Source organism: Staphylococcus sp. GDY8P126P (assembly GCF_017891965.1).
GTDB lineage: Bacteria > Bacillota > Bacilli > Staphylococcales > Staphylococcaceae > Staphylococcus > Staphylococcus saprophyticus.
In genome coordinates this window covers 67,013-124,683 of sequence record NZ_JAESKG010000002.1, presented here as the reverse complement: position 1 = coordinate 124,683, position 57,671 = coordinate 67,013, and the positions used below count along the sequence as shown (strand labels likewise).

At 33.1% G+C, this 57,671-nt stretch carries 52 protein-coding genes and 2 tRNA genes (2 of these 54 running past the window's edge); 32 read left to right on the top strand and 22 right to left on the bottom strand.

From position 1 onward, the window contains the following. A protein-coding gene (cozEa, locus tag KA893_RS03080; RefSeq protein WP_037538884.1) for a lipoteichoic acid biosynthesis protein CozEa crosses the window boundary here: on the bottom strand, positions 1 to 164 show its 5' end (the start). 922 nt of this gene lie to the left of the window's left edge; 164 of the gene's 1,086 nt are visible here — the first part of the coding sequence; its start codon is at positions 162 to 164; the stop codon falls past the left edge of the window. Between the two features lie 337 nt (positions 165 to 501). Between cozEa and KA893_RS03075 the strand changes: the two genes are divergently transcribed. From KA893_RS03075 to KA893_RS03065, 3 genes are all read left to right on the top strand, one after another. Then, positions 502 to 2,076 carry an alanine/glycine:cation symporter family protein gene (locus KA893_RS03075; protein ID WP_037538882.1) on the top strand — a complete coding sequence of 525 codons (1,575 nt, stop codon included), beginning with the start codon at positions 502 to 504 and terminating at the stop codon, positions 2,074 to 2,076. A gap of 94 nt (positions 2,077 to 2,170) precedes the next feature. Further along, positions 2,171 to 2,917, top strand: coding sequence for an esterase family protein (locus KA893_RS03070; RefSeq protein ID WP_037538881.1), 747 nt, complete (start codon positions 2,171 to 2,173; stop codon positions 2,915 to 2,917). Between the two features lie 85 nt (positions 2,918 to 3,002). Next, complete coding sequence (locus KA893_RS03065; RefSeq protein WP_002483746.1) at positions 3,003 to 3,512, top strand: YjcG family protein; 510 nt, start codon at positions 3,003 to 3,005, stop codon at positions 3,510 to 3,512. Positions 3,513 to 3,633: 121 nt separating this feature from the next. Here the strand turns inward: KA893_RS03065 and ltaA are convergent, their stop codons facing one another. Beyond that, complete coding sequence (gene ltaA / locus KA893_RS03060; RefSeq protein WP_037538878.1) at positions 3,634 to 4,830, bottom strand: lipoteichoic acid biosynthesis MFS flippase LtaA; 1,197 nt, start codon at positions 4,828 to 4,830, stop codon at positions 3,634 to 3,636. Next, the gene (locus KA893_RS03055; RefSeq protein ID WP_037538876.1) at positions 4,808 to 5,983 is read right to left on the bottom strand and encodes a diglucosyl diacylglycerol synthase; all 1,176 of its coding nucleotides are present in this window, start codon (positions 5,981 to 5,983) and stop codon (positions 4,808 to 4,810) included. The genes ltaA and KA893_RS03055 overlap by 23 nt, the downstream gene beginning before the upstream one ends. A gap of 402 nt (positions 5,984 to 6,385) precedes the next feature. Here KA893_RS03055 and KA893_RS03050 point away from each other — a divergent pair, with 402 nt between their 5' ends. The 7 genes from KA893_RS03050 to KA893_RS03020 all read left to right on the top strand — a co-directional run bounded on the left by KA893_RS03050 (position 6,386) and on the right by KA893_RS03020 (position 16,050). Next, positions 6,386 to 7,870, top strand: coding sequence for a UDP-N-acetylmuramoyl-L-alanyl-D-glutamate--L-lysine ligase (locus tag KA893_RS03050; protein ID WP_075339805.1), 1,485 nt, complete (start codon positions 6,386 to 6,388; stop codon positions 7,868 to 7,870). Further along, positions 7,860 to 8,099: a YueH family protein gene (locus KA893_RS03045; protein WP_037538874.1), complete on the top strand. Its 240-nt coding sequence runs from the start codon at positions 7,860 to 7,862 to the stop codon at positions 8,097 to 8,099. Before KA893_RS03050 ends, KA893_RS03045 begins: the two co-directional genes overlap by 11 nt. Positions 8,100 to 8,111: 12 nt before the next feature. Further along, the gene (locus KA893_RS03040; protein ID WP_002483741.1) at positions 8,112 to 9,674 is read left to right on the top strand and encodes a peptide chain release factor 3; all 1,563 of its coding nucleotides are present in this window, start codon (positions 8,112 to 8,114) and stop codon (positions 9,672 to 9,674) included. A 359-nt stretch (positions 9,675 to 10,033) separates the two neighbouring features. Beyond that, entirely contained in the window at positions 10,034 to 10,834 is an 801-nt protein-coding gene (locus KA893_RS03035; RefSeq protein WP_037538871.1) for a TerC family protein, read from the top strand. 371 nt (positions 10,835 to 11,205) lie between these two features. Further along, positions 11,206 to 12,999, top strand: a complete 1,794-nt coding sequence (locus KA893_RS03030) for a trypsin-like peptidase domain-containing protein (RefSeq protein ID WP_210125579.1) — start codon at positions 11,206 to 11,208, stop codon at positions 12,997 to 12,999. Positions 13,000 to 13,017: 18 nt separating this feature from the next. Beyond that, a complete protein-coding gene (locus KA893_RS03025; RefSeq protein ID WP_002483738.1) occupies positions 13,018 to 14,376 on the top strand; it encodes a TrkH family potassium uptake protein in 1,359 nt (452 codons plus the stop codon). A 165-nt stretch (positions 14,377 to 14,541) separates the two neighbouring features. After that, positions 14,542 to 16,050 (top strand): bifunctional metallophosphatase/5'-nucleotidase, encoded by a 1,509-nt coding sequence (locus KA893_RS03020; protein WP_002483737.1) that lies wholly within the window; start codon positions 14,542 to 14,544, stop codon positions 16,048 to 16,050. Between the two features lie 590 nt (positions 16,051 to 16,640). On the opposite strand, the gene KA893_RS03015 is transcribed toward KA893_RS03020, so the two are convergent. Beyond that, on the bottom strand, positions 16,641 to 17,243 hold the full coding sequence (locus KA893_RS03015; RefSeq protein WP_002483736.1) for a CPBP family glutamic-type intramembrane protease: 603 nt from the start codon (positions 17,241 to 17,243) through the stop codon (positions 16,641 to 16,643). A 5-nt stretch (positions 17,244 to 17,248) separates the two neighbouring features. After that, complete coding sequence (locus KA893_RS03010; protein ID WP_002483735.1) at positions 17,249 to 17,434, bottom strand: YkvS family protein; 186 nt, start codon at positions 17,432 to 17,434, stop codon at positions 17,249 to 17,251. Between the two features lie 200 nt (positions 17,435 to 17,634). On the opposite strand from KA893_RS03010, the gene lplA reads away from it, so the two are divergent. After that, positions 17,635 to 18,624 carry a lipoate--protein ligase gene (gene lplA, locus KA893_RS03005; RefSeq protein WP_002483734.1) on the top strand — a complete coding sequence of 330 codons (990 nt, stop codon included), beginning with the start codon at positions 17,635 to 17,637 and terminating at the stop codon, positions 18,622 to 18,624. 81 nt (positions 18,625 to 18,705) lie between these two features. Here the strand turns inward: lplA and KA893_RS03000 are convergent, their stop codons facing one another. Then, entirely contained in the window at positions 18,706 to 18,924 is a 219-nt protein-coding gene (locus KA893_RS03000) for an IDEAL domain-containing protein (RefSeq protein WP_011303465.1), read from the bottom strand. A gap of 252 nt (positions 18,925 to 19,176) precedes the next feature. Here KA893_RS03000 and KA893_RS02995 point away from each other — a divergent pair, with 252 nt between their 5' ends. The 4 genes from KA893_RS02995 (at position 19,177) to KA893_RS02980 (ending at position 20,702) form a co-directional block, all read left to right on the top strand. After that, positions 19,177 to 19,743, top strand: coding sequence for a competence protein ComK (locus tag KA893_RS02995; RefSeq protein ID WP_041079011.1), 567 nt, complete (start codon positions 19,177 to 19,179; stop codon positions 19,741 to 19,743). A 153-nt stretch (positions 19,744 to 19,896) separates the two neighbouring features. After that, positions 19,897 to 19,971: transfer RNA gene (locus tag KA893_RS02990), tRNA-Asn, on the top strand. A 2-nt stretch (positions 19,972 to 19,973) separates the two neighbouring features. Further along, a tRNA-Ser gene (locus tag KA893_RS02985) sits at positions 19,974 to 20,062 on the top strand. Between the two features lie 211 nt (positions 20,063 to 20,273). Further along, positions 20,274 to 20,702 (top strand): organic hydroperoxide resistance protein, encoded by a 429-nt coding sequence (locus KA893_RS02980; RefSeq protein ID WP_002483731.1) that lies wholly within the window; start codon positions 20,274 to 20,276, stop codon positions 20,700 to 20,702. An 86-nt stretch (positions 20,703 to 20,788) separates the two neighbouring features. Here the strand turns inward: KA893_RS02980 and KA893_RS14130 are convergent, their stop codons facing one another. Both KA893_RS14130 and KA893_RS02975 read right to left on the bottom strand, forming a co-directional pair. After that, positions 20,789 to 20,878 (bottom strand): SAR1012 family small protein, encoded by a 90-nt coding sequence (locus KA893_RS14130; RefSeq protein ID WP_011303463.1) that lies wholly within the window; start codon positions 20,876 to 20,878, stop codon positions 20,789 to 20,791. Positions 20,879 to 20,998: 120 nt separating this feature from the next. Next, complete coding sequence (locus KA893_RS02975; protein WP_011303462.1) at positions 20,999 to 21,211, bottom strand: TM2 domain-containing protein; 213 nt, start codon at positions 21,209 to 21,211, stop codon at positions 20,999 to 21,001. A gap of 177 nt (positions 21,212 to 21,388) precedes the next feature. Here KA893_RS02975 and KA893_RS02970 point away from each other — a divergent pair, with 177 nt between their 5' ends. Beyond that, positions 21,389 to 21,946 (top strand): GNAT family N-acetyltransferase, encoded by a 558-nt coding sequence (locus KA893_RS02970; protein ID WP_115340645.1) that lies wholly within the window; start codon positions 21,389 to 21,391, stop codon positions 21,944 to 21,946. Positions 21,947 to 22,056: 110 nt separating this feature from the next. Here the strand turns inward: KA893_RS02970 and KA893_RS02965 are convergent, their stop codons facing one another. Next, positions 22,057 to 22,995 (bottom strand): 1,4-dihydroxy-2-naphthoate polyprenyltransferase, encoded by a 939-nt coding sequence (locus KA893_RS02965; protein ID WP_041079016.1) that lies wholly within the window; start codon positions 22,993 to 22,995, stop codon positions 22,057 to 22,059. Positions 22,996 to 23,183: 188 nt separating this feature from the next. Between KA893_RS02965 and KA893_RS02960 the strand changes: the two genes are divergently transcribed. The 5 genes from KA893_RS02960 to KA893_RS02940 all read left to right on the top strand — a co-directional run bounded on the left by KA893_RS02960 (position 23,184) and on the right by KA893_RS02940 (position 28,705). Continuing rightward, the gene (locus tag KA893_RS02960; protein WP_011303459.1) at positions 23,184 to 24,536 is read left to right on the top strand and encodes an isochorismate synthase; all 1,353 of its coding nucleotides are present in this window, start codon (positions 23,184 to 23,186) and stop codon (positions 24,534 to 24,536) included. Further along, entirely contained in the window at positions 24,529 to 26,211 is a 1,683-nt protein-coding gene (gene menD / locus KA893_RS02955) for a 2-succinyl-5-enolpyruvyl-6-hydroxy-3-cyclohexene-1-carboxylic-acid synthase (protein ID WP_041079020.1), read from the top strand. Before KA893_RS02960 ends, menD begins: the two co-directional genes overlap by 8 nt. Beyond that, positions 26,198 to 27,004, top strand: a complete 807-nt coding sequence (menH, locus tag KA893_RS02950; protein ID WP_041079022.1) for a 2-succinyl-6-hydroxy-2,4-cyclohexadiene-1-carboxylate synthase — start codon at positions 26,198 to 26,200, stop codon at positions 27,002 to 27,004. The genes menD and menH overlap by 14 nt, the downstream gene beginning before the upstream one ends. After that, the gene (gene menB, locus KA893_RS02945) at positions 26,997 to 27,815 is read left to right on the top strand and encodes a 1,4-dihydroxy-2-naphthoyl-CoA synthase (RefSeq protein ID WP_002483725.1); all 819 of its coding nucleotides are present in this window, start codon (positions 26,997 to 26,999) and stop codon (positions 27,813 to 27,815) included. Before menH ends, menB begins: the two co-directional genes overlap by 8 nt. Positions 27,816 to 28,252: 437 nt before the next feature. Beyond that, positions 28,253 to 28,705, top strand: a complete 453-nt coding sequence (locus KA893_RS02940; protein ID WP_041079024.1) for a MarR family winged helix-turn-helix transcriptional regulator — start codon at positions 28,253 to 28,255, stop codon at positions 28,703 to 28,705. A 94-nt stretch (positions 28,706 to 28,799) separates the two neighbouring features. On the opposite strand, the gene KA893_RS02935 is transcribed toward KA893_RS02940, so the two are convergent. Both KA893_RS02935 and KA893_RS02930 read right to left on the bottom strand, forming a co-directional pair. Beyond that, positions 28,800 to 29,960, bottom strand: coding sequence for an aminotransferase class I/II-fold pyridoxal phosphate-dependent enzyme (locus KA893_RS02935; RefSeq protein WP_041079026.1), 1,161 nt, complete (start codon positions 29,958 to 29,960; stop codon positions 28,800 to 28,802). Between the two features lie 243 nt (positions 29,961 to 30,203). Continuing rightward, on the bottom strand, positions 30,204 to 31,208 hold the full coding sequence (locus KA893_RS02930; protein WP_041079028.1) for an acyltransferase family protein: 1,005 nt from the start codon (positions 31,206 to 31,208) through the stop codon (positions 30,204 to 30,206). Between the two features lie 200 nt (positions 31,209 to 31,408). Here KA893_RS02930 and KA893_RS02925 point away from each other — a divergent pair, with 200 nt between their 5' ends. Further along, the gene (locus tag KA893_RS02925) at positions 31,409 to 31,834 is read left to right on the top strand and encodes a MarR family transcriptional regulator (protein ID WP_002483721.1); all 426 of its coding nucleotides are present in this window, start codon (positions 31,409 to 31,411) and stop codon (positions 31,832 to 31,834) included. A gap of 193 nt (positions 31,835 to 32,027) precedes the next feature. Here the strand turns inward: KA893_RS02925 and KA893_RS02920 are convergent, their stop codons facing one another. The 4 genes from KA893_RS02920 to KA893_RS02905 form a co-directional block, all read right to left on the bottom strand. Continuing rightward, positions 32,028 to 36,656, bottom strand: a complete 4,629-nt coding sequence (locus KA893_RS02920; RefSeq protein WP_194440770.1) for a GW dipeptide domain-containing protein — start codon at positions 36,654 to 36,656, stop codon at positions 32,028 to 32,030. A gap of 233 nt (positions 36,657 to 36,889) precedes the next feature. Further along, positions 36,890 to 37,312 carry a GNAT family N-acetyltransferase gene (locus KA893_RS02915; protein WP_041079030.1) on the bottom strand — a complete coding sequence of 141 codons (423 nt, stop codon included), beginning with the start codon at positions 37,310 to 37,312 and terminating at the stop codon, positions 36,890 to 36,892. A 77-nt stretch (positions 37,313 to 37,389) separates the two neighbouring features. Beyond that, entirely contained in the window at positions 37,390 to 37,860 is a 471-nt protein-coding gene (locus KA893_RS02910) for a DUF2538 family protein (RefSeq protein WP_002483718.1), read from the bottom strand. A 20-nt stretch (positions 37,861 to 37,880) separates the two neighbouring features. Further along, positions 37,881 to 39,173, bottom strand: coding sequence for an LCP family protein (locus KA893_RS02905; protein WP_011303450.1), 1,293 nt, complete (start codon positions 39,171 to 39,173; stop codon positions 37,881 to 37,883). A gap of 573 nt (positions 39,174 to 39,746) precedes the next feature. On the opposite strand from KA893_RS02905, the gene KA893_RS02900 reads away from it, so the two are divergent. Further along, positions 39,747 to 41,405 carry a phospho-sugar mutase gene (locus KA893_RS02900; RefSeq protein ID WP_002483716.1) on the top strand — a complete coding sequence of 553 codons (1,659 nt, stop codon included), beginning with the start codon at positions 39,747 to 39,749 and terminating at the stop codon, positions 41,403 to 41,405. A 20-nt stretch (positions 41,406 to 41,425) separates the two neighbouring features. Beyond that, positions 41,426 to 42,601, top strand: coding sequence for a serine hydrolase domain-containing protein (locus tag KA893_RS02895; RefSeq protein ID WP_210125577.1), 1,176 nt, complete (start codon positions 41,426 to 41,428; stop codon positions 42,599 to 42,601). Between the two features lie 52 nt (positions 42,602 to 42,653). Here the strand turns inward: KA893_RS02895 and rihC are convergent, their stop codons facing one another. The 6 genes from rihC to KA893_RS02865 all read right to left on the bottom strand — a co-directional run bounded on the left by rihC (position 42,654) and on the right by KA893_RS02865 (position 48,622). Further along, positions 42,654 to 43,562 (bottom strand): ribonucleoside hydrolase RihC, encoded by a 909-nt coding sequence (rihC, locus tag KA893_RS02890; RefSeq protein WP_041079033.1) that lies wholly within the window; start codon positions 43,560 to 43,562, stop codon positions 42,654 to 42,656. A gap of 481 nt (positions 43,563 to 44,043) precedes the next feature. Next, positions 44,044 to 44,334, bottom strand: a complete 291-nt coding sequence (gene qoxD / locus KA893_RS02885) for a cytochrome aa3 quinol oxidase subunit IV (RefSeq protein WP_037538855.1) — start codon at positions 44,332 to 44,334, stop codon at positions 44,044 to 44,046. Then, on the bottom strand, positions 44,331 to 44,936 hold the full coding sequence (gene qoxC, locus KA893_RS02880) for a cytochrome aa3 quinol oxidase subunit III (protein WP_002483712.1): 606 nt from the start codon (positions 44,934 to 44,936) through the stop codon (positions 44,331 to 44,333). The genes qoxD and qoxC overlap by 4 nt, the downstream gene beginning before the upstream one ends. Continuing rightward, positions 44,926 to 46,914, bottom strand: a complete 1,989-nt coding sequence (gene qoxB, locus KA893_RS02875; protein ID WP_037538853.1) for a cytochrome aa3 quinol oxidase subunit I — start codon at positions 46,912 to 46,914, stop codon at positions 44,926 to 44,928. The genes qoxC and qoxB overlap by 11 nt, the downstream gene beginning before the upstream one ends. Then, positions 46,914 to 48,035, bottom strand: coding sequence for a cytochrome aa3 quinol oxidase subunit II (gene qoxA, locus KA893_RS02870; protein ID WP_037538850.1), 1,122 nt, complete (start codon positions 48,033 to 48,035; stop codon positions 46,914 to 46,916). Before qoxA ends, qoxB begins: the two co-directional genes overlap by 1 nt. Positions 48,036 to 48,304: 269 nt before the next feature. Beyond that, complete coding sequence (locus tag KA893_RS02865; RefSeq protein ID WP_002483709.1) at positions 48,305 to 48,622, bottom strand: DUF5011 domain-containing protein; 318 nt, start codon at positions 48,620 to 48,622, stop codon at positions 48,305 to 48,307. A 245-nt stretch (positions 48,623 to 48,867) separates the two neighbouring features. Here KA893_RS02865 and KA893_RS02860 point away from each other — a divergent pair, with 245 nt between their 5' ends. Continuing rightward, positions 48,868 to 50,013 (top strand): globin domain-containing protein, encoded by a 1,146-nt coding sequence (locus KA893_RS02860; protein ID WP_041079039.1) that lies wholly within the window; start codon positions 48,868 to 48,870, stop codon positions 50,011 to 50,013. Between the two features lie 135 nt (positions 50,014 to 50,148). Here the strand turns inward: KA893_RS02860 and folD are convergent, their stop codons facing one another. Beyond that, positions 50,149 to 51,006 (bottom strand): bifunctional methylenetetrahydrofolate dehydrogenase/methenyltetrahydrofolate cyclohydrolase FolD, encoded by an 858-nt coding sequence (gene folD / locus KA893_RS02855; RefSeq protein ID WP_011303442.1) that lies wholly within the window; start codon positions 51,004 to 51,006, stop codon positions 50,149 to 50,151. 204 nt (positions 51,007 to 51,210) lie between these two features. On the opposite strand from folD, the gene purE reads away from it, so the two are divergent. The 7 genes in view from purE to purF are tightly spaced (at most 4 nt apart) and all read left to right on the top strand, a layout consistent with a single transcriptional unit that may run on beyond the window. After that, a complete protein-coding gene (gene purE, locus KA893_RS02850; RefSeq protein ID WP_037538847.1) occupies positions 51,211 to 51,693 on the top strand; it encodes a 5-(carboxyamino)imidazole ribonucleotide mutase in 483 nt (160 codons plus the stop codon). Further along, on the top strand, positions 51,680 to 52,807 hold the full coding sequence (gene purK, locus KA893_RS02845; RefSeq protein WP_115338601.1) for a 5-(carboxyamino)imidazole ribonucleotide synthase: 1,128 nt from the start codon (positions 51,680 to 51,682) through the stop codon (positions 52,805 to 52,807). The genes purE and purK overlap by 14 nt, the downstream gene beginning before the upstream one ends. Positions 52,808 to 52,811: 4 nt before the next feature. Further along, complete coding sequence (gene purC / locus KA893_RS02840) at positions 52,812 to 53,513, top strand: phosphoribosylaminoimidazolesuccinocarboxamide synthase (RefSeq protein ID WP_041079043.1); 702 nt, start codon at positions 52,812 to 52,814, stop codon at positions 53,511 to 53,513. Between the two features lie 2 nt (positions 53,514 to 53,515). Continuing rightward, complete coding sequence (gene purS / locus KA893_RS02835; protein WP_194375917.1) at positions 53,516 to 53,776, top strand: phosphoribosylformylglycinamidine synthase subunit PurS; 261 nt, start codon at positions 53,516 to 53,518, stop codon at positions 53,774 to 53,776. Then, entirely contained in the window at positions 53,776 to 54,447 is a 672-nt protein-coding gene (purQ, locus tag KA893_RS02830; RefSeq protein WP_011303437.1) for a phosphoribosylformylglycinamidine synthase subunit PurQ, read from the top strand. Before purS ends, purQ begins: the two co-directional genes overlap by 1 nt. Then, a complete protein-coding gene (purL, locus tag KA893_RS02825) occupies positions 54,440 to 56,629 on the top strand; it encodes a phosphoribosylformylglycinamidine synthase subunit PurL (protein WP_194375918.1) in 2,190 nt (729 codons plus the stop codon). Before purQ ends, purL begins: the two co-directional genes overlap by 8 nt. Then, positions 56,608 to 57,671, top strand: partial view of an amidophosphoribosyltransferase gene (purF, locus tag KA893_RS02820; protein ID WP_115347458.1) — the 5' portion only. It continues 424 nt past the right edge of the window; the window shows 1,064 of its 1,488 coding nt (coding positions 1-1,064); the start codon lies at positions 56,608 to 56,610; its stop codon lies beyond the right edge, outside the window. Before purL ends, purF begins: the two co-directional genes overlap by 22 nt.

Genomic DNA, 57,671 nt, shown 5'->3' with positions numbered 1-57,671 from the left:
AAGCAAATATAGAATAAGAAGCTACTTAATAAGAGTGGTAACAACACCGATTGTAAAATAATAATAAATGGCGTGAACACACTATGGACTTCCATTACTAATTTGATTAGTAAAAACAGGATTAATAGTGCAATACCTGTTCTAAACCAAACCTTATTTAGCATAGAACGGTTCCTCCTAAAATTCATTATTTAAGTACAATTCAGTATATCTTAAATGAAGACATAACAAAAGATGAAATTAAAATTATTGAAGCCAATAGAGTATATTGTGATAAATAAAGAAATCTAAAAACGATATACGCGTGACGTCATATTAAATAGTGTGAAATTATTTTCCTTTGATATAAAGTCATTGTAAATATTTTATATTAATTATAACTTGAAATATATAAATTGTGAAAATGATTACTTATGAAATACGTTGCACGGAATATTTTATAAGTGTATAATGATGAAAAATATATCATTTTACATAATGGTACTACAAGGGGGATACATTATGTTAGAGGGGTTACTTACTTGGTTTTATGATATTGTTTGGAGCAAACCGTTAGTTTATGGGTTACTGATTACAGGTGTACTTTTTTCATTAATGATGCGCTTTTTCCAAGTTAGGCATTTTAAAGAAATGATCAGATTAATGTTTCAAGGGGAAAAATCACCTACGGGGATATCGAGTTTCCAAGCCATTGCACTGTCACTCGCTGGCCGTGTCGGTACTGGTAACATAGTGGGTGTATCAACTGCAATCTTTATTGGTGGACCAGGTGCTGTATTTTGGATGTGGGCAACGGCTTTCTTAGGGGCAAGTAGTGCATTTATAGAATCAACACTAGGTCAAATATATAAGCGAGAAGAAAAGGGACAATACCGTGGTGGACCAGCATTCTATATTGAATATGGGATTAAGGGCAAATTAGGAAAAGTCTATGGCTTAATTTTTGCTATTGTCACAGTCATTTCTGTAGGACTCCTATTACCAGGTGTTCAGTCTAATGCGATTGCCAGCTCTATGAAAAATGCATTTAGATTGGAACCATGGATTATTGCAATATTTTTAGCGGTGCTTTTAGCCTTAATTATTTTTGGAGGTATTAAATGGATAGCGAATGCAGCAACCGCTATTGTTCCATTTATGGCAATTGCATATATTATAATGGCTGTTATCATTATATTCTTGAATATTGAACAAGTTCCAGGATTGATTGCACTTATTTTCAAATCTGCTTTTGGTATGCAAGCGGCTTTTGGTGGTATCTTAGGTGCCATGATTGAAATCGGTGTTAAACGTGGATTGTATTCTAATGAGGCTGGACAAGGAACTGGACCACATGCAGCTTCAGCAGCAGAGGTGTCACACCCAGCTAAGCAAGGGTTAGTTCAAGCGTTTTCTGTCTATGTAGATACATTGTTTGTATGTTCGGCAACGGCTTTAATTATATTACTTTCAGGTACATATAATGTGACAGATGGAGGGACAACCTCAAGTGGTAAACCGAGTATGATTAAAGATAATGGCATTTTTGTAGAAATGTCAAATGGTGATAAAGATTATTCGGGTACAGCGATGTATGCACAAGCTGGTATTGATAAGGCCTTTCAAGGTGGTAGTTATCATTTTGATCCTGCATTTTCAGGCATTGGCTCATACTTTATTGCATTTGCGTTATTCTTCTTTGCATTTACAACGATATTAGCGTATTACTATATTGCAGAAACCAATATTACTTATTTGACTCGGAAGGGAACAGGAAGGACAACATTCTTCTGGATTAATGTCACGAGAGTCGTATTAATTGTTGCCACAGTATATGGTGCAGTGAAGACGGCGGATATCGCTTGGATGATGGGTGATTTGGGAGTTGGTATGATGGCTTGGTTGAATATCATAGCTATTTGGATATTGCACAAACCAGCTATTCAAGCATTGAAAGATTATGAATTACAGAAAAAACAACTAGGTTCTGGTAAAAAAGCAATTTACAAACCAGACCCCAAAAAAGTACCAAATGCCGTCTTTTGGCTAAAAGACTATCCACAACGTTTGGCCAAACAAAAAACAGATGAGTCATAGAGGTATTTACACCATAAATAATAAGATTTCAACATTTTAAAATAATGCGTCTCTTGGTACAATGTCATTAAGACTACGAGGGGGCGCATTATTTATGTATGATTTTAAACCAGGATGTATCACTAAAATTAATTTTCCTAGTAAAATATTAGATAGAGATGTCACACTATCTATTTATTTACCAAAAGATTTTACCGAATTATTTAAATATAAAATCGTATTTTGTTTTGATGGTGCTGATTTTTTCAGTTTTGGTAGAATTCATCGAACTTATGAGCAGTTACGAGAGGCCAATGAGGTAGAAAGAGCTATATTTGTTGGATTTCACTATGAAGATGTTGATAAACGGCGCGCAGAATTTCATCCACAGGGTGCACGTACACATTTAACTGTAAAAGCAATGGCCAATGAAATATTGCCATATATTGATCAAACATTTCCTACATTTAAAGTAGGTAACGCACGCATTTTATTAGGTGATAGTTTAGGGGGTAGTGCTGCGTTAATTACGGCGTTATCTTATCCGCGTATCTTCAGTCAAGTTGGTTTATTAAGTCCACAACATGATGAAGCGATTGAAATGTTAATTGAACGTTGTCAGTTTAAAGAACAATTATCCATTTGGCATGCTGTAGGATTAGAGGAAGAAGACTTTAAATTGCCAACAACAGGCAAATCTGCAGACTTTTTAACACCTAATCGAAAACTAAATCAAGTCATTGAAAAAAATGATTTCACATACCATTATTTAGAATTTAAAGGTGGCCATATGTGGAAGTCATGGAAACCATTATTAGGAGATCTGTTAAAATATTTTTTATCAGATAATATTTCTTTTTAATAATCTGAACTAAGATGACTTTAGAGTAACGAATTTTTCAGAAATTTGCTATAATGAAAATATGTTAAACAAAGGAGGAATTTAAATGATTTTAGGATTAGCATTAATTCCGTCAAAAGCATTTCAAGATGAAGTGAACGCATATCGTAAGCGTTATGATGCACATTATGCGACAATTATGCCGCACATTACGATTAAGGGGCAATTTAAAATAAACGATGGTGATTTAGAATCTGTTAAAGAGACAATTAAATCTAAAATCGAAGGCATTCCAACGATTGATATACATGCGACAAAAGCATCAAATTTTGCGCCAATCACTAATGTTATTTATTTTAAAGTTGAAAAAACTGAAACTTTAGAAAGACTATTTAATCAATTTAACAATGGTGATTTTTATGGTGTAGCAGATCATACATTCGTGCCTCACTTTACTATTGCTCAAGGCTTGACTAGTCAAGAATTTGAAGATATTTATGGTCAATTAAAGTTAGCGGGAATTGATTACAAAGAAACAATTGAGCAGCTTTCACTTGTTTATTATGATGAAAAAGAAGAAAAATGGAAAGTACTTGAGAACTATAACTTAGCTTAAGATTAAACTATAAAATATGAGTCATAACATACGATAAAAACTTGGAATGAATAAAAGCGCCACTCGCAATACTAGAAATAAATTTTCTAATATGCGAGTGGCGCTTTTTTATATTATTTAGTTAAGAAGTTTTAGTTTTATTGTTCACTTTTACAAAATAAATACCATAAAAGATGGCTAAGAATAAGAATACAAGTGCTGAGAAATAAAAAGTATTGTTAACTGATTTGGTGAATTCAGTAATGAGTCCACCTACAAGGGGACCGATCATTGAACCGAAACCTTGTACACTATTGAATACCCCCCAAGTTTCTTCTTGTTCATCTGAATGGATATGACTTGCCATAAACGTATTCCACGCTGGCAGTAAAATACCGTACATAAGACCTATAAATACTGCTAGCACCCAAACGATTGTAATATTTGTAATAAGTGAAAGTGCAAATATCATCAGCGTGTATAAGACAAAGCCACCAAAAATAACCCAGTACATAAATAAGGTGCCATGTTTATCTATTATTTTAGATAAGAAGAGCATTGAAATAGCACAACCGATACCGCCGAACACAATTGCCATAGTATATTCTAATGTGGAGACACCAACAACTTTAGTAGCGTATGTAGGTAATATGGGTACCAATGCAGTGATTGAAGCACCTTGTAATAATATACCAGGGAATAATATCATGTGACGTTTAGTCACATCGACAATTTGCCCTAATTGTTGTTTGACTGGGCGTGTATTGTAATTCGTCAATCTTATTTTCACGAAGTAGTATAATATCCAAGCGATTAATACAACGAGTGACATTAAAAATGCAAATTGAGTTGGATGGAATTTAAAAATGATATTCATACCAACCATACCGACTAGCAGGCCTAACAGCCAAGAGAAATATACATATCCCATTTGCTTACCACGATTATTCTCATCTACACTTGCTAACATAATCACCCAAATTGGACTCACAGCGATACCAAGTAAAATGGCACTGGCTATTAAAACAAAGGGCGATGTAGGGAACCAAATGACTAAAAATAAACTTGCAAAGGCAAGTAAGAAACCTAGTGTTAGCACTAATTTAGTACCTAAACGCTTAAGTAAAAAGCCAATCACAAAATTGGTAGTTGCATCAGCAATAAAATGTATAGAAATAGCGATAGATGTAATACCTACCGCGATAGATGTTGCTGTTGGAAGTAGCGCTAAATAACTGAGTATGTACATTCCGCGAGCGAATTCCATTAAGAATAAGATGATGAGCATGATTATGAAATTTTTATTTGAGTTGTAATTATTTAACGAAGAGCTTTGCATATAAAGGAACCTTTCCATATACTTCTTCATAATGAGATGAATGATTAAGTAAGTTTAATAAATCTTTACATAATTTATAAGTTGAATATGGAATTCTTGACGCGTCCATAGATTCTGACATCGAAGCTAATTTGGTCGGTGCATTCGTTAGAGCAGCGACTTGCTCAATAGCAGCTTCAGGTGTATTGGCAATACGACCATAGCCTTTTTCTTCAAAGTAAACTGCGTTCTCAAGTTCTTGACCTGGCGCAGGATCTAAGAAAATCATAGGGATTTGACGCGTTAATGCTTCTGAGATCGTGATGCCACCTGGTTTAGTAATCATCAATTGACTCGAAGCCATCCATTCATTCATATGTTTGGTATAACCTAAAATCAAGACGTTGTTATAATCTTTAAATTGCGATGTTAATGAACGTTTTAAATCTTTATTTTTACCACATATCATGACAACTTGTGCATGCGGACTGCGATTTAAAATTTCTTGAATCATTTGACCAAAACCTTTAGAAACACCAAAAGCACCCGCAGACATTAGAATTGTCGGTTTGTCAGGGTCTAAGTGATTTTGACTTAGCCATGCCGTTTTATCAATGTCTGTTTCGAATTTATCAGATATAGGAATACCTGTAACCTTCAATTTATCTTTAGGAATGCCAATACTTGCAAACTCATCTTTCAGTTCCTCTGTAGCAAGATAGTATCGTTGAGAGAAAGGTGTAATCCAATTCTTTTGCATACGATAGTCAGTCATGACAGTAGCGATTGGTATATTCATATCAAATTGCTCAGTTAATACAGACATGACTGGTGTAGGAAATGTGAGTAAGATAAGGTCTGGCTTTTCTTTCAAAAGTAAATTCATTAATTTATTTAATCCGTAATATTTATAGAAACATTTATCTAATTGATCTGGTTGGCTATAATAAAAAGCTTTATACATATTTCTAAAGTATTTAAAGCTGTTAATGTACCATTTTTTACAAATAGAAGTGAGGATAGGGTGTGCTTCTAAAAATAAATCGTGTTCGATAACTGTTAAATTGTCTAGATTCATTTCTTTGAATTGGTTCACTACACTCTGAGTAACTTGTAAATGCCCATTACCAAAAGATCCAGTAATTATCAGTATTTTTTTATTTTGAGTAACCATTAAAAGCCACCCTCCAATAGATTATATTTAGCTCATGTTAAGTTTAACGTATTTTTTTAACGTGTGAAAGAAAAAACACAATTAATAATGATTATATCATTTTACAATCAGATAAGAAATGCTACATACTGTATTGGAAATTAATACATATTAAAATAAGATTGTTGTATATCTATACCATACCACTATTAATCTAGAAGTAAGCTTGCAAAATGGTAATTTAAGCAAATATATAGAAAATATTAACAATTATATAACATGGGGTTAATATTTAACAGATTTTAAATGTATAAAATAGCTATATACAATAGGAAGAAATTATTAGCATCTCATCTTTAGATTCTATAAAATAAGTTGAAAATGTGTATAATAGAACTATTGGAAATAAAGGAGCGATAAATGTTGGATGCAAATGTGTTGTTTGAAAAAATAAGAGTGAAACAAGTTATCGGCACACTAGAAAAAAATATAACAGATATAACGACCGATTCACGTACGGCACAACATGGCAGTGTGTTTGTTGCCTCAAAAGGTTATACAGTGGATAGTCATAAATTCTGCCAAGATGTCGTTAATCAAGGATGCCAAGTGATTATCGTTAGCCATCAGCAAGAAATAACAGGCGATGTAACTCAAGTTATCGTACCTGATACTTTGCGTGTGGCTAGTTTATTGGCAAATACATTGTACAATTACCCTAGTAAACAATTGATAACTTATGGTGTAACTGGAACAAATGGTAAAACGTCAATTGCAACAATGATACACCACATATATAGAAAGTTAGGTAAAGGAAGTGCTTATTTAGGTACGAACGGCTTTCAAATTAATGAGGATAAATCAAAAGGTGCTAATACGACGCCTGAAACAGTCTCATTGACTAAAAAAATAAATGAAGCAGTAGAAAAAAATGCAGAAGCTATGACTTTGGAAGTGTCAAGTCATGGATTATCATTAGGTAGATTACGAGGCGTTGATTTTGACGTAGCAATCTTTTCAAACTTAACACAAGATCATTTGGACTTTCATGGTACTATGGAAGCCTATGGACATGCCAAATCATTATTATTTAGTCAATTAGGAGAAGACTTATCACAAGAAAAGTTTGTAGTATTGAATAAGGATGACGCTTTTTCAGAATATCTTGCCTCTGTTACACCATTTGAAGTATTTACATATGGAGTGACAAATGATGCACAATTTACAGCACATCATATCAATGAATCGTTACAAGGTGTGCAGTTTACCTTTAAAACCCCTGAAGGTGAGTTTCAAGTGAAATCACCTTACGTTGGTTTATTCAATGTCTCTAATATTATGGCAGCAATGATTGCTGTGTGGAGTAAAGGTATTGCGTTAAATGATATCGTTGATGCGGTAGAAAATCTAGAACCAGTTGAAGGACGATTGGAAGTACTTGATCCGTCATTACCTATAGATTTGATTATAGATTATGCACACACGGCTGATGGTATGGATAAACTGATAGATGCGGTTAAACCATTTGCTAAACAAAAATTGATATTCTTATGTGGTATGGCTGGAGAACGAGATTTAACGAAGACGCCAGAAATGGGCCGGGTCGCTTGTCGTGCAGACTATGTTATTTTTACACCTGATAATCCAGCTAATGATGACCCTAAGACACTAACTCAAGAATTAGCAAAAGGTGCTACACATGATAATTATATTGAATTTGAAGACAGAGCTGAAGGTATTCGTCATGCAATCAATATAGCGGAACCAGGAGATACTGTCGTATTAGCTTCTAAAGGGCGTGAGCCTTATCAAATTATGCCTGGACATGTCAAAGTGCCACATCGCGATGATTTAATTGGTCTTGAAGCGGCTTATGATAAATTCGGTGGTGGTCCACTTGAAGATTAAAAATTTACATTTTAATGAAATAACTGGTCATGTGTATATTTATGAAAACAAAGTGAATCAATGTATGTTAATCGCAATTCCTGATATGCATTGGTCATTAGAAATCGATTCATCTTTAAATGAAGATGATATGAACGAGGAACTTGTGATACACTTGTTTACGTTACTTGATGAGTCAACAGCTTCACAAATTGCTGATGACATCGTTAAATGGATATTTGAAAGTTAAAGGAGAGTATAAATGAGTATAAAGGAAGAAGTAGAATCAAGAAAAACCTTTGCGATTATATCTCACCCAGATGCTGGTAAGACTACATTAACAGAAAAGTTATTACTATTCGGTGGTGCGATAAGAGAAGCAGGTACGGTTAAAGGTAAAAAAAGTGGCAAATTTGCGACGAGTGACTGGATGAAAGTTGAGCAGGAGAGAGGGATTTCTGTTACAAGTTCAGTGATGCAATTTGATTATGACCACTATAAAATCAACATTTTAGATACGCCAGGACATGAAGACTTCTCAGAGGACACATATAGAACACTGATGGCAGTTGATAGTGCTGTAATGGTGATTGACTGTGCTAAAGGTATCGAACCTCAAACATTGAAACTATTCAAAGTATGTAAAATGAGAGGTATACCTATTTTCACATTTATTAACAAATTAGATAGAGTCGGTAAAGAACCTTTTGAATTATTAGATGAAATAGAATCTACATTAGAAATCGAAACATACCCAATGAATTGGCCAGTAGGTATGGGGCAAAATTTCTTTGGTATTATCGATCGTGAATCTCACACAATAGAGCCTTTTAGAGATGAAGAAAATGTACTGCATTTAAATGATGATTATGAATTGGAAGAAGACCATGCAATGAAAAACGATAGTGCATTTACTCAAGCAATCGAAGAGTTAATGCTTGTCGAAGAAGCGGGCGAAACGTTTGATAATGAAGCATTATTAAGCGGTGATTTGACACCTGTATTTTTCGGATCTGCACTAGCGAATTTTGGTGTTCAAAATTTCTTGAATGCTTATGTTGATCATGCGCCAATGCCGAATGCTCGTCAAACTAATGAAGATATAGAAGTTAGTCCATTTGATCTTGATTTTTCAGGATTTATATTTAAAATTCAAGCTAATATGGATCCTAAACATAGAGATAGAATTGCATTTATGCGAGTTGTAAGTGGTGCTTTTGAACGTGGTATGGATGTAACCCTTCAACGTACACATAAAAAACAAAAGATAACACGTTCAACTTCGTTTATGGCAGATGATAAAGAAACCGTTAATCATGCTGTTGCAGGCGATATTATTGGACTTTATGACACAGGAAATTACCAAATTGGTGACACGCTCGTAGGTGGTAATCAGAAATTCAGTTTCCAAGAACTACCGCAATTTACACCGGAATTGTTTATGAAAGTTTCTGCAAAAAATGTTATGAAGCAAAAACATTTTCATAAAGGTATTGAACAGCTTGTTCAAGAAGGTGCTATTCAATATTATAAAGCATTGCATACAAATCAAATTATTATTGGTGCAGTTGGACAATTACAATTTGAAGTATTCGAACATCGTTTGAAAAATGAATATAATGTTGACGTAGTGATGGAACCGGTTGGTCAGAAAATTGCACGTTGGATTGAAAACGAAGAAGACATAAAAGATAAAATGAGTACATCACGTTCAATCTTAGTAAAAGATATATACGATAACTATGTATTCTTGTTTGAAAATGAATTTGCTACAAGATGGTTTGAAGAAAAGTTCCCAGAAATTAAATTATATGGATTGTTATAAATTTTATTTTTGTGTATAATAACTATATTAATAGAATACCTATGACTCAGTTGTCAGAGGGGAGTAACTTAACTTTAGTTGAAAATATATGAGTTTCGCATACAATCGTTTATATATGGAAAGTAATGCAACTTGTTTATCTTTTAACTTAGTCATTTTATCGTCATTACGAAGTATCAAACTTCCGGTAAAGTGGGCAGAATAAAACTGTCGAGTGAGACCTTTGCTAATAGTGAATATGGATTGCCAGTTGGTTCTTAACATCATTATAGATGATGAAGACAAGTGCAAGTTACGTAAACACTAGCTTAGCTTAGGTCTCTATTTTTATGCTTAAAAAATTAAAGGAGTTGTCCTATATGGATCCAAGTTTGATCTTACCTTATCTATGGGTACTATTAGTGCTCGTATTTTTAGAAGGTTTACTCGCTGCAGATAATGCAGTTGTAATGGCTGTTATGGTGAAACATTTACCACCAGAGCAACGTAAAAAAGCACTGTTTTATGGTTTGCTTGGTGCATTTGTATTTCGTTTTATTTCTTTATTCTTAATCAGTATCATAGCGCATTTCTGGTGGATACAAGCACTAGGTGCGATATATCTACTTTATATGTCAATACGGAACTTGATAACCTTCTTTAAAGAGAAAGATCAGCAAGAGCATGATGGTACCGACGATCATCATTTTGATGATGATGGAGAAGAAATTCATGCCAGTGCTAAATCATTCTGGGGTACAGTATTGAAAGTTGAATTTGCAGATATTGCTTTTGCAATAGACTCAATGCTTGCAGCACTTGCAATAGCAGTTACGTTACCAACGGTTGGTATACACTTTGGTGGTATGGACTTAGGTCAATTTGCTGTGATGTTCTTAGGTGGTATGATAGGTGTTATCATTATGCGTTTTGCAGCAACATGGTTTGTCAACTTATTAAACAAATATCCGGGTTTAGAAGGCGCGGCATTTGCCATTGTTGGTTGGGTTGGTATTAAACTTGTTGTTATGGTGTTAGCGCACCCAGACATTTTAATTTTACCTGAACACTTCCCACACAGTATTTTATGGCAATCTATCTTCTGGACAGTTATGATATTATTAGTTCTAATTGGTTGGTTGACGTCAGTTCGTCAAAATAAAAAAGAAGAGAAAAAATAATCATTTATTATTAGACTGGAAAGCCATTGTGCTTTTCAGTTTTTTGTTTGCAGAAAATAGTCTATTTTAAATAATGATTGTTTAAGTAAATTTAAAAATATCTGCTTAAATTATTTAAAGAGAAAATGAGATAAAGTTAGAAATTTGTATAAAAAGTGCTTATAATCAAAGCTAAGGTATAAATGATAAAATATTTGAAAATATAATAGCTAAATAGTAAATTTGGCGATTTCTGCAATGCATTTACACACTCAATCAAAATAGAATTCAGTATAAATATTTGTGTGTACTAGTAAAATAAATCGGAAAAATCCTTAATGATATGTCATAATGGATAGTATAGAAAAGATGTAGTTTAGGGGGGCGTTTTTGTGGCGAATGATAAAAAACATGTGATACCAAGAGAGAAATATGGTCGTAAAAGACGAGAATATTTTCACAATGAAGAACGGGAACAACGTGTCCAAATGGAACGTAAAGCTAGAAAACAACGGGCTGAAAAAGCGGAAAAATTAGCAAAGAATAACGAAGAACGTGTTAAAGAAAATTTAAGAAAAGCACGCATAGAAAAACTAACACAAGAAGAAATTCAGCAGCAACAAGCAATGGCTGCGAAACGAAATAGCAGTAATTCAGAAAGTGAATTTGAACTATCTGAAGATAACGCTCTGAATCATGTATCTAAGCAACAACCAGAAGAAGTTTCGCCTACATCGGATATAGCCAAAGATGATGTTGAAGTGGCATCAACGACAAATGAAACAAATGGTTATTTAAAAACCAACGAAACATCAAATGATTCAGATATAGATGTAAATGCGTCTACTAACAAAGACCGTTTACATGATGATCATTTTTATTCTGAAGAAGCGCAACAGTCAAGGGTTAATCAGTATATTGAAGAAGATAACTCAGATAAGGTTCATAACAATATTGCCAGAAATCATAAGTCTGGACAGACAGATGATAAATCTGACCAACACAGACATAGTGACCAACCAACTTTAATAGATAAAGTTAAGTATTTCTTCAAAGAACACTGGGCGAAAGTACTAATTGTATTGGCAGTTATTTTGTTAATTGTCTTAATTAATGCCATCTTTAATAATGTAGATCATAATGGAAACACGAAGGATAATATATTCCAAAGCAACGATAATGCTAATAAAGAAAAAACATATACAGATACAATGAAAAGTGCGAATAGTGCCATTCATTCCATCGTAACAGTCGAAAATGATACAAGTAATAATAGTTCATCTGCGGAGAAAGAGACACAAGAAGCAGGAAAAGAAAATGAATTAGGATCAGGTGTCGTCTACAAAAAAGTGGGCGACTCTATTTTTATCATGACGAATGCACATGTTGTAGGTGATAAAAAGGAACAAAAAATTACATACGGTAATAATGATACATCTATTGGTAAGGTCATTGGAACGGACAAATTTTCTGATATTGCAGTAGTTAAAACCAAAATAAAATCAGGTAGTGATGTTAAATCAATTAAAATGGGTGATTCCAGTACATTAGTCCTCGGTGAGCCTATTATTGTCGTAGGGAACCCACTAGGTGTTGACTTTAAAGGTAGTGTTTCAGAAGGTATTGTGTCTGGTTTAAATCGTCATGTGCCAGTTGATATCGATAAAGATAATCAATATGATGTGCTCATGAGCGCTTTTCAAATGGATGCACCTGTTAATCCTGGTAATTCAGGTGGTGGTGTTATTGATAAAAATGGTAAATTGATTGGTATAGCTTCTTTAAAAATTGATATGGATCATGTTGAAGGAATTGCATTTGCAATCCCAGTCAATGACGCTGAATCTATTGCCAAACAACTTGAAGCAAAAGGTGAAGTTAAATATCCTAATACTGGCATAAAAATCGCGAATGTTAAAGATATGGATGAAGCTACGCATCAATCCCTTAACTTACCTGAAGAGGTTAATAAAGGTGTTGTCATTGGAGATGTAAAAGACAATAGTTTAGGTGAAAAATCTGGGTTGCAAAAAAATGATGTAATAGTAGAATTAGATGGTAAAGAAGTTGAAGATAATCTAAGATATAGACAGATTATTTTTAGTCATAAAGATGATTTAGATACATTGCCAGCAAAAATATATAGAGATGGTAAAGAGCAAGATATCAAGATTAAATTGAAGTAGCGTTGAGGTGAGTACGCGTTGTCCATTTTCAATCAATTATTTAAAAAATCAAGTCCTCAACAAGGTATTGTGATGTATTATATAGTCGCGATTATCGTGGCATTCTTACTGTTGAACTTACCTTATGTTCATAAAGCAGGTGTCTCTGTAGACCCAATCGATTCATTGTTTGTTGCTGTTTCAGGTGTGAGTGTTACAGGGTTATCACCAGTTAATATTGTAGAAACATATACGACGTTTGGACAAATTATCATCATGATCATCCTAAACATTGGCGGTATTGGTGTAATGGCAATTGGAACAATGTTGTGGGTAGTACTTGGTAAACATATTGGTATGCGTGAAAGACAGTTAATTATGTTGGATAATAATAAAGATACAATGAGTGGTACAGTTAAATTAATTCTCGATATCGTGCGTACCATTTTAATAATCGAAGTGGTTGGTGCAGCATTATTAACGTTCTATTTTTATCGAGATAACCCTGATTTGCAGTATGCTATCATGCAAGGGTTATTTGTTGCAGTATCGGCAACGACGAATGGTGGTTTAGATATTACCGGTCAATCCTTGATTCCATATGCTAATGATTATTTTGTGCAAACCATTGTAATGTTTTTAATTATATTAGGTTCGATTGGCTTTCCTGTGTTAATTGAAGTGAAGGCATATATTAAAAATAGAATCCCTAATTTTAGATTTTCATTATTTGCTAAAATAACAACAGTAACGTATTTAGTACTATTTGTATTTGGTGTCATTATCATTTTACTATTTGAATATAACCATGCATTCCAAAATATGTCTTGGCACAAATCGTTATTCTATGCTTTGTTCCAATCTGCAACGACGAGAAGTGCTGGATTACAGACAATTGATGTAAGTCATTTTGGTGAAGGTACGAACGTGATTATGAGCATCTTGATGTTTATTGGGTCATCACCAAGCTCGGTCGGTGGTGGTATTAGAACAACAACATTTGCAATTTTAATCTTATTTTTATTGAACTTTAATAATAATAGCGAGAAATTGTCAATTAAAGCATTTAATCGTGAGATACATACAACAGATGTTCAACGATCATTTGCAGTGTTCACAATGGCAGGTATTTTAACTTTTGCAGCGACGATTTTTATATTAGTTGTTGAGAATGGTAAAATTTCATTTCTTCAAGGCTTTTTTGAGGTGATGTCTGCGTTCGGAACGTGTGGGTTATCATTAGGTGTCACTGGCGATTTTAATGATATGTCGAAAGTTACACTTATGATATTAATGTTTATCGGACGTGTAGGTTTAATTAGCTTTATTATAATGATTGGTGGACGTAGAGAACCAGATAAATTCCATTATCCAAAAGAACGTGTGCAAATTGGATAATGTGATGAGTATAGAATCCTAAAAAAACACTTAGTTGAACGACAAATTCAATTAAGTGTTTTTTAATTATCTATTTTTAATATAGTTATAAATAATGAAGATAAGATATTAGTATCGACGTAATTTAAAAACATGTTAAACTGTGATTAACGAGGAGAGAGGCATATGAAAAAAAGTGAAAAGATTGCAATTGATGTTATTGCTACTTCAGATATGCATAGTTATTTTCTAAATGGAGATAATGGTTCTAATATCTATCGAGCTGGTACGTATGTTAAATCGAAAAGAGAAGAAAATGAACATGTCATTTTACTAGATAGTGGCGGGAGTTTAGCGGGTTCTCTGGCTGCGTTTTACTACGCTGTGGTAGCGCCATATAAACGCCATCCAATGATAAAATTAATGAACGCCATGCAATATGATGCAAGTGGCATTAGTCCTAATGAATTCAAATTTGGATTATCCTTCTTTTCTAGAGCAGTTTCATTATCGAGATTTCCATGGCTTTCTGCCAATATTGAATATAAGAAAACACGTGAGCCTTATTTTTCAACGCCTTATACAATTAAAGAAATAGAAGGTGTTAAAATTGCAATCGTTGGATTAACTTCGGACGGTTTAATGGAGAGAGAGCATTTTGAAATGGAGAATGATGTACAAATTGAAAAAACCTTGCTGTCTTCTAAGCGATGGATTCGATTTATTCACGAAACAGAGATGCCAGAATTTCTAATTGTCATTTATCATGGGGGATTAGATCAGCTTAATAAGTCATCAAATGAACGTGAGCAAAATGTGAATGAAGCAGAAAAACTAATGCAAACCTTAGGTGTCATCGATTTGCTTATTACTGGTCATCAGCATCAAACATTTATTGGAAAAGATGAAAAAACTTTATATGTTCAAGCTGGCCAAAATGCAGAACAGTTAATTCACGTGAAAATCAATTTTAAAAAGCGAACGAATTCATTCGAATTAGAAAATGTAGAATCAAAAATCGTTGATTTAAATGAATATAAAGAAGATGAAGCGTTATTAGATTTAACTTATTATGATCGAAAAACAGTTGAACATTGGGGAAAAGAAATTTTAACAAATAAAGATATAGATGCACATATTGATGGGTTAGATGACGTGATTACCAAACCTCATGCATTTACCCAACTATTACATGATAGTATACGTCGCAAATTTGATTATGATATTTCCTGTGTCCATTTGCCTACAAGCGGCGAAACTGGATTATCTGGACAAATTACTAATGAGGCATTATATAATGCATATCCTCATCCAGATGTACCAATTGATTTAACTTTGAAAGGTCAACAAATAAAAGATATTTTAGAATATTGTTATGCACATATTGAATTTAGTGGAGGTTCGTTAAGCTTAACTATTGTGGATGAAACACTCTGTACATTTTGGCAAGGTGTGGACTATACAATTGATATGAATGCATTGCCATTTGAAAGGGTTCAATTAAATAATATAACATTAGATCATATGTATCGCGTAAGTATGACAGATTATTGCTACAGAAATTATAAACAATATTTAGAGCAAGCAGTTATTCATGAAACAGGTGAAATTACGATGGTTGAATTGATTTCACGAAATTTGAAAGATGACCAATATAAAATAAAACAAAAACAGACATTTGAAGTTTTAATATAAGCACGTCTAGTATATAAGTAACTTTGACTAAAAATAAACGTCAATTTCTATTGAGATAATATAGAAATTGACGTTTTCTTTACTTTTTGCAAAATTATACGAAAGTATCTTTATTTAGAATATTAAATTAAAGATTATATGATGTTGTAACATCCTGACTCTCGGGCGCATTGTATAAATATCGTTTTGTATCGCTAACTTTCAATAGCTTGAATGAATCTCCAAAAGTGCAAAATGTTAATAACGAAAGGGGAGTGGGACAGAAATCAAATTTTTTAATAGAGATTTCGTAGTCCCACCTATGCAATCAAGGCAAGGATGACTAGGATTGAAATGTTTATCTGAGCTAAAGCACATGCATAAGTCTCCTAGAATTTTATGCAGAATACATAAGCTTTGGCTTATGCATAAGAACCACTGATTTTCATAAATTGAAAAAGTAGTTCTTTAAATCAGTGAGACTTTACATTTTCAATTCAGTCATCTGCTGCCTAAATGAAAAACAGTCTGAGACAACTATTTATGTCTCAGACTCCTTTTCATTTGAGAAGGGTATTGAAGTCCCAACGTTTATTAATAATCGTATAGGTTTATACGTTGAATATTAATAAGATAACAACTGCTACAATTTGAGCTACAACAGTTGTTGCTATTCTGCGTGTATAGAAATAACTTAATGAAAGTGCCATTTGTACAATAAATACAAAGAAAACAATCCATAAGTTGTCAAGATAGTAAAATAATGAAGCAGAACATAATGCTGTAATTATAATACTTAACCAACTTGGGATATTTAATTTGATTAATTCTTTTTGTAAAACAGTTCTCATGTAAAGCTCATGACAAGGTATAACAAAGACTAATGTTACTAACATTTGCCATTTATAATAGACACCCGTACGTGTGAGTTCTTTGATTAATTCAGCATATTTTATATCAGAAGCAATTGCTGCGATAATAAGTTGAATAATAATCAATACAATACCAGTAATAATGCCCACACCTAGTGATGTGAGTAAACGTTTAGATTCAATATCTCTCTGATAAAAGATATAACTGATACCAGCAATTAGCATAATGCCCGTATAAAGATACCAATATTCTTGTTTCTCGCCCCACATTACCAAAAGAATAATGTGGAATACTATGAAACTTACGACAAACCAAATTAGTGCCTTAGAAATTCTATTCATTTTAACTATCCTTCTTGTTCGACGATTGTGTATCGTTTGTGATTAATGACAGTTTTTTCTGGCAAGTCTAGTTCTTCGAAGTTCTCCATAATTGTTAAATCAACAATTACTGAGTTGTCATTAATTTTTTCAACTCGACCTTTTAAGCCGTCATAAAATTCTACGATATTTCCCACTTCTGCAACAGTCATTTTTAGTCCTCCCTAGAAATGCTAACTAGATAGTATTATACAAAAAATCGGCAGACAAATAAACAAAAAACCATTAAATTGCATGATGTAAAACAATTTTCAATTTTTAGCAAAATATCAAAGTGAATGATTGGCAATTTTTGTGAAAATATAGCATAAATAGGGTAAGGGCATATATTTATGGAAAAGGAGTGCAGTAGATGAAGTTTATTAGTAACAACGACATTACAGATCCAACATTAAATTTGGCAATGGAAGAATATGTTTTAAAAAATATGCCAAAAGATGATAGTTATTTTTTGTTTTATGTAAATAGACCTTCGATTATTATTGGGAAAAATCAAAATACAATTGAAGAAGTGAATCAACCATATATAGACGAACACGGCATTGATGTCGTTAGACGTATATCTGGTGGAGGAGCAGTATACCATGACACAGGCAATTTAAACTTTAGTTTTGTAACTGATGATGATGGTAACAGTTTCCATAATTTCAAAAAATTCACAGAGCCGATTGTTGAGGCATTACAATCATTAGGCGTTGATGCTGACATGAGTGGTAGAAATGACATTCAAGTAGGTAGTGCAAAAATATCAGGTAATGCTATGGTCAAAGTAAAGGATCGTATGTTTAGTCATGGCACATTAATGCTAAATAGTGAATTGAATGAAGTCCAAAATGCATTGAAAGTTAATCCAGCAAAGATTAAATCGAAAGGTATCAAATCAGTAAGAAGCAGAGTAGCCAATATTTCTGAGTTTTTAGATGAACCTTTAGATATTGATCGATTTAAGGAAATAATTTTAAAAACAATTTTTGGAGAAGCTACGCAAGTAGAAGAATATATATTAACTGATGACGATTGGAAAAAAATTGAACAACTAAGTAATGAAAAATACCGTACATGGGAATGGAATTACGGTAGGAATCCAAAATATAATTTTGAAAGAGAAGAAAAATTTGAAAAAGGTTTCGTTCAAATAAAATTAGATGTAAAAAAAGGTCGGATTGAGCATGCAAAAATTTTCGGTGACTTTTTCGGTGAAGGCGACATAACTGAATTAGAAAATGCACTAGAGGGTACAATGCATGAATTCGATAGTATAGAAGAAGCACTTTCAAATTACGATATTTATCATTATTTTGGTGATATTGAACGCTACGAATTAATCAGATTAATGTCATAATAAATAACATATAAAAAGGTCTATTCTCTATCTTAATTTTAAGTAGGGAATAGACCTTATTTTAAGTAACAAAACAATAAATTAACCAACGAGAAATTCCTCCAAATTTTTGTATTCTTCAGTATAGCGTTTGAAATCATTCTCGTTTTTATTTTTTAAAGCATTATCAATGAGTTGTTCCAATTTTTGCTTACGAACGTTGCGCAATGATTCATCTATGATCAATTCAATGCCTAAATCATTAATCGTAGATACAAATGATTCTAGTGTATTGTACTTTACATGTGTATTATGTTTCATAATCAACACAGCCCCTCTATCTATATTTATATACAGTATACAAGGTTTTAATTTTTAAATCAATGAATATTCAGACTTTTCCGAAAAAAATAAGTGTAAAATGCAACTTTACAAAAAATAAATTAATGCAAAAGTATAGATACTAAAAATTAATTGTAGAAAATTTATAAAAATTATTATTATATAAGTTGATTTTAAGATGCTTGTATTATATTATTTGGTTGTCGCCATAATATATAAGGAGGTAAAAATATGATTCAACCCTATATCATTAAAAAAGGGGATATGGTTTTACAACCATGCAGTTTATCAACTGGTAAGTATGAAGGTAGTTATCTTTTAAAGTATAAGGATGACAGCAAAGTTCTAAAAGAACGTGTTCCAAAGATCATTGATCGATCGTGTAGATTTTATGGTAGTAGTTATCATTTTAAGAAAGAAGATACGATGAGAATTACTGGCATAAGCAGTAAACCCCCAATTTTATTTACTCCACTTTTTCCTACTTATTTTTTCCCAACGCACTCTGATAGAAAAGAAGAAAATACTTGGATTAATATTCATTATGTTCACCAAATCAAACCACTAAAAGAAAAGAAATGTAAAGTGACATTTGTAGATAATCAAACAATTGTAGCTAACATTTCAGCACATAGCATGCATCATCAATACCTAAATGGTATTTATTATTACTATATGATGGATAGGGCAGCAAGAGTTGCTACCTTTGATCCAGAATCTCCTATTGATTATACAAAACCTCAATTAAATATTTATGAAGCATTAGCAAAATATTCATTATTTGAAAATAAATCGTAGTAAATTTGGCGACGTAAGCATGTAAAAATGATATATGTGGAATATTATATTAATTTAGTGTAAATATTCCGCATATTTTTTTACGTTTACTACTTGAAAATTTAACGAGAGTTGATATAATAATATTTGTGCTTGATTAGAGCAACCCATTATTCCACAGTAGCTCAGTGGTAGAGCTATCGGCTGTTAACCGATCGGTCGTAGGTTCGAGTCCTACCTGTGGAGCCATTGGAAACGTACTCAAGTTGGCTGAAGAGGCGCCCCTGCTAAGGGTGTAGGTCGCGAGAGCGGCGCGAGGGTTCGAATCCCTCCGTTTCCGTAATATAAAACTTTGTTTTAAACACCGTAATCCTTTTTGGGATTGCGGTGTTTTTTTGTGCGTTTAAAGTAAGTGAATTAAGTAGTGTTTGCAATTCTATAAAATAGCTCAAATCATATTTTTGTTAATCACAAAAAAATAATGTTATATTATTAATGAATTAATGTTGATTGTATAAAAAAATAATATAATTTTAAAAGGAGATTTTAAGATGGTCAAACCTTTATATGAAACAAAAGTGATTAGCAATGGTGGAAGAGATGGTAAAGTATTTAGTGAAGATAATACATTTTATCAGGATTTAGCAGTGCCGAAAGAGATGGGTGGTAATGGCGTAACAGAATCTAATCCCGAGCAGCTATTTGCAGCAGGTTACAGTGCATGTTTTAACAATGCACTTATGCATATTTTAAAAAGCGATAGTAAAGGCACGATTGAACCAGAAGTAAGTGTGACAGCTTATTTATTACCAGACAAAAATGATGGTGGTGTTAAATTAGCAGCAGAATTAGATGTAACGTTAACTGATATGACTCAGGAAGAAGCAGAAACTTATGTTGAAAAAGCGCATAACTATTGTCCATATTCTAAGGCTTTAAAAGAATCAATCGATATTGAAATTCAAGTCAGTGTCAACTAAATTAACGAAGATAGAAAAAGCTTATAACCCTTAAAGTACAAGGCGTTATAAGCTTTTTTGATTTATACAATTTGCGATTAGCTTTATTATTTATTTTTACTTATTAAATTTCTAATTGCTTTAACAATATAACCTACAGCTAAAGCTCTGAATACACGTTGAATAATATTTTTCATCCTAAGACCTCCCAAAATACAATTGAAATGTTTTAATTTGCGTTATTTTTCTATTTACCCAATTTTAAGACAAAATATAGATGATTTTGCAAATTCATAAATTTTATAAGAGGTTAAAGTCTATTTCTCGAGGATAATCAATCCATCTTCATCAGCTTTGTTGAAAAATATTGTTAACAATCCACTAATAATCGCAATGATATAGGGGATACCAGTCCAAAAGAAAATAAGGTGAAGTATTCCTTGTAAAAGCTGATTTGAATAAAATTTGTGTATACCACACCAGCCTAAAATAAACGCAAGTACGACGTAAATGACTTTATTTACTTTCATTATTCCATATCCTTTCATAAATTATAGTTAATACGGTAATTATCTCTTATCTTTTACGATACAACAATTGAAAACAATTGATTTAAAAGAGAAAAATTAAATAGTATTAACTTCGAAATTTTAGATTTTATCATTTATAATTAAAATAAATAATTAACGAAGCTGAGGAGATTATATATGATTAGAAAAGCAAATCAAAACGATATTCAAAAAATTGCAGAATTGTGTTACATCATTTGGCAAGAACTAGAAGTTGATATGGTAAAAGGTATTGAAAAGGAACGTTTACTGAAAGTAATGGAGCAAAGTATGATTGAGGTACCTTACAGAGGTCATTATAGCAATACATGGATATATGAAATAGATGGAGAGGTAGCAGGGTGCTTAATTGCATATCCTGGCAATAAGGAATTAGAAATGGAACGTGCGTGGCTAGATATGACGTTAGACGATGATATTAGAGCATACGGGTCGCCGATGCCGATGAAAGAGGCTAATGATGATGAATGGTATATAGAGACAGTCGCAACATTTCCACAATATCGTGGAAGAGGTGTTGCCACACAGTTAGTTAAACATGTGCTAAATGCATATAAAGATGAAAAATGGAGTTTAAATTGTGATGTAACTAATGAAGGCGCATTAAGTGTGTATAAAAAGTTGGGATTTGAAGCGAATAGTAAATTTGATCTATATGGTCATATACATTATCACATGGTTTATAAAGCGAATTAAAAAAGCCGAGACATGAATATATGTCTCGACTTAATTCAGCTTATTTACAGTGGTTAACAGGGACGAAAATGTATACGTCCGAGTCATGGTAATGTGACACTAGCACGTTCTTAAATACCACCAAGTAATGCGCTAATATAAATACCTAATGCATATAGTAAACCAAAGAATGTATTGGTTTTACCTGTCGCTGCCATCGCTGGCATCATTGTTTGAGGTGTATCGTTTTTCTTGAATCTACGCACGGCTTTAATTGGCATTGGGAATGAAAGCAATGCTAATAAAAAGAAGATTGAACCACCAGGGATAAAGAAAGTGATATAAATAACAAGTACATAGGCAATAATATACATGAGACCTAAGAAGCGTACTGAATTATTTTTGCCTAATAAGATTGGTAGTGTCTTTCGACCACTTTCTTTATCTTTAACACGATCTCGAATATTGTTGGCCATATTGATAAGACCAATAGTGATTACAATTGGAATGCTTATCCAAACAACAAGGCTTTGTAAATTGCCAGTTTGAATAAAGAATGCAATTAATATAATGATCATACCCATAAACACGCCAGAAAACAGTTCGCCGAATGGTGTCCATGAGATTGGTAAAGGACCACCAGTATACAAATAACCAACTGACATACAAACTAGACCAATTGGCAGTAACCAGAATGAGCTTTGTATTGCAATGAAAATACCTAATAACGCGGCTATAATATAGAATGCAATGGCTAAATTCATTACTAATTTGGGACTCATACCATTTCGAACAATGGCGCCTCCGATACCAACTGAAGTATGATCATCTAAGCCTTTTTTGAAATCATAGTATTCGTTGAACATGTTCGTTGCAGCTTGTATTAATAGACAGGCAATTAACATAGCTAATAAGAGACTTAGTTTTAAATGATCTTCACTCCCCAGTAAGAAGAGCTTAGCTGAAGCAGTACCAACGAGTACAGGTACGACAGCAGCAGTCAATGTATGTGGTCTCATTAACTGCCAGTACTTTTTGACAGTTGAATATTGTTGATATTGAGATGACATAATGATTTACCTCGAATTCTTTAAATTTATGATATTTTTTATCTAATATATTTTAATAGAATAAGGTGTAAAGGTCAAATTACGTAAAAATTTGTAGTAACGAAATAAGCTAGAAACCATACACACATTGTGAAAAGTGGTACAATATTATAATGAGTGTAAACTGATAAATGAAAGAAGTGAAATAGATGACATTAGACCTCAGGGAAAGTGAAATTGTCGAAGCGGTATACGAAAGTAATCATACTTGGGTTTCAGTAGAAGCAAAAATAGACTATGAATTAGATCCTACAGTGTTATTCCATTTGACTGAAGAAAATGCTGGAGACCGTTTTTATTACAAGAAAAATGACAACAAAACTTCATTCTTTGGCTATCATGCTATTACTAGATTTAAAAATGATTTTGAAAATAAACAATCTATTTTTCGAGAATGGCAAAAATACAAAAGTGATATTGAATTAATACATCCGAGCTCCGATAAACATCATCTGAAGATTTGCGGAGGTTTCCAATTCTCAATGCATAAATCTGGTGATGAGTGGCGAGAATTTGGTATTAATCATTTTATACTACCAGAAGTATTAATAACTATGGAAAATGGTGTTTCTTATATTACTTATACTGTAAAAGCAGAACAATTTGAAATTGAACAATTTAAAGCGTTGATTGCACATTTAACTCAAAATACAATAGATTCTGAGTTTGAAATTGGTAATATTAAACGCATTGAAGATATATATAAAGATGAATGGCGTGATTTAGTTAAGGATACAATTGATGTATTAGATGAACATAAAAAAATTGTATTAGCGAGAAAACGTTTGGTTATGTTTGATAAAAATATCAATATACCGTATATCTTACAAAAAGCATCACAAGGTGAACATAATAGTTACTTATTTGTCTTAGAGTCACAGGATAGTATATTCTTCTCGCAAACACCGGAACAATTAATGGAAGTTAACAATGGTATATTATCTACCAAGGCTGTTGCTGGAACAATCAAACGTACACATCAAGATGAAGTAGATAAAGAAAATATACAGGCTTTCTTAAATGATGATAAAAATTTAAACGAACATCGTTTCGTAGTAGAAAGTATATTAAACGATATAGCACCTTATGTTAGAGATATTACTTTTAACGAAACACCGCAGATATTAACCAATGATCATTTATATCACCTATATACAAAAATTAAGGGTCAATTAGAAAATGATTCATATATTGGATTGTTAGACAATTTACATCCAACACCAGCGCTTGGAGGCTATCCAAAAGCTGAAGCAATTGAATACATTGAACAAAATGAATTCGGTACGCGTGGATTATATGGTGCACCTGTTGGATATATAGATATGAATGATGATTGCGAGTTTATTGTAGCAATTAGATCCATGCTAATTAAGAAAAACCAGGCCACATTATTTGCTGGTTGTGGCATTGTGAAAAATTCTGATGCGGATAGTGAAGTCGAAGAAACTGCAGTTAAATTTAACCCTATGATGAAAGCTTTAGGAGTCGAGGAATATGAATAATCATACAGATGCATTAACAAAGCAGGTTTTTACAATTGTTTCTGAATTATATGCTTATGGCATTAGAGAAGTAGTTATAAGTCCTGGATCGCGTTCTACACCACTAGCAATTGCTATAGAAGCGCATCCCAAATTGAAATCGTGGATTCATCCAGATGAAAGAAGTGCAGCCTTTTTTGCAATGGGTTTGACGAAAGGTAGTGAAAAACCAGTCGCTATCCTTTGTACATCAGGAAGTGCAGCTGCTAACTATACACCTGCGATTTCCGAAAGCAGTTTGAGTCACTTACCATTAGTTGTACTTACAAGTGATCGACCTCATGAATTAAGAGGCATTGGTGCACCTCAGGCAATAAATCAAACGAATATGTTTGCTAATTATGTGCAGTATCAGTTTGATTTTCCAATTGCTGAAAAGAATGATAATGAAGATATAATGGCGAATACAATTAAATTCCAATTGCAAAAAGCGAGTCAATTTCTTTATGGCCCACATCGAGGACCCATACATCTTAATTTACCTTTTAGAGAACCATTAACACCAAATACTGAAAAAGTAGAATGGTTAACTTCAGATACAAAGATATTGCCACACTATCAAAAAACAACGAGTTTAAATGAAATTAGTGCAATGATGAAAAAAAGAAAAGGTTTAATCATTGTTGGTGATATGCAACATCAAGATGTGGATCAAATTCTTACATTTTCAACAATCCATGATATGCCAATTTTAGCTGATCCATTGAGTCAATTAAGACGTGAACACCATCCGAATGTGGTTACGACTTATGATCTATTGTTGAGATCAGGTTTAGAATTAGAGGCTGATTTTGTCATTCGTGTTGGTAAACCTGTAATTTCGAAAAAATTAAATCAATGGTTAAAAGTAACAGAAGCATTCCAAATATTAGTACAAAATAATGATCGTCCGGATGCATTTCCGATCACCCCACACGTATCATATGAAATGTCTGCTAATGATTTCTTTAGACAATTATCAGAGATGCCAACAGTTGAGCGTAAGCAATGGTTAGAGAAATGGCAAACAGTGGAAAAACATGCAATAGTAGAAATCAAAGATCATTTAAGAACTGCTACAGATGAAGCTGCTTATGTGGGTAATGTATTAGATAAATTAACCAAGGATGATGCTATGTTTGTGAGCAATAGTATGCCAATTCGTGATGTTGATAATCTATTTATTGATTGTGAGGCAGAAGTATTCGCGAATCGTGGTGCGAACGGTATAGATGGTGTCACATCTACGGCGTTAGGTATGGCCGTGCATAAAAAGATTACATTGTTGATTGGAGATTTAGCATTTTACCATGATATGAATGGCTTATTAATGTCTAAATTGAATGATATACAACTCAATATCGTCTTACTTAATAATGATGGTGGCGGTATCTTTTCATATTTACCTCAAAAAAATGAGGCAGATGCATATTTTGAAAGATTGTTCGGTACACCAACTGGATTGAATTTTGAACATACGGCGTTATTATATGATTTTGCATTTGATCGATTTGATACGATTGAAGCCTTTAAATATGCAGATTTATCGCAATTTGGTTCACATATTTACGAAATCATGACACATCGAGAAGATAACAAACAGCAACATCTTAAACTCTATAAAAAGTTGAGTGATATTATCGATGTTACATTATAAATTTCATCAATCAACCGCCCCAACAGACAAATTGTTAGTCATGTTGCATGGCTTTATTAGTGATCAACAGACATTTGATCAACATATTCATAGTCTAAATAAAAATATAAATATTTTAACTATTGATTTACCAGGTCATGGTGCAGATCAGTCTGATTTAGAGCATAAATGGGATTTTCCTTTTATTAGTCATGAGTTAGATCAAACGTTGCGATTATTTACAAATTATCAAATTTACTTACATGGTTATTCCATGGGTGGTAGAATTGGACTTTACTATGCTTTATATGGTCAAGCGCAATTAACAGGGCTTATACTAGAAAGTACATCTCCTGGAATTGAAAACAGTGATGAGCGACAAGAAAGACAGCTAGTTGATCAAGCAAGAGCAAAAGTGCTTGAAATAGCTGGCTTAGAGGTGTTTGTGAATGATTGGGAAAAATTACCGTTGTTTTATACGCAGTATGAGTTAGATAAATCAACAAGAAACGCAATTCGTGATATGAGATTACGTCAAAATCCAATGCGTTTAGCCAAAGCTTTGCGTGATTATGGAACTGGACAAATGCCGAACTTATGGCCACAATTAAATCAAATTCAAATACCAACGTGTATCATAGTAGGTGAATTAGATGGTAAGTTCTGTAAAATAGCTAGAAATATCATTTCAGTTATGCCAAATTTTGAAATGCATGTTGTTGCTAATAGTGGGCATACAATTCATGTGGAAGAAATGGCAGAATTTGATAGAATAGTAATAGGTTTTATTAATAAGGAGGAGCAAAATGACTAGACAGTGGGAAACAATTAGAGAATATAAAGAAATTAAATATGAATTATATGATGGTATTGCAAAAGTTACAATTAATCGTCCTGAAGTACGTAATGCATTCACACCAAATACGGTACAAGAAATGATTGATGCATTTACAAGAGCACGTGACGACCAACGTATTTCTGTCATTATTTTGACAGGTGAAGGAGATAAAGCGTTTTGTTCTGGCGGAGACCAAAAAGTCCGTGGCCATGGTGGTTATGTAGGCGATGATCAAATTCCACGTTTAAACGTTTTAGATTTACAAAGACTTATTCGTGTAATCCCTAAACCTGTAGTTGCAATGGTTAGAGGTTATGCTATCGGTGGCGGTAACGTATTGAACGTTGTATGTGATTTAACAATTGCTGCTGATAATGCTATTTTTGGCCAAACAGGACCTAAAGTAGGTTCGTTTGATGCTGGCTATGGTTCAGGTTATTTAGCTCGTATCGTAGGACATAAAAAAGCACGTGAAATTTGGTACTTATGTCGTCAATATAATGCTCAGGAAGCATTGGACATGGGCTTAGTCAATACGGTTGTTCCTTTAGATCAAGTTGAAGATGAAACAGTACAATGGTGTCAAGAAATGAAACAACATTCTCCTACAGCATTAAGATTCTTAAAAGCAGCTATGAATGCTGATACGGATGGATTAGCTGGTTTACAACAAATGGCAGGAGACGCTACTTTACTTTATTACACAACGGATGAAGCTAAAGAAGGTAGAGATGCGTTTAAAGAAAAACGTGATCCTGATTTTGATCAATTCCCTAAATTCCCATAAAAATTTAGGATGTGAAAGTAGTGTATAAGGATTACTTGAGCTAACCTCATGCATAAGAACTACTAATTCACATAAAATGTGAAAGTAGTTCTAAGTTGTACTTTATATCTACTGGTAATTAAGAAAAGAGTCTGGACATTTTGACATGTGCCAGGCTCTTTTTTATTAATTTTAGAATATCAATTGTATTTAATAATTAATAATAATATTAATATTCAAGCGTACTAATATTGATAGATTATGATTTGTTATTGTGAGATAGTTAAAAATTTTAGAATGTAAATTCAAAATATTTACCTTAATTTTTTAGTGTTTCTTTTCAAAATAATAAATGGTGGTATACCTTTATATGTGAAAACTTTTTTACAATTAATTATTAAATTTGACTATTATTAAAACATCTATTAATATTATTATTAATAGATTGGGGGAGACAGATGACTTCAAACGATTATGATCAAATGAGAAAAGAAATGTGCTATTTATTTTATATTACTAGCAAAGAAGTAGTAAATAGATTTAATAAGTATTTAAAGCAATTTGATATTAGCTTTCCGAATTATATTGTCTTACTTTATATTGAAAATGATAAACCTATATATATTAAAACCTTGTGTGATGAACTTTATTTAGATTCAGGTACAATCAGTCCAATTATTAAACGTTTAGAAAAAAAATCACTTATTGAGCGTATGAGAACGGAAGAAGATGAGCGCAGAGTGAAGGTTCGATTAACTGAAAAAGGATTAGAATTGAAAGATCATTTTCCAAAAATATCAGAGGATGTCATTCAACAGTTTAATATGAAGAGGGAAGATTCTCTTGCTTATCATGAAATTTTAAAAACGTTCGCTGAACAAAATATATATATAAATGATGAAGAAAGATAAATATAACAGGATTGAATAGCTGACGAGCAGCACTTGTTTATAAAAAAACCGAGTAAAAGTTATTAATAGACATAACTTTTACTCGGTTTTTATTTTAATTATATTTATTTTTAAGGTAATCTTCTAATCTTCTCATGGCTTCTTTTAAAGCATCAAGTTCGTATGCGTAAGATATACGAACATGCCCCTTTCCAATATCAGTAAAAGATGAACCAGGTACAATTGCAACATGAGCATTTTCCAGAACATCTACACAAAAGTCAAAATCGTTTTCTGTAAAGCGTTGAATACTTGGGAAAATATAAAAAGCACCTTCAGGTTTGGCATCGAGTTCAAAACCTAATGATTCAAGTTTTTGTATAAGGAAATTACGGCGTTCAATATATGCTTCGTTCATATATTGTGGTGCTTCAAGTCCTTCGTTCAATGCAGCGATACAAGCAATTTGTGCTGGTACATTTGCACAAATACAATTGTAGGCATGCATAAAAGTTAATTTTTCAATAAGATATTCTGGACCTATTAAGAATCCAATGCGAATACCTGTAGCAGAGTGAGATTTACTTAAACCACCAACTAATAATAATTGTTCTCTAATAGATGGGAATTCAGCGAATGATGTATGTTTGCCAGTAAAAGTGTTTTCAGCATATATCTCATCACTAATAACAAATATAGGCATATGCTTTAAAGTTTCAGTTAGTGCTTGAACCTCATTGTGGTTCAAAATGACGCCCGTTGGATTAGTAGGGTAGTTTAGTAATATGGCTTTGGTCTTCGCAGTTAAATGTGCCTCTATAGCTTCAGGTGTGACTTTATAATTCGTCTCTGTGGTATCAATATAAACCGGCACGCCACCTAATGTTTTGATAAGTGGAATATAGCCAGAATATACTGGACCTGGTATTAATATTTCATCACCTTCATCAATGATGCTTCTTAATGCAGTATCTAATGCTTCACTAGCACCGTTGGTAATAATAATTTCTTCGGAACTATATTTAAATCCATAACGTTGATGGAAATATTGGCTAACTGCATTTCTTGTTTCCTCTAGACCTTTATTATGTGAATAGCTTGTTTGATTTTCATTTATTGCCTGGATATAAGCAGATTTAACAACATCAGGCATTGGAAAATCTGGTTGACCAATTGTTAAATTAATACAGTCTTTTATACCGCTAATACGGCTTGAAAATTGACGAATACTTGGTGCACTTAAATGTTTTGAATTATTATTTAATGATAGTTTCATTGTATAAATCACCTCAAGATTTAAAAATACCAAATTTAATTTTATATGTAGAGTTAGAGCGAGAATCAAAGATAGCTTTGGCTTTTGATTCTCGCTCCACAAGCATGTCGATATAAAGTTATAATGGATAGCAAAAATTTATATCATGCTTATTTTTTAATGATACTTGCTATAAAGCGATTGCGTTAATTAATGGTTACGCATCATTACTTTAAATATATCATATCGCGTTTCACAGTACCTTTATTCTTTGAATTTAGAAGGGGATTGTAGATTAATAATTGGATTTGTCCATTTTGATACAAAACGTGTTGATAATGCATAGACAATAATCGTCGTAAAGAGCAGTAAATAGACATAAGTTAATATCGATACTGAATCTTTAAATGGATAAATACCGAATCCACGTATAACCCCGATGACTAAACCATGTAATAAATAAACATACATTGTTCTACGTCCAATATAAGTGTAAAACTTTTCTTTTTCTGGTATTAGATTTAAGAAAGAGAAAAGTGTTATTAAAATTATGAAATAAAGTAATAACCTTTTAATAGGACTGTATAAGTCTGGTTTACCTTCGAGTGACATATAGGGTGAGTCACCTAATAACCAATCTGCATTAATAGGATGATATGTATAAGTAACATAAAATACAATCAAAATGATGATAGAGATTGGAACAAGTTTTTTATTTTTTAAAGTTTGGATATGCTTATTCGTAAACAGATAACCTAAATAAAATATTGGAAAGAACATGATGGTTCTTGAAAAGCTTAGATAATTATCGATATTTGATGAATAACCCGCAAATAATGAGATAATTATGGCAATCGGTAAAACATAGTATGGTTTATAGTCCTTCACGATTACTAATATAACGTGGAAAAAGAATAATGTAAGTAAAAACCATAATGCAAATACTGGATCGAATGGATCAAATTTCACACTATCTTCTTTACCAGTTAAATAATAGTAAAAAGAGAAAAAGCCAAAGAAAACAACGTAAGGAATTAATAGTTTTTTAGAGACTTTTTCTAAATAACCAGCTTGGCCTGCTTTTTTTGCAAAATAACCAGAAATAAATAAAAAGCCCGGCATATGAAAGCTGTATATTGTTAAATACAATGAAGAAAGATGTTTACTGGCTTCTGTATATGGCTGTAATAAATGGCCAAACACAACAAGAAAGATTAACATTGCTCTAGCATTATCGAAAAAGTAATCTCTCTCTTTCAATTGTGACATTATTTTGCTCCTTTTATATATGCGATAAATTTTATATGCGCTACTTCTAATTTATTATAAAACATATGAGAAATGCAACAAAATAGTACAATTTGTCTTTTATCATTGTATATTAGGAAGAATACTATTATAATATTAGAAAATAAAATAGTGTATTTAACCTCTTAAGAATTTAATTTAAAGTAGTGGAGATGACCAACATGTATAAACAACTAGAACAATTAATTACACTGACGAGCAATGATCTTAATTTAGTAAGTAGACGATTTGGACAACGTACAGATTTAACTTCAGAGCAATTGGAGATGCTAAGAATTTTATATAATTATAAAAAGTTATCTCAATATGATTTAACAATGAAGATTAATAAAGAACAATCTATCGTATCACGTTGGATCAAGAAGTTATGTCAAATGGGTTATATCACGAGCAAACAATCCAATAAGGATATGAGATGCAAAGATTTAATGGTGACAGAGAAGTCAAAAGCTTTAGTCGAACAAATAAATGAAGTTAGGATAGCGCTAATCGAAGCACGATGTCAAAATTTAACAGCTAAAGATATTGAAAGCTTAAATCAGTTATTAAAAAAATTAAATGCACATCATACATATTTTATTAAATGAAATATAAAATAAACGAAGCGTAGGTGATATATAGCACTTTTTTGAAAAGTGATGTATTACCTACGCTTCGTTTAATATCTTTTGTTATTTATAAAGCATAAAGTGATTTTTACTTTTTAGTCATCAAATACCAAAAATTGGGATACAGGTAAAGCTGATAAACATTTAATAATGCCTCTAAAAAGTAGTGCGATTATTTATAAGTATCTACGTCAAAGTATTTACCTAATTTACCCATTGAATCATAAAACCCTTTAATACGTGTAGCATTATGTGCTGCCCATGCTACATCTGTTGCATATTGATGAACACCTGGATTTTCAGGGTTCCAACGCATTTTGTAAAGTGTGTTTTGACCTTGATTGATATATGAGCCAGCAATGAATTTAGCACCACCAACAATTGCTTTTTTAACAGTATTCCAACCATTATTTTTGGCTGTAGCGAAACCTTGTTTAACAGCATCGCTGTCAACAGCACCAATACCAAACATATTATAGTATTTATCTTTGCCATTAGTTACAACTTTACCGTTAACAACATCTCCGCCATTAGCTAGTTTAGATGTACCATTACCAGTTTCAAGTAGGGCATGTGAAATTAAATATACTTCATTGATATTATACGCTTTGGCAGCTTCGCTAAATGCTTCACCTTGGCCTTCTAAAATACCTTTACCAACTAATAGTTTATCCAAATCAGCTGAAGAAATATTTTGTGATTTATCTAAACGTAAGAATTGATATTTTTGAGTTGGATCTTTAATTAATTTGCTAGAATCCATAGCATTTTTAATTTCAGTTGCAGAAGCATCTTGCCATTTACCAGCTGTATGTTGAATTTGTGGTTTGAATTTCAATCCTTTTTGGATAGCAACTGCTTGATCAAGTGTAAGACCTGATTTGTAATATTTCACTAATTCTTTACGTAAGTCATCTTCTTTTACCCAAACGACTTTACCATTAGCTAATTTACCATGGTACCAAGTGACACCATTAATGACTTGTTTTTCAAATACAGTGAAAATACCTTCATAAAAGTCTTTCAATGAACCAGCAGCTTTTCCTGTTAATGGATCAATATAATAACTACCTTTTTGGTTATGAATGATGTAATCATATTTTATAGGTGTTACAGCTGATTTTGTAACGCTAGGTGTCTTCGTGGTACTATTTAAATCTTTTGCAGCAATCCAACCAGTTTTATTATTAACAATACCGTAGATATATTCATCTTTGTCAACGTAGACTGATTTTGATGCATTAAATTGATTGTTTTTTACATTTTTTAAAGTATCTAGTTGTTGTGATTTTGTACCCCAAGGGACAGCATAAAGACCATTATTTGTAGCTTTAACAGTATATTGACCATTTTTAGCCGTTGTCTTACTTAAGTTACGTGTATTGATATCTTTTGTATTAACCCAACCGATTGGTGTGTTTTGATTTGTATTTTGGATTAAGACATATGTGTTATTGCCTTGTGTACGTTGTTTAGTAACAGTAAATGTTTTACCTGAGAATTTAGATGCATCTTTACCTTTTGGATCATAAACTGTTGTTTTAATTCCAGAGTTAGTAGCATTTAATTGACCAATCTTACTTACAGTTTGTGTTTGAGTTGCTGCTGGTTTCTTAGCAGTCTCTTTAACTGTTATATCTCCAGTTTGCATCCAACCTAAATTAGTATTGGTTTTATTATCAGTAATTAAATAAAATGCATTGCTACCTAAAGTTGCTTTTTTACTTAATTTGTATGTTTGACCATTCACATATGATTTTTGTACACCTTGCTTATCATATACAGATGTATATACACCATGATTAGATTTAGCAACTGTACCTTGTTGATTAGTTAAATTAGATACAACTAACTTGGCAGTCGTAGACGGCTTGCTTGGCGTCGTAGGTGGTGCCGTTAATTTACTTAAGCTAACCCATCCAGTTAAATTATTTACAGTACCATAAATATAGTTTGTTTTACCAATTTGTTGTTGCTTAGTTGCTTTAAATGTTTGAGCTGATTTACCTGAAACAGAACCTGCTTTTTGACTACTTGTTCCCCAAGGAACTGTATAAATCACTTCTCCAGGATTAATTTTATAAGTTTTATTGATTTTTGCAGCGGCTTTAGCGGCGTTATAACTCACATCACCTTGATGTACCCAACCAATTAAAGTGCCTTTGTTATAGTCAGAAACTAAATAGTATTGTTCTTTACCTAAAGTAGCAGATTTAGTTACTTTAAGTGTTTGGTTTACGCGATCAGTCTTTTTACCTTTTTGGTCATAAACGGTTGTATATAAACCATCATTTTTTGAGTTGATACGGCCTACGCCATTATTTTCAGTAACTTTAACGGTACCTGATTTTGATGGGGTAGTTGTGCCTGTGTTTCCAGAACCAGTGCTACCACCAGTACCACCTGTACTGCCAGAAGAAGTAGTACCCCATGCTGCTGCTTGACCAGTTTTAATTAAATATTTTTCATAAATTAAATCGTAAAGTTCATCATAGCTATAATTATGTGCTGCTAAGTAACCATGAGGGTCAGAGTGGTCAGAACCACCTAAATAATTGCTGACTGCTTGGTGAGTCCATACCGTACCAACACCATCATATTCAGCACTGTCTGGGACTAAACCATAATATTGTAGGTTAGTTGCTGCGTAGTCTGCATAATTATTTATTGAACGTGCAAAAGAGTCATAGTCATGCGTATGAACTAATTCAACATGTATAAAACGATCATTTGCTTGTGGACCGGCACCCCATGCTAAGTAGTCAGTATTTGCAGTTTCAATAATACGATCACCATCTACATATGCATGAACAAAAGCGCTCGTGTAATTATTCTTCATATAGTTAATCTCACCAGTGATAGTTGAATTATCATTAGCAGTATCATGCATTACAATACCTTCAGGTTTGCCATAACGGTAATTATATTGAGGTAAGTAATTTGCTATATCTTGTTCGTAATTTGGTGCTTTAAAATTATTTTTACGAATATAGTTATTAATTGATGAATTAACTTTTGGTGAATATTTAGGTAATGCCGCACGTGTTGTTGCTTCTTTAGTTACTGCAGAACGTGTTGCTACTGCAGTATTAGCACTAGTAGTAGCTACTCTAAGCTTAGGTGTTACTTTTGCACTAAATGTAGCTGGCTGTACTTTGTTTTCTGCTGTAGAAGCTTCTTTAGATGATGTAGATACTTTGGCATTATCTTGCTTGTCATTAGAAGCAACGTCATCTTCTTTAGAAGTTGCTTTGTCATCTTGAGTGGCAGATTCATTTTGATCTGCTATATCAGAAGCGCTATCGTTACTATGAGTGTCGTCTTGTTTATCACTAGAAGCAACGTCTTCATTAGAAGATTCTGCTTTATCATTTTGAGTTTCAGATTCGTTTTGATCTTTTACATCATCAGAAGCGTTAGCGTCACTTTGAGTGTCATCTTGTTTAACATCAGAAGAAGCAACGTCATCTTCATTAGAAGATTCTGCTTTATCATTTTGAGTCTCAGATTCGTTTTGATCTTTTACATCATCAGAAGCGTTAGCGTCACTTTGAGTGTCATCTTGTTTAACATCAGAAGAAGCAACGTCTTCATTAGAAGTTTCTGCTTTGTCATTTTGAGCAACAGATTCGTTTTGATCTGTTACGTCAGAAGCGTTATCGTCACTATGAGTGCCGTCTTGATTAACGTCAGAAGAAGCAACGTCTTCATTAGAAGTTTCTGCTTTGTCATCTTGAGTGGCAGATTCATTTTGATCTGCTATATCAGAAGCGTTAGCGTCACTGTGAGTGTCGTCTTGTTTATCACTAGAAGCAACGTCTTCATTAGAAGTTTCTGCTTTATCATTTTGAGTTTCTGATTCGTTTTGATCTTTCACATCATCAGAAGCGTTAGCGTCACTATGAGTGTCGTCTTGCTTAACATCAAAAGAAGCAATGTCATCTTCATTAGAAGATTCTGCTTTATCATTTTGAGTCTCAGATTCGTTTTGATCTTTTACATCATCAGAAGCGTTAGCGTCACTTTGAGTGTCATCTTGTTTAACATCAGAAGAAGCAACGTCATCTTCTTTAGAAGTTTCTGCATTGTCATTTTGAGTCTCTGATTCATTTTGATCTGCTACATCAGAAGTGTTAGCGTCACTTTGAGTGTCGTCTTGCTTAACGTCAGAAGAAGCAACGTCTTCATTAGAAGTTTCTGCTTTGTCATTTTGAGCAACAGGTTCATTTTGATTTGCTACATCAGACGAATTTTCATCTGTATTTGTTTCTTCAGCATTCGAACTCACATCATTAGATGTCTGTGATGCTTCATTAGTTGAATTTGTTTCTGATTGTTTTGAGTCAGTGTTGTTTTCTTCATTCTCTTGGTTGTTATCTTCAACAGAAGTTTGCTCAGTATCTAAAGATTTCGTGTCATTATCTGATGAAACATCTTGTTGATCTTCTTGAACGTCTGTCTCCTGATTATATGTATCTTGATTTGATGTTTGTTCAGAAGTTTGATCATTCAACTCATCTAACTGTGCATCATAATTTGTATCTTCATTTGAAGATGCATCTTTTACTTGTGTAGGGTCTTGGTATGTTTGTGTACCTGAAATGTTAGTTGTTGGTTTGCTAATTTCAGATTTAATTTGTTCACTTTGGTTAAGTGCTTTTTCATCATCCAATACATTTTTATTCGGAGTTTGATCTTGTGTATTACTTGCTGCTTGAGCATGATGAGTTGTCAAAGCTGTACCTGCTAATGTAAGTGCTACAATCGAAGGTACCTTATAAGTGTTCTTTTTCTTAGCCATTTAACTGCCCCTTTAACTATATATTTTGTATCCTATTATAATACGACGAAAGACCTAGAGGCTGGTTTTTACTGTTTTGTAATATAAAATTAATCTAAAGCCAGTATTAAAAAATTATAAAGCTAATAGAAAAGCGTTATAACGCCTAATTTACATTATATTAAAATATTACACTTTCTGACATATTACAAAATTTAAATGAAGAATAACTGTAATATTCGGATGAAAAATTTTTAAATTATTTTTGTCATAGCAATGTGTTCGATATTTTCTTCCATAAAGATATCACCAGTAGATTTATAACCAAGCGCTTCATAAAAGGGCTTGGCATGATATTGTGCATTTAACGTCATTTTATTATAACCTTGTTGTTTTGCAGATGTTTCAAGAAATTGCATAAGTAATTGACCATATCCTGATTTACGGTGCGTCGCTCTAACAGCTACACGTTCTATTTTTACACTATTATTTACAGGACGAAATCTTCCAGTAGCAAAAGGTATATGATTTGAATCATAACCAATGACATGAGTGGCAACGTCTTCAAATTGATCAATTTCATTTTCTAATGGAACACCTTGTTCTTTCACAAATACTTCTTTACGAATTTCTAATGCATCGTCCATCATTTTAGGTGTAGTCACAATATTAAACATATATTTACCTCTTTTCTCATTTTAGATATTAAAAATACCCTACCATAAAATAGATGGTAGGGTAGAGTTATTTGAATTTATTGTGCTTCTTTTCTTACGATTGCTGTATACTGCCAAAAAATACGCATTTGTGCAATATTCCAGTTATTCATTCCCATGGTAAAGCCAGAAGGTTTGAATAGGTTTACATCGGTTACTTCTAACGCTGCAGCAATCAAGTATTGGATAGGTACACTGATTTGCTTCATAGTATCAGTGATACCATTTTGATCATATACCCAAGTAAATGGTAACTCAGATTCAAAAACATCAACTTTTTCAAATATTTCTGGGAGTGCAACGATGTAACACGCACCATCAACTACAGGATTAAGGTCACTATCTTTATAGTAAATGCGTAAGGCCTCATAATTCTCACGATGTTCATGATTAACGTAGAAAAATTCATTTCTGTATAGCGCCATATCTTTGCTGTGAATCAATTGCTGCTCTAAAACATTAAACATGCCATTCACATGTGCTAGTTTTTCATAAGTTTTGCGTGACATATTACGAGCTCCTTTCTAGATTAATATTGATTCGTTGGTACTTCTTGAGCGTTCTGTTGTTGGTTTGGATCAATTTGCTGTTGGTTAGGATCGTTTTGTTGTTGATTAGAATCGTTCTGGGGTTGATTCACGTTATTTTGTTCGTTACCAAACTGATCCGTTTGTTGCTGATTATTATAATCTTCAGCGTTATTTGTTTCTGAGTTGCTATTGTCATTCTCATTTGATTGATTTTCATTACTATTTTCATCTTCCGAGCTATCTTTTTGTGATTTCGTTAGAAGACTATCATCTAACTCGGTTAATGGTACGAGTGTACCATAATAATCAATCACGCGTTGATTTAATAATTCATCTTTATCTTTAATTTTAGGTAAATCTAAGTCACTTCGCAACATATTTGTCGTTGACAGGATATTTTTTATATCTGGATTATAGTAATAAATGCCATTTAAATAATCATCGTCACCTTCAAGTTGTGAACTTTTTATTTTTATATCATCTTTTAAATAAGAAGTAGCAAGTACTTTTATTTCATCATAACTTAAATTATGTTTGGCATTTTTTCCGACAATTTCAACAACATCATCTAGTTTATTAAATGAGTCTGCTTTTTGTGCTTTTGCAAATAGTTTTTTAATTAAATCCATTTGTCTCTGACCACGTTTTAAATCTGAGTCTTGATGACGTGTTCTAGCTACAGCCAATGCTTCATCGCCATTAAGATTTTGATAGCCTTTTTTGACTTTAATTTTACCAGTATCGTTTGTATTTGGTTCATTAATGTTGTAAGGGACGTCATATTTAATGCCGCCCAATTCATCAACTGCATCAACAAACGCTTCCATATTAATTCTGACATAGTAATCGACTGGTAAATCTAATGTAGCCTCTACCGAGTCCATTGAAGCAGTAGGGCCTCCGTATGCATGTGCATGCGTAATTTTATCATAATAACCAACTTTTGGTATGTAGCTGATTGTATCACGCGGAATACTTAACATTCTAATTTGTTCCTTATCTGCATTAAAAGTAGATAATATCATTGCATCGGTTCTAGATTTTTCAGCTGTTTGTCCATTTTTTTCACGGCCACTATTATCATCAATTCCCAAAAATAGGATAGATATAGGATCTTTTGAAGGATTTACTTTAGAGTCACGTATATTTGACTTCCTAGAGGAATCACTATCATTAAAGGAAGACTCAAAAGCGCCTTGAGAAGATTTTAGCAATATGATCGCAAAAATAATTGGAACAACGACAAGAACTAATGAAAGAAATATTAAGAAATATTTTAAAAATTTATTCATGTTTGAAGCTCCCAAATTATTAGATTTTTTGTACATGTAACTATATTTATATTTTGATTATACTTCTTTTTAACTTTGTAAATTATTTGTAAAGAAGAAAATGCACTATAAATTATAATTTTATTACTATCACTAAAAAATATCAACTATGAAGTTGTTAATTGTAATTTTATTGGCAATGTGTAATAAAATGATGAAACAATATGCACGCAGAAGTTATGTGTTAATCATAAATATACAATGCACTTGTCATGTATGATTAAGTAAATATGATTGTATTTAATAAAATCATCATTTATGAAATGATTTAAATCATTGAAAGTGGCAAGGTTAATAAACATAAAAATAGTATTACAATAATGTCATTTGATAAAATATGATTTATTTAAAGACATAGGATATAATATATATTGGAAATATCATCTTGTAGACGATTATAATTAAAAGATGTTAGAAATTTTAGATTGCCTTTGTACTTAATTATAGCAAGCGTTGAAACAAATTTAATCATATTCCAGCATAAAGATAGAATAAACGTACTAGGAATGAATGATTTGAGGAGGAAATATAATAGTGAAAGCACTTTGGTTAGAAAATATAAATGAAAGTTTAGTAAAGGATTTTTACGAAACACAAACAGAAGAAGAACAGAATGCTGGTTTTGAAGGGGTCTTATCATTTGGTACTGCAGGTATTAGAAGTACATTTGGTTTAGGACCAGCAAGGTTAAATGCTTTTACAGTCCGCAAAGTAGCGCTAGGTTTAGCTCAATATTTAAATCATAATGTTGATGACGCATCTGTTGTCATACATTTTGATACAAGATTTTTATCAAAAGCATTTTCACAAGAGATGGCAAGTGTGTTGGCAAATAATGGTATCACAGCTATTATTTCAGACAATTATAAATCGACACCAGAATTATCCTTTGCCGTAAGACATCTACAAGTAAATGCAGGCATCATGATTACAGCAAGTCATAATCCTAAAAATTATAATGGTATAAAGATTTATAATGAAAAGGGTGGCCAATTATTACCTGAAGCTTCAGAGCAATTAAGTGAATATATAAATTCAATTGAAACTCCGTTAAATATTGAAAAAGGTGATTTTAATGCGTTCGTAGAAAACGGTAAAATAAAATATATGTCGAATGAAGTAACAGAAAGTTATAAAAAAGAAGTTAAGTCATTAGTAGGATCAATAGATGCACATGACGCAAAAGTCATATTGACGAGTTTACATGGTACGAGCCTACCTTTGGTATCTGACATTTTAACTGAATTAGATTATCATAATTTTGTTATAGAAAAAGAACAGTCAGAACCTAATGGTAATTTTCCAACAGTAGCTATTGCTAATCCTGAAGATGAAGCAGCTTTTGCACTTGGCAAACAGCTAGCAGATAAAACAGATGCACAGCTTATTATTGCAACTGATCCTGATGCGGATCGATTAGGATTTATAGAACGTTATGGTGATAATGATTTTAGATATTTTAATGGCAATGAAATAGGGCTATTATTAATGAAATTAAGGTTCCAAGATTTAACTGAAGATAGTACGCCGCAATATATGATCAAATCAATAGTTACGAGCGAGCTAGCAGAAAGGTTAGCAACATCTCTCAATGTAGAAGTTAACGATGTTCTGACAGGTTTTAAATTCATTTCAGATTTAATAGAACACAAACAGAAAGATGATGATAAGCAATTACTGCTTGCATTTGAAGAAAGTCATGGGTACTTAGCACAACCTATTTCAAGAGATAAAGATGCTATACAAATGGTACCATTATTAGTTAAATATAAGAATTTACTTGATAAAAACGGTATAACATTTAAGGAAACAATTGAAGATATTTACGAAAATATCGGTTATTTCAAGGACAGAACACTTGCGCCTACATTTGAAGGAAAAGCCGGTGTTAAAAAAATAGAAAGTATTATGGCGCAATTTAGAAATGAACAGGTATTTTCTATATGTGGTATGGATGTACTAAAAATTGAGGACTACCATGTTGGAGAAGTTAGAGACATGATAACAGGTCATACTGAGAAATTAACATTACCAAAGACAAATTTAATTAGATTTATTTTTGAAAATGGTTTTATTGCGTTAAGACCTTCTGGTACAGAGCCAAAAATTAAATTATATTTTTCACTTGAAGTTGAAAATATTGATGAAATTACACAACAGTTTGAAGCAAACTATATTAATAATATAGTTTAAACAAATATAGAGGCAACATTATGACAACAAAGATACTCAAAAAAATAACAATCATTTTAATTATATTATTAATAGTAATTATTATTACAATCGCCTATAAGCTATATCATCGTAGTCATCAAGAAACGCCAATGTTACAAAATGAGACGAAACAAGAAACTACGAATAAACAAATGGGGCATTTACAGACTATTGTCGATAATCAAAATCCACAGATGATGCAGATTAATCAATATCTTGAACAAGTTAAATTTAACGGTACTGCAACTGTGTTCGAAAATGGTCAACTCAAATTAAATAAAGGATACGGTTTGCAAAACATTCAAGAAAATAAACAGAATCAAGCAGATACTTTATATTTAATTGGATCTTCTCAAAAGTTTGCAACAGGATTAATGTTGAAACAATTAGAAAGCGAAAATAAAATTAACATGAACGATTCTGTAACTAAATATTTGCCATGGTTTAAAACGAAGCAGCCAATTACTTTAAATCAACTCATGTTGCATAAAAGTGGATTGTTTAAATATAAAGCTTCTCCAAATTATAAAAATTTAAACGAAGCGGTACATGCGATTCAACAAAAAGGCATTGAGCCTAAATTTTACAATAAAAATAGGTACAACGACGGAAATTATTTAGTATTATCGCGTGTGATTGAAGAAGTGACAAACAAGTCGTATAAGAAAAATTTTGAGGATAGAATTTCAAAACCGCAACATCTAAATTTCACTGCATTTTTTGATGATCCAAATTTTCAAGCATATATGGCTAAGGGTTATAAAAAGGATGGTAAATCTGGCAAACCACTACAACAGTATCCCAACGTTTTAGAACAGTATTATGGGGCGGGTAATTTATACATGACGCCGAGTGATATGGGAAAATTGATTTTAGGATTACAGAATAATGGAATATTAAATAGCCATATATCAAAACCACTGTTACATGAGAGTAAGACGTCTAAATATCCTCAACCTTATCGCTATGGGTTTTATTCCTTTGCAGATAAAAATAGAATTAATGGTGGTTTTTTTGGTCAAGTTTTTACGTCATATTTTAATGACAAGTATATTGTAATCCTAGGAACTAATTATGAAAATAGTGACGTGAATAATGAACAGAAAATCCAACATATTTACAATCAGATTTTAAAACAGGGTGGACCTTATAATCATGTGGGTAAATCATATTAATTGAAATTTTAAAACACACGCCATGGAAATGGGCGTGTGTTTTTTACTAAGATTATATACAGTATTTTAAAGCTTCAATAAATAGTTTTTTGAAATCGTTTGTTTCGATAGACATAACAACTGAGCAGTTAGGGAAGTGCGTGTTAAAATCTGTAACAGTTGCACCTTTTGTAAGTGTTCCAGTGGTCTCAATTTGTACATCTGCCTCTTTCACATCAAATTTTTCAGGATGTAATAAATAAAGTATCGTATATGCATCATAGATATTGATTCCTTTTTCAAAATCGTCGCCCTTATAATGTTTGAAAAGTTGATGCAACATGTCACCGGTTTTGTTTAAACTTTGTAATTCATTCACCGTTGCGTGACTAAGTGTAGAACTTCTAGCTACATCCAAGCCAACCATAGTAATTGGTAATCCAGAGTTAAATACAATGTGTGCTGCTTCTGGATCACAATAAATATTAAATTCTGCTAATGGTGTGACATTGCCTCGAGCTGCCGAACCACCCATTAATACAATTTCTTTAATATAATCTTTTACTTCTGGATAGGTTGAGAGTAATAGGGCAATATTTGTTAAAGGTCCTATTGGTATTAAAGTAATAGGGTCTTCACTTGATTGAAGTTCTTTGCGCATGGCTTCTACAGCATGAGTGGATGATAAATCACTGTAATTAATCTTAGGAAAATCATATCCTCCCATCCCAGATTCACCATGTACTGCACTAGCATCTACGATTTCTGATAATAATGGTTGAGAGGAACCTCTATGTACAGGAACGGTACTCGAGAAAAAGCGTTTAAGTTTCAAAGCGTTCGCAGTTGTTTTTTCAATACCCACATTTCCATTAACTGTAGTAATCATTCGCAAATCAAAATTAGGATGATTTAATGCAATGCTAATCGCAGCAGCATCATCAATTCCAGGATCTGAATCTATGATAATAGGTTGTTTCATAATTGAATTTCCTCCTAAAAATAAATAATCATTTAAATATAGTGTACATTGTTTTACCTAGAAAATGTTGTATAGCAATTGAAAAATTAAGCGACTATTGATAGGAATATGAGCAAATAATGTTGTAAAGACATTCCATAGAGCCTAAGTTTAGTTTATTAGTATTTATTTTGAATAATCTAGGTTAGTTTTTAATATTCGTGAAGTATTTTCATTAGAAATCAGCGTCATCTAATGAAAATACTATTTGAAAATAGGGGGGATATGAAGAAGGAAAAGTGACGGTCAGTTGCATGTTTGGTTTACCATAGTTAATATAAACGATTAATTTAGTACTTTCTTTTCATACGAAAAATTTATAACAACAAAACATACATATTTTGAAATTAACGAAATCAATATATAAAGAGACCCCCTACACAAATGAATGCGTAGGGGGTCTCTTTGTTCTAAGGCTTCTCAGAAGAGAAGTCTATATTGATTATAAGTGGCTTGAGTGTCCACCTTGCATTACCCAATAAGTACCGATAACAGTAATTAAAGTAATGATAATCGCAAATAAAACTTTAAAGGTTTGTAAATTACCATCTTTACCTTCAGTTAAGTGCATGAACATTAATAATTGAACTGCAGCTTGTATAAAAGCAAAACCAAAGATGATGGTAATCTTAGCATTAAGTGCCATAGATGTGTATAAGGTTACAAATACAGCTAAGATCGTTAAAACGATTGAGGCGATAAAACCTACAGTATGTTTTACTATTGTATTCATCCGCTAAACACCATCCCTATCATATATACGGCAGTGAAGATGAAAATCCATACAACATCTAAAAAGTGCCAGTATAAACTAACTATAAATAATTTAGGAGCATTGTCTTTATTTAATCCGCGCATTGCTACTTGAATTAATAGGCAAATAATCCAAACAATACCTAATGACACGTGGGCACCATGTGTTCCTAATAGAATAAAGAAACTAGACCAATAAGAACCGATAGTTAGATTAACACCTTCATGTACGTAGTGCGCAAACTCATAAATCTCGAAGCCTACGAATACCATACCAAGTAATACAGTGATAATCATCCAAATCAGCATTAATTTTTCTTTTTCTTTTCTCATATAGTAAATTGCAATACCACATGTATAAGAACTAATTAATAATGCAAATGTCATAATTAAAACTAATGGTAATTCAAACAATTCAGTCGTCATTTTTCCAGCATAATCGCCACCGTGTTGAAGTGTTAATAATGTTGCGAATAACGTACCGAATAATGAGAATTCTGCTGTAAGGAATACCCAAAAGCCAAGTTTATTTAAATTACCTTCATGCGAACGTTGATCAATTGTGTTTGCATCATGACTCATGACTTACAGCCTCCCTTTCTTTTATACGTGCATCACGTAAACGTTTTTCAGTTTCAGCAACTTCAGACGCTGGTATATGATAACCATGGTCGATTTGGAAACTGCGATAAACCATAGTTGCGAAGATACCAATTAAACAAATAATAGCTGGAACGAGTGTTTCAAAGATAAGGAAGAATCCACCAATAGTGAAGAGAATTCCCATCCAGAATCCAACAGGAGTATTATTTGGCATATGGATATCTGTATAGTTATGGTTGTCTAAATAATGACGACCATGTTCTTTCATATCTACAAATGTATCATAGTCATTCCAGTCTGGTGTGATAGCAAAGTTGTATTTAGGTGGCATTGCTCCAGCAGTTGCCCATTCTAAAGTACGTCCTAAACCATCCCAGTTGTCGCCAGTTGCTTCACGTGGTGCTTTGAAGAAGCTGTATACGATACTTGCAACTAAGAACATAAATCCTAATGCCATTAATAGGGCACCGACAGTTGAGATTGCGTTTAGTAACCACCAACCATCTTCTGGCATATAAGTGTATAAACGACGTGGCATACCATCTAATCCAAGGATGAATTGTGGTATGAAACAAACGTTAAATCCGATCATGAATAACCAGAAACACCATTTGTTTAATGTTTCGTTTAACTTGAAGCCAGTCATCTTAGGCCACCAGAATATTAAAGCTCCAAGACAGGCAAATACTACACCAGCTACTAGCGTATAGTGGAAATGCGCTACTAAGAAGTAAGTATTATGATATTGATAATCTGCTGCCGCCATTGAAAGCATAACACCTGTTACCCCACCGATTAAGAAGTTCGGTATGAACCCTAATGCGAATAGCATTGGAGATTCGAAGGTAATACGACCTTTATAAAGCGTGAACAACCAGTTAAAGATTTTAACACCAGTTGGTATACCAATTAACATGGTTGAAATTGAGAAGAATGAGTTAATTAATGCACCATTACCCATTGTGAAGAAATGGTGAACCCAAACTAAGAAACTTAAGAATGCGATACCTGCAGTCGCCCAGACCATGCTTTGATGTCCGAATAGGCGTTTACGTGCAAATGTCGGAATAATTTCAGAGTAGATACCGAATGCTGGCAAGATAACGATATACACTTCAGGGTGCCCCCATACCCAGAAGAAGTTAGCCCAAAGCATTGGCATACCACCATTTGCAACTGAGAAGAATGCTGTGTCGAAAATTCTATCAGTTGTAAATAGCGCTAATGTAACTGTTAATACTGGGAAAGCCAAGATAACGATTAATGCTGTAATAAAAGTCGTAACCGTAAACATTGGCATTTCCATAAATTTCATTGTTGGTGTTTTACATCTAAGTATAGTAACAAAGAAGTTAATACCAGTCATCAGTGTACCAATACCGGAAATTTGTATCGCTATTAAGTAATAGTTGACACCAGGTCCTGGACTGAATTCTCCTGCGAGTGGTGCGTAGTTTGTCCAACCAGCTGCAGGTGAGCCTCCGACTATAAATGAAAGGTTGAATAAAATCATACCTGAGAAGAATAACCAGAAACTTACGTTATTTAATACAGGGAATGCAACGTCACGCGCACCAATTTGTAGTGGTACGACAACATTCCATAAACCAAAGATGAAAGGCATAGCCATAAAGATAATCATTATTACGCCGTGCGTACTAAAGACTTCATTATAATGGTTTCCTTCTAAAAATGTATTGTCTGGAATGGCTAATTGCGTACGCATCATTAGCGCGTCAATACCACCACGTACGAACATTAATACCGCACAGATTAAGTACATTGCACCAATTTTTTTATGGTCAATAGATGTGAACCATTCTCTGTATAGATATTTCCATAATTTGAAATAGCTAATTACTGCGATCACGGCAATAACTGCGAAAGGAGCACCAATTTGTCCCATTGTTATCATCCAGTTACCTTGAACGAGTAATTGATCCCATGGAAAATTCATTAATGTCCACCTCCATTTTCATGGTCTTTTTTCTCAATTTTAGATGCTTTTTCATCTTTAGCACCTTCAGAGATTTTTTCCATTTCATCCATATTATGTGATTCTTCATCTTTGAATTCACTATCATATGGTTCATTATTGCCTAAAATCATGGCTTTCATTCCATGACGTTCGTAGTTAGCATTTGTGATTTGCGGCTTACGTGCAGGTTGATCTGGTTTATCTAACACATCTGCTGTACGTTCTTCTTCAGTGTTAAAGTTTGGATCTTTTTGAACGAAATTATAACGATCATAAGCATAGAAAATATACTCAGGATCTGCTGCAGGATCAACAAATGCTAAATGCGTACCACTGAAAGTTAAATTTTTGTTTTCAGTAGTTGGTAAAAGTTGCTTATCAAATGTATCTTGATCCAATACTTTTTGTTTTTTGGCATCTTTTACCCAATCCTCGAATTTGCTTTGGCTTACTGAATTCACATCAAATGTCTGACGACTGAAGCCTTCACCATTGAAGTTTGAGTTACGTCCACGGAACGTACCTTCTTCACTAGCTGTTAAAGTCCAGTCCATAGTCATACCTGTCATCGCATATTTTTGACCACCTAATTGTGGAATCCAGAAACTTGTCATCATATCCATTGATTGGAGCTTGAAGACAACTGGGCGATCTTTCGGAATAGTTAAATGGTTAACTGTTTCGATTTTCTCTTCAGGATAACTAAAGAACCACTTATAACCAGCACTTGTAGCATAAACAACAAGTGGATCGTCTTCTTTCTGTGGTTTTTCCTCGTAATTATAAAGTGAATTAACTGTTGGAATAGCTAATGCAATTACAATAATTACTGGAATAATAAACCAAATTGTTTCTAATAAAGAATTGTGGTGCATCTTACCTGATTCATCAGTGTTTCCAATTCTATATTTATATAGAAAAACTGTGAATAGAATAAGTACAGCGGCAATAATAACAAGCATGAAGATAATTGAATACATAATCAAAAACTTCGAATCACTTGCCATCGGCCCTTTTGGGTTTAAAACTTCTACGTTAGAACAGCCACTAAGTAAAATTAGCGAGCCAAAGAGTAGAAGCAAAGACTTAAATTTTGACACTTTTTTGACCTCCTAATACTACAAATGTAGGGCTTAACATCAATTTTAAGATATTACGCAATATTTACAAGTGTTTGTGCGAAAAAAAATATTGTAAAATTAAAAGAAACCCAACAAACTCAACGTCTGGTGGGCTTTCAAAGATTTGTTAAAATTATGTGTACATTTTGTGAAAAGTGTCATATTTAAGGCGAAAGGGTGATTTTATCAAAAAAGTAGTGATAAAGGTTATCATTTAGCTTGATTTTTGCTATGTATGGAATTTTAATTTATTTAACTTCTATATAACGTATCGATTTACTTGATGCGCCGTTTGAATCTTCCACTTTATACTCAATTTTGTATTTTCCAGCTTGGTTGATATTAACATTACCATCAACTTTAATTTTATGTGTTAAATCGCCGTCTTCTTTATCGTATGCATGTACACCATTTAAAAGATTATATTCTTCACCTTTATCTATGATTGTATCATTCGTACCTTTAAGCTCTGGAATTGAATTGTCAGTGGCTTCTGCACTTAGGTTTGGGGATACAAGAGTTGCAGAAACGCCAATTGCTGATAACGATTGTATAAGTTTATTCATTTATTGACCTCCAAGAAGAGACTTTAATTGATTTATCTATACTATACTGTAATGCGCTGTGTATTACATCATACTATAGTCCTAATATACCTTATTTATTTAAATATAATTGTAATTTTTAGTTATAAATAAGTAAAATGAACTTTTTGTGAATTTTATCACAAATTTGTTTTGAAATACTATAATTTGTAATAAAATAAAGTAGAAATGATAAAGCTATATTTGAAGAAATGGAAGTGCTTATTATGTTGAATGAAAAAGAAAAAGCGATTATTAAAGAAACGGTTCCGGTATTGCAAGAAAGAGGGGTAGAAATCACATCGTTTTTCTATAATAGAATGTTTACACAACACCCTGAATTAAGAAATATGTTTAATCAAACAAACCAAAAGAAAGGATTGCAATCAACGGCGCTAGCACAGAGTGTATTAGCTGCAGCGATGAATATTGATGATTTGACACGTATTTTACCAGTTGTGAAAGAAATTGCATTTAAACATTGTGCATTACAGGTGCCGCCAGCTGGTTATGATATTGTAGGTGAAAATTTATTAGCTGCCATCCAAAATGTTTTAAAATTATCGGATGATGATGCAATATTAGACACTTGGGCTAAAGCATACGGAGAAATTGCTAAAGTATTTATTGAAGTTGAAAAAGATATTTATAAAACAATGGCATGGGATGGTTTCCAAGCATTTGTAATTAAAAATATAGAAACTGTAGCTACAGACATCAAAGCATTTACAGTTAAATCTGATGAAATAGACATGAGTAAATTTAAACCAGGTCAATATGTCACGGTCGATGTGAAGAGTGCGTCACTACCATACCGTGCTAAACGCCATTATTCAATTGTAGAAGGTGATAGTGAAACACTGACTTTTGCAGTTAAACATGATGTAACAACAACACATGAAGGGGAAGTGTCTACGATACTTCATAGTGAATACAAAGAAGGCGATACGATTCAATTATCAGCACCAGTAGGTCCGTTTTCCGTGGTCAACAGTGAGTCACCACAGCTATTTATTGGATCCGGTATCGGGGTTACACCTTTAATTCCAATGTTTAATCAAGTGGCTAAGTCAGAAGCGCCAATTCAATTTATTCAAAATATTATTAATGATACAGATATACCATTCTCAAATAAACTAGAGGCAATAGCTGAAAGTAAAGAGAATAACGATTATATTATTTATGATAAGCATAAAATGGGTTATATGGATGCATCGTATTTGAATCAATTTATAACAAAAGATACTGAAATTTATGTTTGTGGTGGTGTTAATTTCCTTCAATCTATCATCACTACCTTAAAAGAAATGGAAGTTGATGAAACGAAAATTCATTTCGAATCGTTTATCCCTAAATTAAGTGTTGGTGTATAAAGTGTTATATGATTGAATGAAATAATATAAATTAACAAAAAACAAGACACGTTCGTGTCTTGTTTTTTGTTAATGAAGCAGTAAAGCATTTTATTTATATAAATATCAAAAAAATTGATTCTTTATCTCGCGAGTTTATTCAATCCCTCTACGCATTTTTTCAGCTATAAGTGTGTTATTTAATACCATTGTAATTGTCATTGGGCCAACGCCACCAGGTACGGGTGTAATTGCACCTGCCACTTCTTTAACTTCATCGTATTCGATATCACCTTTTAATTTACCATTTTCATCAGGTGTATTCCCTACATCGATTACAACCGCGCCTTCTTTAACGTCTTCTTTTGTTACTAATCCAGGACGACCCACAGCACTAACAATGATGTCAGCATTTTTTAAATAACGCTTCATATCTTTAGTTCTTGAATGAAGAATCGTTACGGAAGCATTTTTTTGAAGTAATAATTTAGAAACTGGTTGACCTACAATGTGACTACGTCCGATAACAACAGCGTCTTTTCCTTCTAAATCAATATCGGCATGATTTAAAAGTTCCATGATGCCTAATGGTGTACAAGGTACAAATGTTTGTTGATCAATATAAAGCTTACCAATATTTTCAGGATGGAAGCCATCGACATCTTTTGCTGGGTTAATAGATTCTAATACTTTTTGTTCACTTACTTGATCAGGAAGTGGTACTTGGACTAATATACCGCTCACACTATCATCTTCATTTAAGCGTTTTAATTCGTTTAAAACGTCTGCTTCAGAAGTAGATTCGTCGAGATGAACAATTTCTGAAATCATTCCAATCTTTTCCGCAGCTTTCTTTTTAGAGTTGACATAACTTTGACTTGCACCATCATTACCGACTAGAATAACAGATAATTTTGGTGTATACCCCTCAGCTTGTAAAGCTTCAACTTGATCTTTAAGTCCTTGTCTGTAATCTTTAGCGATTTGTTTCCCGTCTAAAATTTTTGCGACCATGAAAAAATCCTCCTTGAATGTTTGAACTTTACTTAACATTAACACAAATGATGGGATAATTAACAACCAAAAGACGTAGATTAAACAGAAAAAAAGTATTAAAGTTCGATTTTTGATTGAAAAAGCATCATTTACTTGTTATGCTATATCTGTAATATACATCTAATAGTAGTATCATTTCAAATTTCTGAAAGGGTGTTCATTTTGAAAGTAGTAGTCATTATGGGAAGTTCTTCTGATTGGGAAACAATGAAAGAAAGTTGTTCGATGTTAGACCAATTTGAAATTCCGTATGATAAAAAAGTAGTTTCAGCACATCGTACGCCTGAATTAATGTTTGAATTTTCAAGAGAAGCGAGAGATGCAGGATATGATGTCATTATCGCTGGTGCAGGCGGTGCTGCGCATTTACCAGGTATGGTTGCGTCAATGACGACTTTACCAGTAATTGGCGTTCCTATTGAGTCTAAAAGTTTAAAAGGAATGGATTCGCTATTGTCAATCGTACAAATGCCAGGTGGTATTCCAGTAGCAACGACAGCAATAGGTAAAGCTGGCGCTAAAAATGCGGGTATATTGGCTGCAAGAATACTTAGTATTGGTAATCAAACAGTGCAAAAGAATTTGGAAAATTATGAGAAATCTTTAGTTGAGAAAGTGAGTGATATGCAAGATGAACTTGAGTAAATTAAAATTCGGCTCAACCATAGGTATCATAGGAGGCGGTCAACTGGGCAAAATGATGGCGCAGTCTGCCCAACAAATGGGATACAAAGTGATTGTGTTAGATCCCGATTCATCATGTCCTTGCCAGTATGTTGCCAACGAGTTCATCAACGCTGCGTATGACGACCAAATAGCACTAGATCGACTTGGAGCATTATCAGATGTAATAACGTACGAATTTGAAAATATCTCGGCTAATCAATTACAAGCATTAGCTTCAAAATATAATATTCCTCAAGGCTATCAAGCGATTCAATTACTTCAAGATCGCCTGACGGAGAAACAAACTTTACAAGATTCTGGCAGTAATATAGCGCCGTTCCTCCAATTAACTGACTATGACGATCTAGTTAAAGCGGTTGATTCAATTGGATATCCTTTTATTGTTAAAACACGTTTCGGTGGATATGACGGTAAAGGTCAAGTGCTTGTTAAAGACGCCACTCATTTAGATGAAGCGCATCAACTGATTCAAGCACAAGAATGTGTAGCAGAACAGTACCTAAACTTAAGTAAAGAAGTTTCTTTGACAGTAACCATCGGTACAAACAATCAGATCACATATTTCCCTCTACAAGAAAATGAACATCAAAATCAAATACTATTTAAAACAATCGTGCCTGCGCGAGTACAAGATAATAAAGAGCAAGAAGCGCGTAATGAAGTAAATAAAATAATTAAAGCCATACATTTTATAGGCACATTTACAGTTGAATTTTTTATAGATCAACAGAATCAATTATATGTAAATGAAATTGCGCCTAGACCACATAATTCCGGACATTATTCAATTGAAGCTTGCGAATATTCTCAATTTGATACACATATTAAGGCGATAACAGGACAACAATTACCACAACAAGTAACACTATTGATACCGGCGATTATGATGAACTTATTAGGCAGAGATTTAGATTTATTAGAAGATCAATTCGCAGAACACCCTGAATGGCATGTCCATATCTATGGCAAAAACGAACGTAAATTTAATCGTAAGATGGGACATTTAACGGTGTTAACTAATGATATAAATGAAACTGAACAAAAGTTGCTTAAACAATTTGAAGGGAGATAAATATATGTCTTTGTTATATGAAGGAAAGGCTAAAAGAATTTTTTCAACAGGAACGTCTGATGTATTACGAGTTGAATATAAAGATGAAGTGACAGCTGGAAATGGTGCTAAAAAAGACTTCATTGAAGGGAAAGGGCGCTTAAATAACCAAATTACCTCTCGTATATTTAATTATTTGAAAGCTAAAGGCTTGAATAGTCATTTTATTGAGCAAATATCTGAAACGGAACAATTAGTTAATTCGGTTGAAATCATTCCTTTAGAAGTTGTAGTTAGAAATATTGCAGCAGGCTCAATTACAAAAAGACTAGGTTTTGAAAAAGGACATACATTTGAAACACCATTAGTTGAATTTTTCTACAAGAATGATGATTTGAACGACCCCCTTATCACTGAAGACCATATTAAACTACTTCAAATTGCTGATGATGGTGAAATTGAAAAATTAAAAGAAGCAGCAACAGAAATTAATGAAGTATTAGTGAACTTAATGGACAAAATGAATTTAAGATTAGTCGATTTTAAAATTGAATTCGGACGCACAAATGAAGGTGAAATTTTATTGGCTGATGAAATTTCTCCAGATACATGTCGAATTTGGGATAAACAAAGTGATACAAATTTTGATAAAGATGTTTATCGAGAAGATACAGGATCAATTATCGAGACATATCAAACTTTTTTAAATAAATTGGAGGCACTCTAACAATGAAAACAATTGAATTGCATATTACATTACAACCACAAGTATTAGATACACAAGGACAAGCATTAAATCGAGCTGTACATGATTTAGGATATAAGCAAGTCAATGATATCAGAGTTGGTAAAGTACTCTATATGACTTTTGATGAAGCAACTGACGAAGCAGTTCATAATGTTGTAATTACGTTAAGTGAAAAACTTTTTGCTAATACTGTTATTGAAGAATATAGTTATAAAGTATTGGAAGAAGGAGAGAAGGCATAATGAAATTTGCAGTGCTGAAATTTCCAGGATCAAATTGCGACAGAGACATGTATAATGCTGCATTGAAATCAGATGTAGAAGCAGAATATGTAGATTATAGAAATACATCGTTGGACGGTTTTGATGGTGTACTGATACCAGGTGGTTTTTCTTTTGGTGATTATTTACGTTCTGGGGCAATGGCAAGTGTTGCACCAATTACAGAAGCAGTAAAACAATTTGCGAAAGAAGGTAAACCGGTACTTGGTGTGTGTAATGGGTTTCAAATTCTAACTGAAATTGGTTTACTTCCAGGTGCTTTACTACATAATGATTCTCATTTATTCGTGAGTCGAAATGAATCATTGCGTGTGGTAAATCATAATACGGCATTCACAAATTTATATAATGAGGATGAAACTGTAGTTTATCCTGTTGCCCATGGTGAAGGTCATTATTATTGTACTCAAGATATGTATGATCGTTTAGAGGCAAATAATCAAATTATATTAAAATATGTCAATAATCCGAATGGTTCTTTTAATGATATCGCAGGTATTATCAATGAACAGGGCAATGTGTGTGGTATGATGCCTCATCCGGAACGTGCTATTGAACCAATTCTTGGTACAGATAGCGGCGTAAAATTATTTCAAGCAATGGTAAATAGTTGGAGGGAACAAAATGTCTAAATTTATTGAACCAAGTTCTGAAGATATTAAAATTGAACAACTGTACAAGGATATGGGATTAAGTGATGAAGAATACGCAAAGGTTTGTGATATTTTAGGTAGTGAACCTAACTTTACGGAGATTGGTATTTTCTCAGTTATGTGGAGTGAACACTGTTCTTATAAACATTCCAAACCCTTTTTAACACAATTTCCAACTTCAGGTGAACATGTTTTAATGGGCCCAGGAGAAGGCGCAGGCGTTGTTGATATTGGTGATAACCAAGCGGTTGTGTTTAAGGTTGAGTCACACAATCACCCTTCTGCAGTTGAACCATACCAAGGCGCAGCTACTGGTGTGGGAGGCATTATTAGAGATATTGTTTCTATTGGTGCACGTCCAATTAATTTATTGAATAGTCTAAGGTTTGGTGAATTGACAGAAAAACAAAACCATCGACTTTTACGTGGCGTTGTTGCAGGTATAGGTGGCTATGGTAACTGTATAGGAATTCCTACAACTGCTGGAGAAATAGAGTTTGATGATCGATATGATGGCAACCCACTCGTCAATGCGATGTGTGTAGGCATAATTGATCACGACATGGTTCAAAAAGGGACGGCTAAAGGCGTTGGAAACTCTGTTATTTATGTTGGTTTGAAAACTGGCCGCGATGGTATTCATGGTGCGACTTTTGCTTCTGAAGAATTAAGTGAAGATAGTGAAAGCAAACGACCATCTGTTCAAATTGGTGATCCATTTGTAGGTAAAAAATTAATGGAAGCCACGCTAGAAGCCATCACATTTGATGAACTCGTTGGTATCCAAGACATGGGGGCTGCAGGACTAACATCATCATCCTCAGAAATGGCAGCTAAAGGTGGTAGTGGCTTACATTTACGTTTAGAACAAGTCCCTACAAGAGAACAAGGTATTTCACCGTATGAAATGATGTTATCTGAAACTCAAGAACGTATGTTGCTTGTTGTAGAAAAGGGAACAGAACAAAAATTCTTAGACCTCTTTGATAAACATGAGTTAGACAGTGCAGTAATTGGAGAAGTAACTGACACGGATCGTTTCGTATTAACTTATGAAGATGAAGTATTTGCCGATATTCCAGTTCAACCTTTATCTGATGAAGCGCCAGTTTATGTACTTGAAGGTACGTCGCCAGAATACAATGAAATTAAAAATGACTATAGCAGTGTAGATGTTGAATCCGTATTTGATCAATTATTACAACACCCAACTATAGCTTCGAAGCGTTATTTATACGAACAATATGATCAACAAGTAGGTGCTAATACGATAGTTAAGCCAGGATTACAAGCCTCTGTTGTGCGCGTTGAAGGAACTGATAAAGCTATTGCGTCAACGATTGATGGAGAAGCCCGCTATGTATTTAACAATCCATATGAAGGTGGAAAAATGGTTGTTGCCGAAGCGTATAGAAATTTAATTTCTGTAGGTGCAACGCCTTTAGCTATGACGGATTGTTTAAATTATGGCTCACCTGAGAAGAAAGAAATATATCAACAATTAGCAGATTCAACAAAAGGTATGGCAGAAGCATGTGAGATTTTAAGCACACCTGTCGTTTCGGGTAATGTGTCTTTATATAACGAAACGAGAGAAACATCTATATTCCCAACACCTGTAGTAGGTATGGTTGGTCTCATCGATGACATAAGTTATCTTAATCATTTTAATCCTTCTGTAGGAGATAAATTATATGTTGTTGGTGATACAAATGACGATTTCGGTGGTAGTCAAATTGAGAAATTGTTGTATGGTCAAGTGAATCATGAATTTGAATCCATTGATTTATCGGAAGAAGTTCGTAAAGGTGAATCGATAAAACAAGCAATTCGAGAAGGGGTAGCTTCACATGTGCAAACAGTAGGTAAAGGTGGCTTATTGCTTACTTTAGCTCGTATCAGTGCACATTACCAACTTGGTTTACAGGCGAAACTAAGTGTTACGAATGCGCAACTGTTTAGTGAAACACAAGGACGTTATATTGTAATCGTAAAAAATGGTCAATCATTAAACTGCGATCATGCTGTTGAGATTGGTAAAGTGACTAATGATCAACAATTTAAAGTGACAAATGAACAGAGCGAAATTGTGCGTGATGTAAAACATTTAAATGATTTATGGGAAGGAGCTATACCTCAATGTATGACAGCAACGGATTAAATGAAGAATGTGGCGTGTTTGGCATATGGAATCATCCGGAATCTGCTCAATTAACCTATATGGGACTACACAGTTTGCAACATCGTGGTCAAGAAGGTGCTGGAATCGTTTGTTCAAATGGTGAAGTGCTTAAAGGTGAACGTGGTTTAGGTTTATTGACAGATGCGATATCAGATACACAAATGGAATCATTTAAAACATATCAACATGCAATTGGGCATGTGAGATACGCAACATCTGGGAATAAAGGTATAGAGAATATTCAACCGTTTTTATATCATTTTTATGATATGAGTGTTGCAGTTTGTCATAATGGTAATCTTATCAATGCGCAAAGTCTAAAAAAATCTTTAGAACATCAAGGCTCTATTTTTCACTCTTCTTCAGATACTGAAGTTATCATGCACTTGATACGAAGAAGTAAAGCACCTACATTTGAAGATGCTTTTCAAGAAAGTTTAAGAAAAATAAAAGGCGGATTTACTTTTGCGGTACTAACTAAAGACGCTTTATATGGTGCAGTTGACCCTAATGCGATTCGACCATTAGCTGTTGGTAAAATGAAAAATGGTTCATATATTATTGCAAGTGAAACATGTGCAATCGATGTCCTAGGTGCTGAATTTGTAAGAGATATTCATGCTGGAGAATATGTAGTCATCAATGATGATGGGATTAGAGTCGAATCTTATACGCGTCATACAACGACGGCTATTTCAGCTATGGAGTATATTTACTTTGCTAGACCTGATTCAACCATTGCCGGTAAAAACGTACATGCTGTTAGAAAACAGTCTGGTAAACAATTAGCGAAAGAAAGTCCAGCATCAAGTGCGGACATGGTTATTGGTGTACCTAATTCTTCACTTTCAGCAGCATCTGGTTATGCCGAAGAGAGTGGACTGCCGTATGAAATGGGTCTTGTTAAAAATCAATATGTTGCAAGAACATTTATTCAACCGACACAAGAATTACGTGAACAAGGCGTCCGCGTAAAATTATCTGCTGTAAAAGATATTGTCTATGATAAAAATATTGTCTT

Bases quoted from the DNA above. Each gene is read 5' to 3' on its own strand.
- KA893_RS14130 (WP_011303463.1), bottom strand. From the start codon at position 20,878: ATGAAAAATATTATTCAACGTGTATTCAGAGCTTTAGCTGTAGGTTAT.
- KA893_RS02995 (WP_041079011.1), top strand. From the start codon at position 19,177: ATGATTCAACCCTATATCATTAAAAAAGGGGATATGGTTTTACAACCA.
- KA893_RS02975 (WP_011303462.1), bottom strand. From the start codon at position 21,211: ATGAAAGTAAATAAAGTCATTTACGTCGTACTTGCGTTTATTTTAGGC.
- KA893_RS02930 (WP_041079028.1), bottom strand. From the start codon at position 31,208: ATGTCACAATTGAAAGAGAGAGATTACTTTTTCGATAATGCTAGAGCA.
- ltaA (WP_037538878.1), bottom strand. From the start codon at position 4,830: ATGCAAAGCTCTTCGTTAAATAATTACAACTCAAATAAAAATTTCATA.
- KA893_RS03070 (WP_037538881.1), top strand. From the start codon at position 2,171: ATGTATGATTTTAAACCAGGATGTATCACTAAAATTAATTTTCCTAGT.
- KA893_RS02940 (WP_041079024.1), top strand. From the start codon at position 28,253: ATGACTTCAAACGATTATGATCAAATGAGAAAAGAAATGTGCTATTTA.
- purS (WP_194375917.1), top strand. From the start codon at position 53,516: ATGAAAACAATTGAATTGCATATTACATTACAACCACAAGTATTAGAT.
- lplA (WP_002483734.1), top strand. From the start codon at position 17,635: ATGAAGTTTATTAGTAACAACGACATTACAGATCCAACATTAAATTTG.
- KA893_RS03000 (WP_011303465.1), bottom strand. From the start codon at position 18,924: ATGAAACATAATACACATGTAAAGTACAATACACTAGAATCATTTGTA.
- KA893_RS03040 (WP_002483741.1), top strand. From the start codon at position 8,112: ATGAGTATAAAGGAAGAAGTAGAATCAAGAAAAACCTTTGCGATTATA.
- purC (WP_041079043.1), top strand. From the start codon at position 52,812: ATGTCTTTGTTATATGAAGGAAAGGCTAAAAGAATTTTTTCAACAGGA.
- KA893_RS02970 (WP_115340645.1), top strand. From the start codon at position 21,389: ATGATTAGAAAAGCAAATCAAAACGATATTCAAAAAATTGCAGAATTG.
- KA893_RS02910 (WP_002483718.1), bottom strand. From the start codon at position 37,860: ATGTCACGCAAAACTTATGAAAAACTAGCACATGTGAATGGCATGTTT.
- KA893_RS02905 (WP_011303450.1), bottom strand. From the start codon at position 39,173: ATGAATAAATTTTTAAAATATTTCTTAATATTTCTTTCATTAGTTCTT.
- KA893_RS03055 (WP_037538876.1), bottom strand. From the start codon at position 5,983: ATGGTTACTCAAAATAAAAAAATACTGATAATTACTGGATCTTTTGGT.
- qoxB (WP_037538853.1), bottom strand. From the start codon at position 46,914: ATGAATTTTCCATGGGATCAATTACTCGTTCAAGGTAACTGGATGATA.
- KA893_RS02925 (WP_002483721.1), top strand. From the start codon at position 31,409: ATGTATAAACAACTAGAACAATTAATTACACTGACGAGCAATGATCTT.
- KA893_RS02895 (WP_210125577.1), top strand. From the start codon at position 41,426: ATGACAACAAAGATACTCAAAAAAATAACAATCATTTTAATTATATTA.
- KA893_RS03020 (WP_002483737.1), top strand. From the start codon at position 14,542: ATGAAAAAAAGTGAAAAGATTGCAATTGATGTTATTGCTACTTCAGAT.
- KA893_RS02965 (WP_041079016.1), bottom strand. From the start codon at position 22,995: ATGTCATCTCAATATCAACAATATTCAACTGTCAAAAAGTACTGGCAG.
- purL (WP_194375918.1), top strand. From the start codon at position 54,440: ATGTCTAAATTTATTGAACCAAGTTCTGAAGATATTAAAATTGAACAA.
- KA893_RS02865 (WP_002483709.1), bottom strand. From the start codon at position 48,622: ATGAATAAACTTATACAATCGTTATCAGCAATTGGCGTTTCTGCAACT.
- KA893_RS02915 (WP_041079030.1), bottom strand. From the start codon at position 37,312: ATGTTTAATATTGTGACTACACCTAAAATGATGGACGATGCATTAGAA.
- qoxC (WP_002483712.1), bottom strand. From the start codon at position 44,936: ATGAGTCATGATGCAAACACAATTGATCAACGTTCGCATGAAGGTAAT.
- KA893_RS03010 (WP_002483735.1), bottom strand. From the start codon at position 17,434: ATGACTGTTGCAGAAGTGGGAAATATCGTAGAATTTTATGACGGCTTA.
- purK (WP_115338601.1), top strand. From the start codon at position 51,680: ATGAACTTGAGTAAATTAAAATTCGGCTCAACCATAGGTATCATAGGA.
- KA893_RS03035 (WP_037538871.1), top strand. From the start codon at position 10,034: ATGGATCCAAGTTTGATCTTACCTTATCTATGGGTACTATTAGTGCTC.
- menH (WP_041079022.1), top strand. From the start codon at position 26,198: ATGTTACATTATAAATTTCATCAATCAACCGCCCCAACAGACAAATTG.
- KA893_RS02980 (WP_002483731.1), top strand. From the start codon at position 20,274: ATGGTCAAACCTTTATATGAAACAAAAGTGATTAGCAATGGTGGAAGA.
- qoxD (WP_037538855.1), bottom strand. From the start codon at position 44,334: ATGAATACAATAGTAAAACATACTGTAGGTTTTATCGCCTCAATCGTT.
- menD (WP_041079020.1), top strand. From the start codon at position 24,529: ATGAATAATCATACAGATGCATTAACAAAGCAGGTTTTTACAATTGTT.
- KA893_RS03015 (WP_002483736.1), bottom strand. From the start codon at position 17,243: ATGAATAGAATTTCTAAGGCACTAATTTGGTTTGTCGTAAGTTTCATA.
- KA893_RS02935 (WP_041079026.1), bottom strand. From the start codon at position 29,960: ATGAAACTATCATTAAATAATAATTCAAAACATTTAAGTGCACCAAGT.
- rihC (WP_041079033.1), bottom strand. From the start codon at position 43,562: ATGAAACAACCTATTATCATAGATTCAGATCCTGGAATTGATGATGCT.
- KA893_RS03065 (WP_002483746.1), top strand. From the start codon at position 3,003: ATGATTTTAGGATTAGCATTAATTCCGTCAAAAGCATTTCAAGATGAA.
- folD (WP_011303442.1), bottom strand. From the start codon at position 51,006: ATGGTCGCAAAAATTTTAGACGGGAAACAAATCGCTAAAGATTACAGA.
- purQ (WP_011303437.1), top strand. From the start codon at position 53,776: ATGAAATTTGCAGTGCTGAAATTTCCAGGATCAAATTGCGACAGAGAC.
- menB (WP_002483725.1), top strand. From the start codon at position 26,997: ATGACTAGACAGTGGGAAACAATTAGAGAATATAAAGAAATTAAATAT.
- KA893_RS02860 (WP_041079039.1), top strand. From the start codon at position 48,868: ATGTTGAATGAAAAAGAAAAAGCGATTATTAAAGAAACGGTTCCGGTA.
- KA893_RS03075 (WP_037538882.1), top strand. From the start codon at position 502: ATGTTAGAGGGGTTACTTACTTGGTTTTATGATATTGTTTGGAGCAAA.
- KA893_RS02920 (WP_194440770.1), bottom strand. From the start codon at position 36,656: ATGGCTAAGAAAAAGAACACTTATAAGGTACCTTCGATTGTAGCACTT.
- KA893_RS02960 (WP_011303459.1), top strand. From the start codon at position 23,184: ATGACATTAGACCTCAGGGAAAGTGAAATTGTCGAAGCGGTATACGAA.